This is a genomic window from Bacillus sp. 0909A (assembly GCF_036765115.1).
Classification (GTDB): Bacteria; Bacillota; Bacilli; order Bacillales; family Bacillaceae; genus Bacillus; species Bacillus mojavensis.
On sequence record NZ_JBAIZU010000004.1, the window covers coordinates 230,685 to 288,355 of the forward strand.

Annotated in this window: 50 protein-coding genes, 2 pseudogenes and 2 riboswitches (2 of these 54 cut by a window edge); of the genes and pseudogenes, 12 read left to right on the forward strand and 40 right to left on the reverse strand. The window is 43.0% G+C overall.

The features are described from left to right. Together V6D42_RS15985 and V6D42_RS15990 are read right to left on the reverse strand one after the other, a co-directional pair. Positions 1-432, reverse strand: partial view of a DUF3048 domain-containing protein gene (locus tag V6D42_RS15985; protein ID WP_333513889.1) — the 5' portion only. The gene continues 564 nt to the left of window position 1, outside the view; only the first 432 of its 996 coding nucleotides appear in the window; its start codon is at positions 430-432; the stop codon falls past the left edge of the window. A gap of 26 nt (positions 433-458) precedes the next feature. Next, positions 459-2,201: an adenine deaminase gene (locus V6D42_RS15990; RefSeq protein ID WP_333513890.1), complete on the reverse strand. Its 1,743-nt coding sequence runs from the start codon at positions 2,199-2,201 to the stop codon at positions 459-461. A gap of 126 nt (positions 2,202-2,327) precedes the next feature. On the opposite strand from V6D42_RS15990, the gene V6D42_RS15995 reads away from it, so the two are divergent. Continuing rightward, positions 2,328-2,561, forward strand: a complete 234-nt coding sequence (locus V6D42_RS15995) for a YgaP family membrane protein (protein ID WP_333513891.1) — start codon at positions 2,328-2,330, stop codon at positions 2,559-2,561. 14 nt (positions 2,562-2,575) lie between these two features. On the opposite strand, the gene V6D42_RS16000 is transcribed toward V6D42_RS15995, so the two are convergent. Then, complete coding sequence (locus tag V6D42_RS16000) at positions 2,576-3,850, reverse strand: APC family permease (protein ID WP_333513935.1); 1,275 nt, start codon at positions 3,848-3,850, stop codon at positions 2,576-2,578. 143 nt (positions 3,851-3,993) lie between these two features. Here V6D42_RS16000 and V6D42_RS16005 point away from each other — a divergent pair, with 143 nt between their 5' ends. Further along, positions 3,994-4,416, forward strand: coding sequence for an Lrp/AsnC family transcriptional regulator (locus V6D42_RS16005; RefSeq protein ID WP_333513892.1), 423 nt, complete (start codon positions 3,994-3,996; stop codon positions 4,414-4,416). Positions 4,417-4,455: 39 nt separating this feature from the next. Here V6D42_RS16005 and purD read toward each other — a convergent pair whose 3' ends face one another. The 24 genes from purD to mneS form a co-directional block, all read right to left on the reverse strand. Continuing rightward, positions 4,456-5,724 (reverse strand): phosphoribosylamine--glycine ligase, encoded by a 1,269-nt coding sequence (gene purD / locus V6D42_RS16010; protein WP_333513893.1) that lies wholly within the window; start codon positions 5,722-5,724, stop codon positions 4,456-4,458. Positions 5,725-5,738: 14 nt separating this feature from the next. Continuing rightward, the gene (gene purH, locus V6D42_RS16015) at positions 5,739-7,277 is read right to left on the reverse strand and encodes a bifunctional phosphoribosylaminoimidazolecarboxamide formyltransferase/IMP cyclohydrolase (protein WP_333513894.1); all 1,539 of its coding nucleotides are present in this window, start codon (positions 7,275-7,277) and stop codon (positions 5,739-5,741) included. Then, a complete protein-coding gene (gene purN / locus V6D42_RS16020) occupies positions 7,274-7,861 on the reverse strand; it encodes a phosphoribosylglycinamide formyltransferase (RefSeq protein ID WP_010333252.1) in 588 nt (195 codons plus the stop codon). Before purN ends, purH begins: the two co-directional genes overlap by 4 nt. Then, positions 7,858-8,898, reverse strand: a complete 1,041-nt coding sequence (gene purM / locus V6D42_RS16025) for a phosphoribosylformylglycinamidine cyclo-ligase (RefSeq protein ID WP_333513895.1) — start codon at positions 8,896-8,898, stop codon at positions 7,858-7,860. The genes purN and purM overlap by 4 nt, the downstream gene beginning before the upstream one ends. Positions 8,899-8,998: 100 nt before the next feature. Then, a complete protein-coding gene (gene purF / locus V6D42_RS16030) occupies positions 8,999-10,429 on the reverse strand; it encodes an amidophosphoribosyltransferase (protein ID WP_010333249.1) in 1,431 nt (476 codons plus the stop codon). Beyond that, positions 10,405-12,633: a phosphoribosylformylglycinamidine synthase subunit PurL gene (gene purL, locus V6D42_RS16035; RefSeq protein WP_333513896.1), complete on the reverse strand. Its 2,229-nt coding sequence runs from the start codon at positions 12,631-12,633 to the stop codon at positions 10,405-10,407. Before purL ends, purF begins: the two co-directional genes overlap by 25 nt. After that, entirely contained in the window at positions 12,617-13,300 is a 684-nt protein-coding gene (purQ, locus tag V6D42_RS16040) for a phosphoribosylformylglycinamidine synthase subunit PurQ (protein ID WP_333513897.1), read from the reverse strand. Before purQ ends, purL begins: the two co-directional genes overlap by 17 nt. After that, positions 13,297-13,551: a phosphoribosylformylglycinamidine synthase subunit PurS gene (purS, locus tag V6D42_RS16045; RefSeq protein WP_010333246.1), complete on the reverse strand. Its 255-nt coding sequence runs from the start codon at positions 13,549-13,551 to the stop codon at positions 13,297-13,299. Before purS ends, purQ begins: the two co-directional genes overlap by 4 nt. After that, positions 13,544-14,269 carry a phosphoribosylaminoimidazolesuccinocarboxamide synthase gene (gene purC, locus V6D42_RS16050; RefSeq protein WP_333513898.1) on the reverse strand — a complete coding sequence of 242 codons (726 nt, stop codon included), beginning with the start codon at positions 14,267-14,269 and terminating at the stop codon, positions 13,544-13,546. The genes purS and purC overlap by 8 nt, the downstream gene beginning before the upstream one ends. A 73-nt stretch (positions 14,270-14,342) precedes the next feature. Then, positions 14,343-15,638: an adenylosuccinate lyase gene (gene purB / locus V6D42_RS16055; RefSeq protein ID WP_010333244.1), complete on the reverse strand. Its 1,296-nt coding sequence runs from the start codon at positions 15,636-15,638 to the stop codon at positions 14,343-14,345. After that, the gene (purK, locus tag V6D42_RS16060; RefSeq protein WP_333513899.1) at positions 15,635-16,777 is read right to left on the reverse strand and encodes a 5-(carboxyamino)imidazole ribonucleotide synthase; all 1,143 of its coding nucleotides are present in this window, start codon (positions 16,775-16,777) and stop codon (positions 15,635-15,637) included. The genes purB and purK overlap by 4 nt, the downstream gene beginning before the upstream one ends. Next, positions 16,770-17,258: a 5-(carboxyamino)imidazole ribonucleotide mutase gene (gene purE / locus V6D42_RS16065; protein WP_333513900.1), complete on the reverse strand. Its 489-nt coding sequence runs from the start codon at positions 17,256-17,258 to the stop codon at positions 16,770-16,772. The genes purK and purE overlap by 8 nt, the downstream gene beginning before the upstream one ends. Before the next feature lie 140 nt (positions 17,259-17,398). Beyond that, positions 17,399-17,500: riboswitch (purine riboswitch) on the reverse strand. 79 nt (positions 17,501-17,579) lie between these two features. Beyond that, positions 17,580-17,777, reverse strand: a complete 198-nt coding sequence (locus V6D42_RS16070) for an NETI motif-containing protein (RefSeq protein WP_010333241.1) — start codon at positions 17,775-17,777, stop codon at positions 17,580-17,582. After that, positions 17,777-18,331 carry a DUF2179 domain-containing protein gene (locus V6D42_RS16075; RefSeq protein ID WP_333513901.1) on the reverse strand — a complete coding sequence of 185 codons (555 nt, stop codon included), beginning with the start codon at positions 18,329-18,331 and terminating at the stop codon, positions 17,777-17,779. The genes V6D42_RS16070 and V6D42_RS16075 overlap by 1 nt, the downstream gene beginning before the upstream one ends. A gap of 214 nt (positions 18,332-18,545) precedes the next feature. Then, a complete protein-coding gene (locus V6D42_RS16080; RefSeq protein ID WP_229148725.1) occupies positions 18,546-18,713 on the reverse strand; it encodes a Fur-regulated basic protein FbpA in 168 nt (55 codons plus the stop codon). 128 nt (positions 18,714-18,841) lie between these two features. Beyond that, positions 18,842-19,639 carry a hypothetical protein gene (locus V6D42_RS16085; RefSeq protein WP_333513902.1) on the reverse strand — a complete coding sequence of 266 codons (798 nt, stop codon included), beginning with the start codon at positions 19,637-19,639 and terminating at the stop codon, positions 18,842-18,844. A 215-nt stretch (positions 19,640-19,854) separates the two neighbouring features. Then, positions 19,855-21,177 (reverse strand): hypoxanthine/guanine permease PbuG, encoded by a 1,323-nt coding sequence (gene pbuG / locus V6D42_RS16090; RefSeq protein WP_333513903.1) that lies wholly within the window; start codon positions 21,175-21,177, stop codon positions 19,855-19,857. A 135-nt stretch (positions 21,178-21,312) separates the two neighbouring features. Continuing rightward, positions 21,313-21,414: riboswitch (purine riboswitch) on the reverse strand. 152 nt (positions 21,415-21,566) lie between these two features. Continuing rightward, entirely contained in the window at positions 21,567-23,027 is a 1,461-nt protein-coding gene (locus tag V6D42_RS16095; RefSeq protein ID WP_333513904.1) for a DUF4179 domain-containing protein, read from the reverse strand. Further along, positions 23,009-23,542: a sigma-70 family RNA polymerase sigma factor gene (locus V6D42_RS16100; protein ID WP_333513905.1), complete on the reverse strand. Its 534-nt coding sequence runs from the start codon at positions 23,540-23,542 to the stop codon at positions 23,009-23,011. The genes V6D42_RS16095 and V6D42_RS16100 overlap by 19 nt, the downstream gene beginning before the upstream one ends. A 107-nt stretch (positions 23,543-23,649) precedes the next feature. Continuing rightward, the gene (guaA, locus tag V6D42_RS16105) at positions 23,650-25,191 is read right to left on the reverse strand and encodes a glutamine-hydrolyzing GMP synthase (RefSeq protein WP_010333236.1); all 1,542 of its coding nucleotides are present in this window, start codon (positions 25,189-25,191) and stop codon (positions 23,650-23,652) included. Between the two features lie 162 nt (positions 25,192-25,353). Continuing rightward, positions 25,354-27,558, reverse strand: coding sequence for a transglutaminaseTgpA domain-containing protein (locus V6D42_RS16110; protein WP_333513906.1), 2,205 nt, complete (start codon positions 27,556-27,558; stop codon positions 25,354-25,356). Positions 27,559-27,578: 20 nt separating this feature from the next. Continuing rightward, a complete protein-coding gene (locus V6D42_RS16115; RefSeq protein WP_333513907.1) occupies positions 27,579-28,775 on the reverse strand; it encodes a DUF58 domain-containing protein in 1,197 nt (398 codons plus the stop codon). Next, positions 28,772-29,737 carry an AAA family ATPase gene (locus tag V6D42_RS16120; protein WP_333513908.1) on the reverse strand — a complete coding sequence of 322 codons (966 nt, stop codon included), beginning with the start codon at positions 29,735-29,737 and terminating at the stop codon, positions 28,772-28,774. Before V6D42_RS16120 ends, V6D42_RS16115 begins: the two co-directional genes overlap by 4 nt. A 157-nt stretch (positions 29,738-29,894) precedes the next feature. Further along, positions 29,895-30,767, reverse strand: coding sequence for a manganese transporter MneS (mneS, locus tag V6D42_RS16125; protein ID WP_010333232.1), 873 nt, complete (start codon positions 30,765-30,767; stop codon positions 29,895-29,897). A gap of 413 nt (positions 30,768-31,180) precedes the next feature. Here mneS and gabP point away from each other — a divergent pair, with 413 nt between their 5' ends. From gabP to V6D42_RS16155, 6 genes are all read left to right on the forward strand, one after another. Further along, positions 31,181-32,590, forward strand: a complete 1,410-nt coding sequence (gene gabP / locus V6D42_RS16130; RefSeq protein ID WP_333513909.1) for a GABA permease — start codon at positions 31,181-31,183, stop codon at positions 32,588-32,590. A gap of 85 nt (positions 32,591-32,675) precedes the next feature. Further along, positions 32,676-34,217 carry an outer spore coat copper-dependent laccase CotA gene (gene cotA, locus V6D42_RS16135; RefSeq protein WP_333513910.1) on the forward strand — a complete coding sequence of 514 codons (1,542 nt, stop codon included), beginning with the start codon at positions 32,676-32,678 and terminating at the stop codon, positions 34,215-34,217. A 103-nt stretch (positions 34,218-34,320) separates the two neighbouring features. Next, entirely contained in the window at positions 34,321-35,307 is a 987-nt protein-coding gene (locus tag V6D42_RS16140; RefSeq protein ID WP_333513911.1) for a DUF4003 family protein, read from the forward strand. Positions 35,308-35,320: 13 nt separating this feature from the next. Then, the gene (locus V6D42_RS16145) at positions 35,321-36,136 is read left to right on the forward strand and encodes an alpha/beta fold hydrolase (RefSeq protein ID WP_333513912.1); all 816 of its coding nucleotides are present in this window, start codon (positions 35,321-35,323) and stop codon (positions 36,134-36,136) included. A gap of 81 nt (positions 36,137-36,217) precedes the next feature. Continuing rightward, entirely contained in the window at positions 36,218-36,427 is a 210-nt protein-coding gene (locus V6D42_RS16150) for a cold-shock protein (protein WP_010333227.1), read from the forward strand. A gap of 186 nt (positions 36,428-36,613) precedes the next feature. Continuing rightward, the gene (locus V6D42_RS16155) at positions 36,614-36,772 is read left to right on the forward strand and encodes a hypothetical protein (RefSeq protein ID WP_268449313.1); all 159 of its coding nucleotides are present in this window, start codon (positions 36,614-36,616) and stop codon (positions 36,770-36,772) included. Between the two features lie 32 nt (positions 36,773-36,804). Here V6D42_RS16155 and V6D42_RS16160 read toward each other — a convergent pair whose 3' ends face one another. Together V6D42_RS16160 and walM are read right to left on the reverse strand one after the other, a co-directional pair. Continuing rightward, positions 36,805-37,851, reverse strand: a complete 1,047-nt coding sequence (locus V6D42_RS16160; RefSeq protein ID WP_333513913.1) for a hypothetical protein — start codon at positions 37,849-37,851, stop codon at positions 36,805-36,807. A gap of 65 nt (positions 37,852-37,916) precedes the next feature. Then, positions 37,917-38,288 (reverse strand): cell wall metabolism protein WalM, encoded by a 372-nt coding sequence (gene walM, locus V6D42_RS16165; RefSeq protein WP_081720753.1) that lies wholly within the window; start codon positions 38,286-38,288, stop codon positions 37,917-37,919. A gap of 442 nt (positions 38,289-38,730) precedes the next feature. On the opposite strand from walM, the gene bdhA reads away from it, so the two are divergent. Next, positions 38,731-39,771: a (R,R)-butanediol dehydrogenase gene (gene bdhA, locus V6D42_RS16170; protein ID WP_326204352.1), complete on the forward strand. Its 1,041-nt coding sequence runs from the start codon at positions 38,731-38,733 to the stop codon at positions 39,769-39,771. 48 nt (positions 39,772-39,819) lie between these two features. Here bdhA and V6D42_RS16175 read toward each other — a convergent pair whose 3' ends face one another. Beyond that, positions 39,820-41,241, reverse strand: a complete 1,422-nt coding sequence (locus V6D42_RS16175; protein WP_326204353.1) for a sugar porter family MFS transporter — start codon at positions 41,239-41,241, stop codon at positions 39,820-39,822. 612 nt (positions 41,242-41,853) lie between these two features. On the opposite strand from V6D42_RS16175, the gene V6D42_RS16180 reads away from it, so the two are divergent. After that, positions 41,854-42,849, forward strand: coding sequence for a potassium channel family protein (locus V6D42_RS16180; RefSeq protein ID WP_333513914.1), 996 nt, complete (start codon positions 41,854-41,856; stop codon positions 42,847-42,849). Between the two features lie 62 nt (positions 42,850-42,911). Here V6D42_RS16180 and V6D42_RS16185 read toward each other — a convergent pair whose 3' ends face one another. The 3 genes from V6D42_RS16185 to gutB all read right to left on the reverse strand — a co-directional run bounded on the left by V6D42_RS16185 (position 42,912) and on the right by gutB (position 46,519). Next, positions 42,912-43,880 (reverse strand): carbohydrate kinase family protein, encoded by a 969-nt coding sequence (locus V6D42_RS16185; protein ID WP_333513915.1) that lies wholly within the window; start codon positions 43,878-43,880, stop codon positions 42,912-42,914. 102 nt (positions 43,881-43,982) lie between these two features. Continuing rightward, positions 43,983-45,374 (reverse strand): glycoside-pentoside-hexuronide (GPH):cation symporter, encoded by a 1,392-nt coding sequence (locus tag V6D42_RS16190; RefSeq protein ID WP_333513916.1) that lies wholly within the window; start codon positions 45,372-45,374, stop codon positions 43,983-43,985. Positions 45,375-45,457: 83 nt separating this feature from the next. Continuing rightward, complete coding sequence (gene gutB / locus V6D42_RS16195; protein WP_333513917.1) at positions 45,458-46,519, reverse strand: sorbitol dehydrogenase; 1,062 nt, start codon at positions 46,517-46,519, stop codon at positions 45,458-45,460. A gap of 234 nt (positions 46,520-46,753) precedes the next feature. Between gutB and V6D42_RS16200 the strand changes: the two genes are divergently transcribed. After that, on the forward strand, positions 46,754-49,252 hold the full coding sequence (locus V6D42_RS16200; RefSeq protein ID WP_333513918.1) for an NB-ARC domain-containing protein: 2,499 nt from the start codon (positions 46,754-46,756) through the stop codon (positions 49,250-49,252). A 94-nt stretch (positions 49,253-49,346) separates the two neighbouring features. Here V6D42_RS16200 and V6D42_RS16205 read toward each other — a convergent pair whose 3' ends face one another. From V6D42_RS16205 to pdxR, 7 genes and pseudogenes are all read right to left on the reverse strand, one after another. Further along, positions 49,347-50,036 (reverse strand): alpha/beta hydrolase, encoded by a 690-nt coding sequence (locus V6D42_RS16205; protein WP_333513936.1) that lies wholly within the window; start codon positions 50,034-50,036, stop codon positions 49,347-49,349. Between the two features lie 144 nt (positions 50,037-50,180). Continuing rightward, positions 50,181-50,485, reverse strand: a pseudogene (locus V6D42_RS16210) (abhydrolase domain-containing 18); the annotation flags it as partial. Positions 50,486-50,990: 505 nt separating this feature from the next. After that, a pseudogene (locus V6D42_RS16215) lies at positions 50,991-52,069 on the reverse strand (aspartate kinase); the annotation flags it as partial. 98 nt (positions 52,070-52,167) lie between these two features. Next, on the reverse strand, positions 52,168-53,133 hold the full coding sequence (locus V6D42_RS16220) for a fatty acid desaturase family protein (protein ID WP_333513919.1): 966 nt from the start codon (positions 53,131-53,133) through the stop codon (positions 52,168-52,170). A 58-nt stretch (positions 53,134-53,191) separates the two neighbouring features. Then, positions 53,192-54,388 (reverse strand): trans-sulfuration enzyme family protein, encoded by a 1,197-nt coding sequence (locus V6D42_RS16225; RefSeq protein ID WP_042977944.1) that lies wholly within the window; start codon positions 54,386-54,388, stop codon positions 53,192-53,194. A gap of 31 nt (positions 54,389-54,419) precedes the next feature. After that, the gene (locus V6D42_RS16230; protein ID WP_333513920.1) at positions 54,420-55,130 is read right to left on the reverse strand and encodes a B3/B4 domain-containing protein; all 711 of its coding nucleotides are present in this window, start codon (positions 55,128-55,130) and stop codon (positions 54,420-54,422) included. Between the two features lie 535 nt (positions 55,131-55,665). Further along, positions 55,666-57,141 (reverse strand): MocR-like pyridoxine biosynthesis transcription factor PdxR, encoded by a 1,476-nt coding sequence (pdxR, locus tag V6D42_RS16235; RefSeq protein ID WP_333513921.1) that lies wholly within the window; start codon positions 57,139-57,141, stop codon positions 55,666-55,668. 130 nt (positions 57,142-57,271) lie between these two features. Here pdxR and V6D42_RS16240 point away from each other — a divergent pair, with 130 nt between their 5' ends. Continuing rightward, positions 57,272-57,671 carry the 5' portion of an AzlC family ABC transporter permease gene (locus V6D42_RS16240; protein ID WP_333513922.1) on the forward strand. 329 nt of this gene lie beyond the right edge of the window, so the window shows 400 of its 729 coding nt (coding positions 1-400); its start codon is at positions 57,272-57,274; its stop codon lies beyond the right edge, outside the window.

The window sequence follows — 57,671 nt, forward strand, 5'->3', positions numbered from 1 at the left end:
ATCCAATCCGTTAATATAATCGGCAGCTCCGGATTCCAGCTGCTCCTTGGCGCCGGGACTCCAGCCGTGATGGACAAATATGCTGTCAAAACCGTTGCTGAGAGTGACGAAATATTCCCGCGCACTCCGCACAGGTCCGACAGTTTCAGGCATCTGGCTTTGAAAAACGGCCAGAAACCTTGTAATTTGGCCTTCGGCAAGCGCTTCTATGACAATGTCGGCTTTAGACAGTCCTGATTGCGGCCGCGCTTTCGGGTGATTGTTCACCACGACAGCAACAGGCCTGCGTTCAGCTGCCTTCTGCTCAGTCTCCAATCCCGTCAAAGGGGCTTTCAGCTTCTTTGTGTGATCAGGGACAGCGTCCTTCTGCTGGCAAGATACTAGCATGAAAAACGCGAAACACAGCACGCAAACTGTCATCCATTTTTTCATATGTCGGCTCCCCGCTCTTTTATATTTTAACGCATTATCGATGGAAAGAGTACAGTTTTTTTCATCACGTCGAAGATTCCTCTTGGCGTAATGCGTATATACGGGAGGTGCGTGCTTTGCAAAAAGAGCAGCGTATAAACCGGATCACAATACTCATAGCCTCTTTCAGTCAATAGATCTCTCAGCTTCTGTTCCTTTTCCAGCACGATGTCATACGATTCCGAAGAAGCGCATCCGCACAGTGAAAGCGGAATTTCGTGAAGAATTTTTCCGTCTTCCGCAAGCACAATTCCCCCACCGATTTCTTTCATGCGGGAGAAAGCAAGCAGCATATCCGCTTTGTTTTTTCCGATCGCGACAATATCACCCGTCGTCGTAAAGGAACTCACAAATCCCTGCACACTTGAGGCAAATCCTTTTATCATCGTATTCACGCGCCATTTCCCATGTCTGTCAAGCATCGTTAAATAACTTTCATCATGGTCAAATGAAAGCTGTTCGACCGAGTTGTCGATCTCAATCATATACGGCTCCATAATCACCGCATTCCGCATTTTTACGCCCATCGGCATGGAAAACTGCAAATCATCCATCGTCATATCATATGAAAGCTCAAGCGGGACAAGACCGCCTTTGTTCCAGTTCGTATGTGGAAACGCATTCACATCACGGCCGTCTTCACGCAGAATCTTGCCTTTTGACAGAACGGTTACCGGATTCGGCTGCAACGGGTCCTCAAGGATATTCAGTGATGCAAGCCTTCCCGGCCCGACAATGCCTAAATAATCATCCATTTGATAATACTTCGCGATATTAAATGATGCCATATTGTACGCATCGATTGCCGGAACCCCTTCTTCCAGGGCAATCCGGATGAGCTCGTTTGTCATGCCGCCTTTATAAAAATTAGGCGTAGCGCCGTCTGTTGTGTAAAAAAAGTGGTCGTAGTAGCGGAAGCCCTTGTCATGAAGCTCCTGCAATATGTTTCTTAAATCAGGGCGAATGGACGAATTGCGAAGCGATACATAATAGCCCAGCTCCAGCCTTCTCATCACTTCCTCACCTGTCATGGCTTCATGATCACAATCAGCTCCGAATAGCTTCATTTTTGTAAGCGTTTTATCTGAAGCGCCGGGAAAATGCCCTTCTATGCGTTTCCGCTGTTTTTTTGTGGCCTGCATACAATGAAGCATTAAATCATCGCCATCTACAAGACGCGGCCATCCGGTCATTTCTCCGCCTTGTATGACATCCGGATGTTCAATCCACTGCTTTCTGACGTCAAATGGAAGAACGTGATCCTCGTTCAGAACCTCGGTCTGCAGGTCATACCGTGACCACCAAAAATACTGAACCGGAAGCTTTTTGAGTTCATTCAAAATAGTAAGCGCTTTCTTTTTTCCGCTTTGCAAAAGCAAAAATAAGTTATCATTTACGAATGTCGTTGTACCGTACTGAGACACATATTCCGCCAGCGTTTGGGGATTATATATTTGAAAAGGATGTGCGTGCGGTTCGATATAGCCAGGCACAATGTATTTTCCTTCACAATCAATCGTATGAATTTCTTCGGTTCTATCCGGAAGTTCATGACCAACATAAACAATACGGTCCTGATAAATCCAAATGTTTTTTTTCAGCCATTGTTTTACATATGGATTTAAGACGAGAGCATTCCGTAAAAGGAGCGTTGGAAGCAGCTTAGAGTCTACAACATCAACCTGTGCCCTGATGTCTTTATTTTTCCAGTTAAAGGTGCGTTCGGACATTCACATACTCTCCTTTACATGTATTAGACTCATGGTATCACATCCTTCTCCATCACGCACGATAAAAACGTTACAAATTTTTGAAGGTTCGATTAAAAAACTTTTTAAAGTAAAGGAGCGGATTTCATGAAACCAAACATCAGTCTCATCAATGCCGTCTTCCGTATCGCCTGTGGACTGACAATCATGTCAGCTGCCAGTGCCAAGTATATGAAAAAACCTTGGTGCAGAATGCATCTGTTCTGTATCTTTATTGGTGCCATGAAGGCAGGTTCAGGCATACTGCGTTTCTGCCCTGTGACCTATATGTTTCAAAACAGCACTGGTGAGAATCATGGACAGGATCATCAAGAATCGTAAGAAAAAAAGCTTGATCATAAAATGTGATCAAGCTTTTTTTCAGAATATCCCTTTGTCTTCATATAGAGAAAACCAACAGCCACAAACGCAGCAGGATACAAGAGCGCCCATCCGCTAAATAAGTAGATCGCTGTACAAAGAAGAAGCGCCCCCAAAGCCATCCACCAGCCTGAATCCTTCCAGTTCAGCAGTTTCAGCGCTGCCGCCATTGTACATATGTAAGATGCAATAAATGCCGAGCTTGGTCCTTTCAGCAGCGTTGTCAGATCAATTTGAAATATGCCGTTCGCCATAAGAACGAAACCAAACACGATAGCCAGCGCTGTTAATACACGGACAGGTGTATGTTTTGTAGGACTGAGTTTCCCGAAGTACCCGGGAATATGCCCTTCTCTTGCCAACGCATAGACCATCCTTGAAAACCCTGCAATGTTGGCGTGAATGGTGGCGAATGTAATAAAAAGAGCTAAACAAGTCGTTACATATACCCCAATATCCCCTGTACCTTTTGATATGAGCATCGTCAGAGATGCGATTTCTCCCTTTTCTCCATATGCATGGGTGCCCACAGTGACAAACGACAGCATAATATACAGCACCGCCACACAAGCTGCCGCTAAGAATAAACTGATTGGAACATCCTTTTCCGGATGTGTGAACTCTTCAGCTAATGGGGTAATCATTTCCCAGCCTACAAAAGAAAAAAAGATGATGACAGAAACAGAACCTGCGGCAAACCAGCCATGCGGCAGAAAAGGCTTAAATTCAGCTGCTTTTACGAGAGGCAGTGAGACAGCAACAGAAATGACGAGCAGCAACAAAATGACACAGATGACGAGTATGCTGATGTTTGCTGATAATTGAATGCCCCTGATATGAAGCAAAATGGAGAGCGCCAGCATACTTGCTGCAATGAAAGCAATCTGCCAATCCGAAGCCTTTGTGACGTAGCTGACATAATGTGCGCCAGTCAAAGCGATCACTGGCACACCGATCGGAACCGATCCCAGCATAATCCAGCCCAAAATGGCTCCGGCTTTTGGCCGAAAAGCTAGCTGTACATAAGCCGTGATTCCTCCTGCGCTAGGCGCCATTCTGACAAGGCGCGCCAGTGTGCCGACGAGGAGAAAAGATAAGAAAGACATAAATCCCCAAACCAATAAAGAAGCGGGACCAGCGGCGTCAGCCGCGACAGACGGAAGAATTAAGATCCCGCAGCCCAATACGGCCCCGATCGTTAATGCCGCTCCTTGAATCCAAGTAATTGAACGCTGCAATTCCGGCAAAATGATGCCTCCTCTCATGGTGATGGCTTTATTATAGAAAAAAGATGACGACACTTATATGCTACAATTAAGCTAAAACAACAACATCACCTAATCATAAAAGGTATTTTTATCAATTCACCTAAATATGTAAAGGAGCCATACGAATGGATGATACAGACCTTCAAATTCTGTCGCATTTACAGCAAAATGCGAGATTAACGATGGTTGAATTAGGAAAGCTTGTCGGACTCAGCTCTCCCAGTGCGGCGGAACGTGTCAGAAAGCTTGAGGAAAAAGGAGTCATTACCGGGTACAGCGCTGATATCTGTTTTGAAAAGCTAAACAAACATGTTACGGCTTTTATTCTGATGGAGCCGAAAAGCTGCAAGCACTACGCCGCCTTTGCCGCAGCCCACCTCGATGTGGCAGAGAACCACCGGATTACAGGTATGTACAGCTATGTGACAAAAGTGGTGACGGAATCTGTGCATACCCTAGAAGATTTTATAGATGCTTCAATGGCCCATGGAAAACCGACCACGCTTGTTGTGCTTTCTTCTTCCGCTTTCCGGCACGCTTTGGTATAACAGAAAACCCGCAGCACAATCTGCGGGTTTTTCATCTCTTTATTTTTGAGCAGCCTTCAGAGCGCGTGCCCCGATATCTTTTCTGAAAAACAGTCCAGGTTTGATGATCTCATCAACGGCCTTGTACACTCGGTTTCGTGCCGCTTCAAACGTTTCGTCAAAGGCGGTCACATTGGCGACGCGGCCGCCGTTTGTGACGAACTCTTCACCTTCTGCTTTCGTTCCGGCATGGAAGACGACAACTTGATCAGCATGTGCTGTCAGGCTGCCAATCGGCGTGCCTTTTGCATAGCTTTCAGGATAGCCTTCTGAAGCAAGCACGACACTCACTGCCGCCGTATCCTTCCATCTCAAGTCAACGTCCTTATCATCTAAAAGATCAAGAAGCACTTTGACCAGATCAGATTCCATACGCGGAAGCACAACCTGCGTTTCCGGGTCGCCGAAGCGGGCATTAAATTCAATGACCTTAGATCCATTCGCAGTGAGCATCAGTCCCGCGTACAAAACGCCTGTGAAGGAACGCCCTTCTTGAACCATTGCTTTTGCGGCTGGCTTGACGATCGTTTCTACAGCATGACTTACGGTATCTTCCGAAATTTGCGGAACAGGAGAGTAAGCGCCCATACCTCCTGTATTTGGCCCTTTGTCTCCATCAAAAGCACGTTTATGATCCTGGGCAATGACCATCGGATATACCTTTTCTCCTTTGACAAACGCCATGAGGGAAAACTCTTCGCCGGAAAGAAATTCTTCAATCACGACAGATGCGCTCGCATCACCGAATTTTTCATCCTCAAGAAAATCATGCAGACACGCGATGGCTTCTTCTTCCGTCATCGCAACAGTTACGCCTTTTCCAGCCGCAAGTCCGTCCGCTTTAATGACAATCGGAGCGCCTTTTTCCTGCACATAAGCCTTCGCTTCTTCAAAGGATGTAAACGTGTCGTATTCTGCGGTCGGTATGTCGTATTTCTTCATTAAATCCTTTGCAAACTGTTTGCTTCCTTCGATGATCGCAGCGGCTTTTGACGGACCGAACACACGAAGACCGGCTTTTTCGAACTCGTCAACAAGGCCCTCAATTAAAGGAACCTCAGGTCCGACAATGGTCAGTCCGACCTGATGTTCTTTTGCAAATGAGATAAGCCCGGCGTGGTCGCTTTCCTCAATGTTTACAAGCTGTGCAGCAGATGCCATGCCGTCATTTCCCGGAGCGGCAAATACCGTATCAACAAGGCTGCTTTGCGCCACCTTCCATGCCAGCGTATGCTCTCTTCCGCCTTTACCGATAATTAATACATTCACGCGTTTTCATCCCCTTAATGTTTGAAGTGTCTGATGCCGGTGAACACCATGGCAATGCCGTATTCATCCGCTTTTTTGATGGAATCCTCGTCACGCACAGATCCCCCCGGCTGAATGATAGCCGTAACGCCCGCCTTTGCCGCTTCTTCAACCGTATCCGGCATTGGGAAAAATGCATCAGATCCGAGCGCACTGCCTTTCGCTTTTTCTCCTGCTTGCTCGATTGCGATTTTCGCTGATCCGACGCGGTTCATTTGTCCGGCTCCCACGCCGACTGTCATGTTGTCCTTCGCGAGAACGATCGCATTGGATTTCACATGTTTCACGACTTTCCAAGCAAGCTTCAAATCTTCCCACTCTTGCTCGTTCGGCTCTCTTTTTGTTGGAATGCTGATCTCAGCATCATTAAAGCCGTGCATATCTAAATCTTGAATCAGCAATCCGCCTTGTACAGATGTCAGCTGTTTTTCTTTTTGAACGGCAGCTGTTACATCAAGTGTCAACAGACGAAGATTTTTCTTCGCTGTCAGGATATCAAGCGCTTCTTGGCTGAATGAAGGCGCAATGATGATTTCTAAGAAAATGTTATGAAGCGCTTCAGCTGTTGGCTTGTCCACTTCACGGTTCAACGCGATAATGCCGCCGAAAATCGATGTTTTATCTGCTTCGAACGCTCTGTCAAACGCTTCTGCGATCGTTTCGCCAGTTCCCACGCCGCATGGATTCATATGCTTCACAGCAACCGCAGCAGGCTCCGTGAATTCACGAACAATCTGAACAGCAGCGTCCGCATCTTTAATGTTATTGTAAGAAAGCTCTTTGCCGTGCAGCTGTTCTGCTTGTGCAATAGAACCTTTGACAGGAAGCGCGCTTTGATAGAACGTTGCTTCCTGATGCGGGTTTTCCCCGTAGCGAAGCGATTGTTTTTTCTCAAACGTAACGGTGAATTGCTCTGGTTCTTTTTCACCGACAACATGTGTCAGATAGTCAGCGATCAGCGCGTCATATGCTGCAGTGTGACGGAATACTTTTGCCGCCATCTCGCGTTTTTTCTGAAGCGAAACATCGCCTTCTTCTTTGATTTGATTCAGAACAGGGCTGTAATCCGCTGGATCAACGATAACCGTCACATCCTGATGGTTTTTCGATGCCGCACGCAGCATGCCAGGTCCGCCGATATCAATGTTTTCAATAGCCTCTTCGTACGTCACATTCTCTTTAGAAATCGTTTCTTTAAATGGATAGAGGTTGACGACAACCAGGTCAATTGGCGCAATGCCGTGTTCATTGATCTGCGCCATATGCTCTTCATTGCCGCGAACCGCAAGAAGACCGCCGTGAATATTCGGATGAAGCGTTTTTAAGCGCCCGTCCATAATTTCCGGAAAACCTGTCACTTCAGAAATTCCGATGACTTCAACACCGTTTTCTTGAAGAAGCTTTTTTGTGCCGCCGGTTGAAATAACCTCAACGCCAAGCTCTGTCAGTTCTTTTACGAAAGGAACAAGATTTGTTTTATCTGAAACACTGATTAGTGCGCGTTTAATGGTCATGCCTTTTCACCTCTGTTATTTAATCCTAATAGCTGTTTAATCACACTTGGATACCATTTATGCTCAAGCTTGTGAATCCGCTGTTCGATTGTTTCCAATGTATCATGTTGATTAATGTCAATTGCCTTTTGAGCGATGATCGGCCCTGTATCCATTCCTTCATCGACATAATGAACGGTAATCCCGGCCACCTTCACACCCGCCCGGTATGCCTGTCCGACTGCGTCTATTCCAGGAAAAGCGGGAAGAAGGGACGGATGGATGTTGATGATTTTTCCTCCGTATGCCTGGAGCAGCGTATCACCGATCAGTCTCATGTAGCCGGCGAGAACGATCAATTCTACTTCATGAAGATGAAGCTGTTCAATAATGGCCCGTTCAAATGCGGCCTTATTTTCATAAGACTTCGGCTCAAATGCAAAGGATGGAATCTGGAATCTTTCCGCCCGCTCGATGACTTTCGCCTGCGGTTTGTCGCAAACGAGGAGTGATACGGACGCATCCCAGTTCTCCTCTTTCAAGCGCGTGACGATGGCTTCGAAGTTTGAGCCGTTTCCGGATGCAAATACCGCAAACTTTTTCATGAAAGTGCAGCACCGCCGAATGTAACGCCTTCACCTTGTTTCACTCGCCCGATTAAATAGGCTTTTTCGCCATGGCTTTCAAGCGTTCCGATAACTTTTGTGAGATGTTCTTCTTTTACTGCGAGAACAAATCCGATGCCCATATTAAAGACGTTAAACATGTCTTCTTCTTTCAGCTTGCCATGCTCCTGCAAGAAAGAGAAGATTGGCGGGATCGGCCAAGAGCCGTGATCGATTTCCGCACTTAAGCCTTCAGGAAGCATACGCGGAAGATTTTCGATAAATCCGCCGCCTGTTACGTGCGCCATACCATCAATGAGTCCGCTTTTCACAGCCGCAAGCACAGGCTTCACGTAAATTCTTGTCGGCTCAAGCAATTCTTCGCCAAGCGGGCGTTCAAACGGCTCATACGTCTCGTCAAGATCAAGCTCTGCATCGTCCAGAAGCACCTTTCTCACAAGGGAAAATCCGTTGCTGTGAAGACCGCTGGAGCTTAGTCCGATTAAAAGGTGGCCTTCCTTGATGTTTTCGCCGGTCACGATTTCATCCTTTTCCGCCACACCAACTGAGAAACCGGCAATATCGTATTCATCAGCTGTATATAGTCCCGGCATCTCAGCCGTTTCGCCGCCGACTAAGGCTGAACCTGACTGCTCACAGCCGTTCGCTACACCTTGTACGATCTGCTCAATTTTCATAGGATCCGCTTTGCCGACCGCTAAATAATCGAGGAAAAACAACGGCTCTGCGCCTTGCGCCAGCACATCATTGACACACATCGCAACAGCATCAACGCCAATCGTGTCATGTTTATCCATGGAAAAAGCGAGCTTTAATTTTGTGCCGACACCGTCCGTTCCTGAAATTAAAACAGGTTTTTGATAAGAAAGCTCAGACAGGTCAAACATGCCGCCAAAGCCGCCAAGGCTTCCCATAACGCCAAGCCGTTTTGTGCGCTCCACATGTTTTTTCATTCGTTTTACAGCTTCATATCCGGCTTCGATGTCAACTCCTGCGTTTTTATATGCTTCAGACATCCTATTCACTCCTTTAAGGCGCTTTTCAATATATCTCCCCGAACGAGGGCAGAAAGAGAAAGGCAGCCGAACTGCGCTGCCTTTATGTCATTTTCAAGTTTTATTTGGTTAACACCGCTTCTTTTACATGAGGAAGCACAGTGTCCTGATAAATTTCAGTCGGATATTTCCCTGTAAAGCAAGCAAGACATTGCCCGCAATTAGCGTCTTCGTATTTTCTGCCGATTCCTTTCAGCAGCCCTTCGACACTCAAAAATGAGAGAGTGTCGGCTCCGATTTCCTGACGGATTTCTTCAACCGAGTGAGAAGATGCGATCAGTTCTTCATGTGTAGACGTATCAATACCGTAGAAGCACGGATGAGCGATCGGCGGCGAACTGATTTTCACATGCACTTCTGTCGCACCCGCTTCTCTGAGCATCGTTACGATCCGGCGGCTTGTCGTTCCGCGCACGATAGAGTCATCTACCATGACGACGCGTTTTCCTTCTACAACACCGCGCACCGCAGAAAGCTTCATTCTGACGCCCTGCTCACGCAGAGCCTGTGACGGCTGAATAAACGTTCTGCCCACATAACGGTTTTTGATTAACCCAAGCTCGTACGGGATGCCTGTTGCTTCCGCGTAGCCGATAGCCGCTGAAATACTGGAATCCGGAACACCTGTCACGACATCAGCTTCAACCGCTGATTCCTGAGCAAGCATTTTTCCAAGGTTTTTACGCGCGCTGTGCACGTTAATGCCCTCAATATTGCTGTCAGGCCGTGAGAAATAAATGTATTCCATACTGCAGATGGAACGGTTGATATTCATGGAGAAGCGCTCTGATTTCATGCCATCATCATTGATAATCAGCATTTCACCCGGCTCCACCTCGCGAAGATACGTCGCGCCGACGACATCAAATGCACATGTTTCTGAAGCGACAACATAAGCGTCTCCCATCATGCCGATTGACAGCGGTCTAAGTCCGTTCGGGTCAAGCGCGACAATCATTTCTGTTTCAGTCATGATCAGGAACGCGTAGGCGCCTTTCAGCATGGAAAGCGAGTTTTTAATTTGATCCTTCAGCGTGAAGTGGCCGCTTCTTTTGATCAGGTGAGCCAAAACCTCAGTGTCCGAAGACGTCTGGAAGATGCTCCCTTGATTTTCAAGCTGCTGCTTCAGCTGAGTGGCATTCACCAAGTTCCCGTTATGGGCAAGCGCCAGGCTGCCGTTGTTTTGGGAGCGGAAGAGGAGCGGCTGAACATTTTCATATCCGCCGCCGCCGGCTGTTGCATACCGAACGTGCCCAATTGCGCCTTTCCCTTTCACTTTGCTGAGCTCACCATTTTGAAATACCTCAGTGATCAGCCCTTGGCCTTTATGCGCCGTCAGCTGTTCACCGTCAGTCGCCACAATGCCCGCGCCCTCCTGTCCTCTGTGCTGGAGGCTGTGGAGGCCGTAATACGTAATTTGCGGGGCTTCTTCATGTCCCCAAATCCCAAAAACGCCGCATTCTTCATTTAAGCCTTTGATTTCAGCAAGCATGGGATAGCTCCTTTCCACGCGCGTTCAAGCTCTTTCGTCTGCGCGTGAATCAATTGTTTTCCGTCTTGATTTTGAATGCTCAGAAGTCCGTCAGCTGTTACCTCACCAATATGAACCGCATCTTGTACAGCTGCTTCAAACGCTGCTTGATGTTCTTTTTTCACAGAAACAACGAAGCGGGATTGAGATTCCGAGAATAATAATGCTGCTTCCCCTTCAACAGTCACGTTAGCGCCAAGGTTTTCTGTCGTCATGACACCTTCCGCAATTGCTACGCCTAAGCCGCCTTCAGATACATCGTGCGCTGATTGAACAAAGCCTTGTTTAATCGCATCAAGCAGTGCCTTTTGGCGTGCCTGCTCTACATCAAGATCAATTTGCGGCGCTTTGCCGTAAATGCGGCCTTCTGTCATTTTTTGCAGCTCGCTTCCGGCAAACTCAGGTTTTGTTTCGCCGATGACGTACACAAGGTCGCCCGCTTGTTTGAAATGCTGCGTTGTAATGTGATCTGTATCTTCAATTAAACCGACCATGCCGATTACAGGTGTCGGGTAGATCGCCGTGCCGTTTGATTCGTTATAAAGCGATACGTTTCCGCCGATTACAGGTGTGCTGAGAACGTTGCACGCCTCACTGATGCCGTCAGCCGCTTTTTCAATCTGCCAGAAAATTTCCGGTTTTTCCGGGTTTCCGAAGTTCAGGTTATCTGTAACCGCAAGCGGTTCTGCACCGGAGCAAACGATGTTGCGTGCCGCTTCAGCGACAGCAATTTTTCCGCCGACCTCTGGATCAAGGTAGAGATAACGGGCGTTACAGTCAGTTGTCATCGCCAGCGCCTTTTTCGTTCCGCGGATTCTGAGAACACCCGCGTCAGATCCAGGAGCCACAACTGTATTCGTCCGCACCATGTAGTCATATTGATCGTAAACCCACTCTTTGCTTGCGATCGTCGGCTGCTGCAGGAGCGCCTTCAGTGTTTCATTCGCATCGTCAATTTGAGGAGCCGGGATATCCGTCTCTAAAAATTCACGGTAGTAAGCAGGCTCTTGAGAAGGCTTGTGGTAAACCGGCGCTTCTTCTGCCAAGGCATCAACAGGGAGCTCGCATACAACCTCACCTTTATGTGTCAGGCGCAGCATTTTATCATCTGTTACACGTCCGACAGAAACTGCTTCAAGATCATACTTGTCAAAAATATCGATGATTTCCTGTTCACGTCCACGCTCAATAACAAGCAGCATTCGTTCCTGTGATTCAGAAAGCATCATTTCATAAGCGGTCATGCCTGTTTCACGCTGAGGGATCAAGTCAAGGTTCATTTCAATGCCAGAACCCGCTTTACTTGCCATTTCCGCGCTTGAGCTGGTCAGGCCGGCAGCTCCCATATCCTGAATGCCGACTAAGGCGTCACATTGAATAACTTCCAGACACGCTTCAAGCAAAAGCTTCTCCATAAATGGATCGCCGACTTGAACCGCGGAGCGCTTTTCTTCAGAAGCATCAGACATTTCTTCAGACGCAAACGTTGCGCCGTGAATTCCGTCTCGCCCTGTTTTTGCGCCGACATACATGACCGTGTTGCCGACACCCTTTGCCTGGCCTTTTTTGATGTCTTCATGATTGATTAATCCGACGCACATTGCGTTGACAAGCGGATTTCCTTCATAGCTGCTGTCAAATTGCACTTCGCCGCCGACTGTCGGGATTCCGATGCAGTTCCCATATCCGGCGATACCTGCTACTACTTCTTCAAACAAGTACTTCACGCGCGGTGAAGTCAGTTCACCAAATCGAAGAGAGTTTAATACAGCGATAGGACGCGCACCCATTGAAAAGACATCACGGATTATGCCGCCTACGCCAGTCGCAGCGCCTTGGTACGGTTCGATGGCTGATGGATGGTTATGCGATTCAATTTTGAATACAACCGCTTGGTTATCACCGATATCAACGATTCCGGCGCCTTCCCCCGGACCTTGCAGCACGCGTTCGCCGCTCGTCGGGAATTTACGCAAAATCGGCTTTGAGTTCTTGTAGCTGCAATGCTCTGACCACATGACAGAAAAAATTCCGATTTCTGTGTAGTTCGGCAATCTGCCAAGAATGGATTCAATCAATGCAAACTCATCATCACTGACACCCATTTGCTGATATATTTTCTCTTCTTTAATTTGTTCTTTACTTGGTTCAAGCAGTAGTGACATGAGTTTCCCTCCAATTTTTCACGATAGACTGAAACAATGTAAGACCGTCGGCGCTTCCAAGCAGATCATCGACCGCGCGCTCTGGATGAGGCATCATGCCTAACACATTTCCTTTTTCATTTACAACACCGGCAATATCGCTGACACTTCCGTTAATATCGGAACCGTATGTGAAAGCAATTTGATTGTTTTCTTTTAATGAAGCAAGCGTTTCGTCATCGCAGTAGAAATTCCCTTCACCGTGGGCAACAGGAATTGTAATCGATTGGCCTTTTTCATAGGAAGAGGTGAATAAAGTTTCGTCGTTCTGCACGATTAATTCAACCGGACGGCAAATGAACTTCAAATCTTTGTTGCGTCTCATTGCACCTGGCAAAAGGCCAAGCTCCTGTAAAATCTGAAATCCGTTGCAGACGCCGAGGACAGGTTTTCCTTCAGCCGCTGCCTGTTTTACAGCAGGCATAATATTCGCAAATCGGGCGATGGCGCCGCATCTCAAGTAATCTCCGTAAGAAAAACCTCCCGGAATTAATACGCCGTCGAAGCCGTCAAGGCTTGTTTCCTCGTGCCAGACGTATTCCACATCATGACCGAGTTCATCCTTTACAGCGTGATACATATCGATATCACAGTTAGAGCCGGGTAACACAATCACCGCAAATTTCACTGTGCGACTACCTCCTCAACCTCATATCTGTAATCTTCAATCACTGTATTCGCAAGAAGTTTTTCGCACATTTCTTTCACTAGCACGTCAAGATCACGGTCCGACTTTTCAATTGTTAGCTCCATGTATTTCCCGATGCGCACGTCGGCGACTTCCTTGTAAGACATACTGTGCAAGGCATGCTGGACAGCGCTCCCTTGTGGATCCAGTACACTTTCTTTTAAGCTGACATAAACTTTTACTTTATACATGATGAATGCCTCCCAGTCTTTTGAAAATCTCTTCGTATGCGTCGGTTAAGCTTCCCAGATTGCGTCTGAATAAATCTTTGTCCAGCTTTTCGTTCGTGGCTTTATCCCACAGACGGCATGTATCAGGTGAAATTTCATCCGCCAAAAGCACTTGCCCGTCTGCATCTAAACCGAATTCAAGCTTGAAATCTATTAATCTGACATGACAATCGTCAAAAATGTTTTGAAGCTCTTCATTTACTGTTTTTGTGATGGACTTAATGGATTCTACCTGTTCAGGAGTTGCCGCTTTCAAGAGCCAAATATGATCTTCTGTGATGAGCGGATCACCCAGCGCGTCATCCTTGTAGTAAAACTCGATAATCGGCTGTTCAAGCTCCGTTCCTTCTGGAATGCCGAGACGTTTGGACATGCTCCCTGCCACAACATTTCTGACGACGACTTCAAGCGGCACAATCGTTACCTTTTTAATGATCTGCTCTGTTTCCGACATGCGCTCGATAAAGTGGTTATTAACTCCTTTTTTATGGAGGTGTTTGAAAATCAGGCTAGAAATCTCATTGTTTAAGCGCCCTTTGCCGCTGATTTCCGCCTTTTTTTCTCCGTTAAAGGCAGTGGCAGAATCTTTATACACCACATACAGCATGTTTTCGTCATCGGTTTTGTAGATCTTTTTTGCTTTTCCTTCATATAAAAGTTCATTCTTCACAATATTCACGGAAGGCCTCCTAACCCGAATGTTGGGAATTTTCAAACTGCAGCGGCTTAGAAGAAGCCGCTAAAAGCTTCTTCTAAGCTAAACCTAAGCGTTCAAAGATCAGATCCACATTTTTCAGATGGTAATGATAATCAAAGCAGTCAGCAATTTTTTCCGGAGATAGACGGGACGTGATTTTCTCTTCCGCTTCCACAAGCTCACGGAACGGTACTTGCTTCTCCCATGCCTCCATTGCTTTCGGCTGCACTGTGTCATAAGCTTCTTCACGAGTCAGGCCTGTGTCAATCAATGCCAGCAGCACGCGCTGAGAGTAGATCAGCCCCAATGTGCGGTCCATGTTGCGCTTCATGTTTTCCGGGAAGACCGTTAAGTTCTTCACGATATTGGAGAAACGGTTCAGCATGTAATTCAGCGCGGTTGTCGCATCCGGAAGAATAATCCGTTCCGCTGAAGAATGAGAAATATCGCGCTCATGCCATAACGGAACATTTTCGTAAGCTGTCATCATGTAGCCGCGAATGACACGCGCTATACCTGTCATGTTTTCAGAACCGATCGGATTCCGTTTATGCGGCATTGCGGATGACCCTTTTTGCCCTTTCGCAAAAAATTCCTCGACCTCACGTGTTTCACTCTTTTGCAGTCCGCGAATTTCAACTGCGAATTTCTCAATACTTGTCGCGATCAAAGCAAGTGTCGCCATATAATCAGCATGGCGGTCACGCTGAAGCGTTTGTGTTGAAATTGGTGCGGCTTTCAGGCCGAGTTTCTCACAAACATATTGCTCAACAAACGGATCAATGTTCGCATATGTGCCGACAGCACCGGAAATCTTCCCAACCTCGATGCCTTCCTTCGCTTGTTTAAAGCGTTCAAGGTTGCGTTTCATTTCTTCGTGCCAAAGCGCAAGCTTTAAACCAAATGTTGTAGGCTCTGCGTGTACGCCGTGTGTACGGCCCATCATGACTGTGTATTTATGTTCTTTCGCTTTTTCTTTTATGATGTCAACAAATCTCTCAAGGTCCTTGAGCAGAATGTCATTTGCCTGTTTTAATAAGTAAGAAAGAGCGGTATCTACGACGTCAGTTGACGTTAAGCCGTAATGCACCCATTTTCTTTCTTCGCCCAGTGATTCGGATACAGCGCGTGTAAAAGCAACTACGTCATGACGCGTGTCCTGTTCGATTTCTAAAATGCGGTTGATGTCAAATGACGCGTTTTCGCGCATCAGCTTTACGTCTTCTTTTGGAATAACGCCGAGCTCCGCCCACGCTTCACAGGCAAGAATTTCAACCTCTAACCATGCTTGAAATCTGTTTTCATCCGTCCAAATCGCGGACATTTCAGGTCTTGAATAACGTTCGATCATTCTGCTTGTCCTCCGTCTCTATTTCTCCATTTATTTGTGATCTCCTGAATCCATTCGTCTTCAGGCTGCTTCATAAAAGTAATATGCCCCATTTTGCGGCCTTTTTTGATTTCATGTTTTCCGTATACATAAAGCTTTGCTTCTTTTAAAAGCTCCGGCTCTTCCTCTGGGATCTTTACTTCATCGCCGAGAAGATTCACCATCATGCCAGGCTTCAGCAGCTCCGTTTTTCCAAGCGGAAGGCCGCAAACCGCTCTGATATGCTGTTCAAACTGGCTCGTCTCGCAAAGGTCCAGCGTATAATGTCCTGAATTGTGCGGTCTAGGCGCCAGTTCATTAACCAAAAGCTCATCGCCCTCTGTCAGGAACATTTCAACAGCAAGCGGTCCGACAAGATTCAGCTCACCTGCGAGCTTAACGGCCAGCTCAGCAGCCTTTTCCTGAATCCCTTCTTCAACCCGTGCAGGCACGATGCTTTGGAACAGAATATTATTGTGGTGAATGTTTTCCGCTGCCGGGAACGTCGAAATTTCTCCGTTTACCGATCTGACAACGATGACCGACAGTTCCATTTTAAAAGAAACCCAGCTTTCGAGAATGCAAGTTCCGTGCTCTAAAAGAGCTGAAGCCTCTTCTATTTGTGACGCTTCCTTGATGACAAATTGGCCTTTGCCGTCATATCCGCCGCGGCATGTTTTCAGCACTGCGGGAAGCCCCAGCGACTGAACCGCCTCTTTCAGCTCATCCATTGTTTTAACGATGCTGTAAGGGGCAACTTCACAGCCCGCGGATTGAATCGCTTTTTTCTCTGTTTCACGGTTTTGGGTAATGAGCAGCAGCTCACTTCCTTGCGGGAGATACGCATGACCTTTCAGCCAATGCAGCGCATCATAATCGATGTTTTCAAACTCATACGTGATAATATCGCTGATCTCAGCCAATTTCCGAATCGCTTCGAGGTCATTGTAAGAAGCGGTGATTTCGATATCCGCGACCTGCCCGCACGGCGAGTCTTTCACCGGATCAACGACCGCAACTTTATACCCCATTTGCTTTGCGGAGACAGCCATCATTTTCCCAAGCTGTCCGCCGCCGATCATGCCAATGACGGCTCCTGGATAGATGATTTGATTAGACAAGCTGATCACTGCTTTCTAACACTGTTTGTTTTGTATTTTCTCTTCTTTCATCTAACGTTCTGGCTAGATCCTCGTCAAAAGCTGACAAAATTTGCGCCGCTAACAGACCTGCGTTCACAGCGCCTGCTTTTCCGATGGCTGTTGTAGCAACCGGAACGCCTCCAGGCATTTGCACGATGGAAAGAAGTGAATCGAGTCCGTTCAGCGCCTTAGACTGAACCGGAACGCCGATAACCGGCAGCGTCGTTTTAGCAGCTGTCATCCCCGGCAAGTGCGCGGCTCCACCGGCACCGGCGATAATGACCTTAATGCCTCTATCTCTGGCTGTTTCAGCGTACTCAAACATGAAATCAGGCGTACGGTGAGCGGAAACCACCTTCTTTTCGTACGGCACTTCAAGTTCTTCAAGTATGTCGCATGCGTTTTTCATTGTCTCCCAATCGGAAGTGCTTCCCATGATGATTCCTACTAGCGGCTGCATTCTGTTCCCACCTTCTAATGCTTTAGTTTTCAGAAAATAAAAAATACCCGGCTTTGTATTGCATTATGAGGAAGCAATACAAACCGGGCATGGTGCATGTATCGGCAGTCGTTCGCTTCTGCGATATATCCATGTCAGTTTTATCGATCACTTTCCTGCATAGTCCGGCAATTTACGGTTGCCGGGTAGAAACTTATGGGCCATATTCCCAAGATTATATGAGGTCGTGTTTTGATTTCATGTTTATCTTAACAACGGACATGAATAATGTCAACGACATTATCGAACGATATAAAAATTCATTCTGCTAATGTTCGTGTTTTAGATCAATTTCCCTTCAAATACGATTTTTTTTCCGCACGGAACGATCTGAATTGACCCATCTTCCATCTTTTCCTTAAAGATCGGCTCTTCCATTCGACGTACAGGCATATATCCTTCTTCTTTCATTTGCTGAAGCACTGCTTCGATCGTTTGCTGTTCTGTCACTTCAAACTTTTTCTTCTTCGGTTTTGCCATTATTCTTTAATTCTCCTCTTCTTCACCGCTTTGACCCAGAAGCCGCCGTGGATCGTTTTTGGTTCATACGCAATAATAAAAGCTTTTGAATCAAGTGTTTTAATCGTCTCGTACAGCTGCAGCTCATATCTTCTCGGCGTCAAAATCTGCAGAGCTGTGCGGTCGCCTTCAAGTCCGCCGGCCACCCAGTTCGTCACGCCATAGCCTTTTTCACGAAGCTGCTTCGGAAGATCGACGTCAAGCTCTTTTGTAATCACATTGACCATAATATAGCCAAGCGCCAATTTTTCTTCGATTTTCATGCCGACAATCACGCCCAGACCATAGCCGAGGGCGTACGCAATCACGTTTTGAATCTGGTCTAAGTTATCGAGCACGAGGCTCAGCCCAGTCACATAAACCAAAATTTCAATCGTGCTGATTCCGGCCGCTAAATACCGCTGGCCTTTCAGTGTTAAAATCATTCTTATCGTAAAAAATGATACATAAACAACATTGATAATCAGAATAATGAGAACCATTGCTAATCCGTTTGATAATAAGGTTTGCATCATTTTATAAAACCCCCTTACTCATTCAACTTACGTAAAGCATTCATATTCTACTAGAGAAATGAACCCTTTACAATCAGCTATGGCCGTTATCGCAGACAAAATTTTTCGACACACTCTCTTCATCACTCAGCAATAGTTTACCCTCTTTCTATCCTTTTCAAAATCCAAACAAAAAAGCCTGCTTTTCAGCAGACTCACATTTCTTTATTTATTGTCATATCTCTTTTTTCATTTTCCGAAGGGACTCATATTCTTTCTCAAGTTCACTCAGCGTATAATCAGCGAGCTGTTCCCCTCTTCCGCGATAAAATTCTGAGAGCATTAATTTGGTTTTTAAAAATTCCTTCTTTTGATAAATCGCCTGACGAAGTAAATGGGCCATGTCCATCATCCTCCACAGCATTTTCCTCATCATACACGGATTAATCCTACAATTCAACTGTGTTTTTTAGATATATTTGTAAAAACTGTGACATCAAAAAACCGGCCTTTTCAGCCGGTTTTTTTACATTAAAGCGGGATAAGCGATGCCGTAAAATATTCAGAAATAAACGGCCATGTCACTGCCGCAAACAGCAGCGCAACGGCTAAAACAGCAAACACACAATAGATGTAGTCAATCGGTGCCTCACTTGCCGTCTGATACAGACGCTGTATATACAGCGCCATCATAAAGAAAAGCGAAAACAGGATGAACACTGTGAAAAGGACAGTCAGCATCGGTACATTCACGATCGCAAATATCATCCAAATGATTGAAACGGCGATCACCGGTACAAGCAATGAGCCAAAACCAGCTGCAGCTTCCTTGAATGATACCTTTTGCTTCATCATATACCGAGACACGGCCCATATCGAGAAGACCATAACAGCAAAAAAGACGAGCATATACACAAGAACGACAAAAAATCCGTCATAAAACGCGTGATGGCGTTCTCCAAAACCGAGCGGCCTGTTCCAGCTCGCCTTTAACTGAAACCAGTTCCCGATTGAAAAAACGATACTGAATATGAGCATTGAAATAAGACCATATTTATAATGAGAGAAACCATCTGCCACAACCGTTTTCGCCGGAGATTTCAATATTGCAAAAGCAAAGCCGCAATATCTGTTAATGGCAGCCCAAACAGAGGCTAGCTTTTCTTTCGCAGACGATTCTACGCGTCCCTTATGTTGTTTCTGCTTTTGTTTCTGCTTCTGCTTGCTTTGGCGGCTGGCCTTTCTCGACATCCGCGAAAGCGGCTCTTCATCTATTCCTTCATTCTGGTTAACTTCTTCTTCCAACGTTTCTTTTCTTTCTTCCGTCATGTTAGCAACTCCTATCAAAAATATACGGCGGAATACCATTCAGCAAGAAAATAAAACACTTATATAAGGTACCGAAGCCTTCCTGAACAGTCAAGTCATTTCCATTTCAGTAAACAATGGCGGCACATCTACATGACGGTATATGATATGAAATGGTTTTGCCTTTCGCAACAAAATAAAAAACCAGCCGCAAAAACTGCAGCTGGTTTTCAATATTATTTCAGGAAAATAAAGTAAAGAATAAATACAACAAACAGTCCGTACATGATCGGATGAACCTCTTTGGCTTTCCCTTTGCACACCATTGTAATCGGGTAGAAAATAAATCCGATCGCAATTCCAGTCGCAATGCTGTACGTTAGCGGCATCATGATCATTGTAAGGAATGCGGGAACCGCCACTTCAAACTTGTCCCAAGCGATTTTGCCAAGCGGTGCTACCATTAATGCACCGACTATGATCAGTGCCGGAGCTGTTACATTTGACGTAACGACTGATAGAAGCGGTGAGAAAAACATAGCGAGTAAAAAGAGAATTCCAGTTACAATTGCCGCAAAACCGGAACGGGCCCCCGCAGCAACACCCGAGCTTGATTCCACATAAGACGTTGTTGTAGACGTCCCAAGCACGGAACCGATAACGATTGAAGTTGAGTCAGCTAAAAGTGCACGGCCTGCACGCGGCAATTTGTTTTCCTTCATTAAACCAGCCTGTGTTGCCACAGCAACCAGTGTACCAGCCGTATCAAAAAATCCGACAAACAAGAATGTTAAAATGACGATCAGCATTTGCACAGAGAAAATATCCGGCAAGTGAATCCAAGCCTGTCCAAATGTCGATTCAAGGCTTGGCACACTTCCGACGATTTGAGACGGAACCGGAACCAAACCGAAAATCATACCGGCAATCGCCGTTAACAGCATCCCGATAAACACGCCAGCGTTGACGCGAAGCACCATCAAAATAACCGTTACGATGACACCGAAAATCGTTAACAGCACAGGACCGCTGTGAATGTTTCCGATTGTGACAAGGGTTGAAGGATTCGCTGCAATGATCCCTGAGCCCTGTAAGCCGACAAATGTAATAAATAGGCCAATCCCAGCTCCAACTGCCAATTTCAGCTCAGGCGGAATAGCGTTAATGATTTTTTCACGAAAACCTGTTAAAGAAAGAGCAACAAAGATCAGTCCTGAAATGAAAACACCAGACAAAGCGGCCTGCCAGGAGATCCCCATACCCAGAACAACAGAAAACGCAAAAAACGCGTTGAGCCCCATACCGGGCGCAATGGCAATCGGATATCTCGCAATTAAGCCCATTAAAATACAGCCTGCTGCTGACGCCAAAGCTGTCGCCGTAAAGACCGCGCCTTGATCTATTCTCAATGCTTCCGGAAAATCTTTTACACTTTCCAAAGCTAGCGTAATCGGATTGACGAACAGGATATACGCCATGGATAAAAAGGTCGTTAATCCGCCGATGATTTCGTTGCGATAGCTGGTGCCCAGCTCATCAAACTGAAAAAACTTTTTCAAGCTATTTGACTCCCTTCACTCTTTGCTATTTATCCTGCCCTGAAATCGCCAAATAAAAAACGCCCCAATATATTTTGGGACGCTTGACTACAGACGGATTCCAGTTTGAATAAATAAACGTGTTTTATTTATATCAAACGAAAGAAATGTTTACGTAGTCAAGCCATTTACGGTAGCTTGGTAGAGACTTGCGAGCCATATCCCCGCGATTATACGAATTCATCTTATTTGATTTCTGTGTCTATTGTACCAAGTTCGATTTGAAATGACAATATAAATAACGAACATTACTTATTAAAAAAATTGGTTTATTCGTCTATTGACCAAATGGGCAACAATGATAAAAACCGTATGTATGGCAACATACGGCTTTTCAACTTATGATTATTTTATCTTGGAGGCTGACTCACTTGATGCACTGGTACAGTAAACGAGAATGGCTCTAGTTGAATCAAGTCATTTAAAACGCCTTTATCAATATACAGACCGTATTCATTAAACACAAAATGCTTTAAAGACAGTTTATCAAGATAAGCATCATCCAGTTCAAAAGTAGATACCATTTCTGCTGTGTCCATATTTTCCACTTCAGCTTTATTCCATTTCAAATAATAACCTTCTTCATAATAAGCCATCGGATCAGACCATGATTGCATTCTTTTTATATCACCAAGGCCAATCATTTCACCTATATCCACTAAGTCATTTTTTGACATACTTGAAGTATCAACTCCAGTGAAGCGGTAATGAACCAATACTTTCCTCCCTTCCTGTTTAATGTTATTGATTTCAATCCCTATGTTTTGATGTTTTGTTTCTGAAAGACGAAGCGGCATCCCTGCATTTAGCGGAACGATTTCACTGCCCTCTGCCTCAGATCTGATATCTGCTATTAAAGTTAGCTTTTTCGCTTTTGGATTAATTGGTGATTTTAACTGTGTTTGCCCTTTTGCTCTTAGCGTTCTCTCGTTCATTTTTTTGCGGTCTCCAAGTTCGATATTTGACGCTGTCATCTCATATGTGTTTCCTAAATCATCTTTGACTTCGTTAATTTCAACCGTATCATGCTTTGCTATGCCTTGATAATCTATTGTAAATTGAAGGACAGATCCAAGTTTCCCGTTTTCCACTTGAATATTGGAAAATTGATAACGATTATGATAAGCCGATACCACTTTTGAGCTTTCTAAATAATTCGCATTCTTTTTGGTAATAGGTAGTTTAAATCTCCAATTTCCCTGTATTTCATTGATATGAGTAACAACAAAAGGTACGGTATCCCCATTTTTTATTTCAGTACCATTTGTATAAATCCTTAATTGTCCTGCGTATTGCTTGTTATTTAATTTTTTAAGCATTAAGGAATCGTAGTTGATTGAAAAATTGTCGTTATAACTCGCTTCATCCACATCATACATGATCTCTTTTTCATCAGACTGGAAGTTATCAACAGTAAAGTTATAGACAAGCTGTCCGGCATCGTAATAGGAGCTGTTTACAGAAACAGTGATTCCCCTAGACTCTGCTTTTTCATTCAAAGCTGTGACCAAATTGCTTTTAAACAATGATAGGCCAACTTTATCTTGAAAATCCTTATAAATTTGGCCGACAATGGGTATGCTTCCCATCGCTTTGTTTACAGATGGCAGAAAAAGACCGGACGTTAAATACAGTATACATACCATAGCAGCAACAGCGATTCCGTTTGTAATGGTTCGTGCCCATTTAAAACGGCGCCTTGTGTTAGTTTCATTTTCAGCACGAACGACAGCTTGATGTATTGCTTTTTTGAGTACTTTCTTTGGCACTTCTATGTCATCATACAACTGCTTTACTTGATGTTTTTCCATATTTTTTTATCCTCCTTTTCCAGCTCCTGTTTTAGTGATTTTCTTGCTCTATGTAAATGTGTTTTAATTGTGCCTTCTGCCATTCCTGTTTGTTCAGCTATCATTGAAATCGAATAATCTTGAAAATAATAGAGCTGAATTGTTAACTGAACATGTTCATCAAGTGTATCAAGCGCATTGCGCAAATCTATATATTCTTCAATATTCCTTTGATCCGTGCCAGTGTCATGATGGCTTTCAAACGGAACCAATTCTCCCTTCTTTTTCTTCATTGCAAAAATTGAATTAATGAGTATTCGGGTGAGCCACGTTAAAAAGTACTTTGGCTCTTTTAGTTTTTCTATACCTATAAAAGCTTTATAAGCCGTTTCCTGTACAGCATCAAGTGCATCTTCTTTATTTCTCAAATAGAGATAGGCTGTTTTATATAGAGTCTCCTGATGTGCCAGCATAAGCTTTTCAAAGGCTCGAGAATTTCCTTTTCTCGCCTTTGTAATCAATCTTTCTTCCTTCACCTTATCCACCTCCTATGTTGTTAGATATAAGAATTGCCAAAACGGTTTCAAAAAGTTAACAAAAAAAACGCCCCTTTTATAAAGGGACGTTTTTCTTAGGTATTTACTTATTCCCACTCAATCGTCGCAGGCGGCTTACTTGTAATGTCGTACACGACGCGGTTGATATGCTTTACCTCATTCACGATACGTGTAGAAATCACTTCAAGCACATCCCACGGGATACGCGCCCAGTCAGAAGTCATGCCGTCAATTGAAGTAACGGCGCGAATTCCGATTGTGTAATCATATGTTCTCGCGTCACCCATAACACCAACGCTGCGGATGTCAGGAAGAACAGTGAAGTATTGCCAGATATCACGCTCTAACCCGTGATTTGCTACTTCTTCACGCAGTATCGCATCTGATTCACGAACGATTTCCAGTTTTTCTTCTGTTACTTCGCCAAGAACGCGGATGCCGAGGCCCGGTCCTGGGAAAGGCTGGCGCCATACGATTTCATCCGGAATGCCGAGCTCTGTGCCAAGCGCGCGCACTTCGTCTTTGAAGAGCGTGTTTAACGGCTCGATCAGTTCAAACTGCATGTCTTCAGGAAGCCCGCCGACATTATGGTGAGATTTGATCGTTTGCGCCGTTGCAGTACCGCTCTCGATGATATCAGTATAAAGCGTTCCTTGTGCAAGGTAGTCGATGCCTTTGAGCTTGTCCGCTTCATCGTCGAACACATAAATAAATTCATTACCGATGATTTTGCGTTTTTGCTCAGGATCAGAAACGCCTTTCAGTTTATTTAAGAATCTGTCTTTTGCGTCTACTTTAATCACGTTCATGTTAAAGCCTTCGCTGAATGTTTTCATAACACCTTCAGCCTCGCCTTTACGGAGCAAGCCATGGTCTACAAAGATACAAGTCAGCTGGTCGCCGATCGCTTTATGAATCAAAACAGCAACAACAGAAGAATCAACGCCGCCGCTAAGCGCACAAAGAACCTGTTTGTCTCCGACCGTTTCACGGATTTTTTGCATTTCGATCTCGATAAAGTTCTCCATTGACCATTTGCCTTCGCATTCGCAAACGCCGAATACAAAGTTTTTCAGAAGGTCATTGCCGTATTCAGAATGGCGCACTTCCGGATGGAACTGAACACCGTACCATTTTTTATCCGCTTTGCTCATCGCTGAGTTCGGGCAGTGATGGCTTGTCGCATCAACAGTGAAACCTTCAGGCACTTCTACAACCAAGTCACCGTGGCTCATCCAAACCACTTGTTCATTCGGAAGATCTTTGAACAAATCAGGTGTTCCTTCGATGTGGATGTTCGCTTTACCGTATTCACGCTGGCTGGCAGCTTCTACTTTACCACCAAGGTAATGAGTCATCAGCTGCATGCCGTAGCAAATTCCCAATACAGGAACATCTAATTCGAAGATTTTCTCGTCACAGCGGAAAGAGCCTTCATCATATACACTGTTCGGACCGCCGGATAAAATAATTCCTTTTGGATTCATTTCTTTAATTTCTTCAGCCGTCAATGTATGGGGATGCAGCTCACTGTATACACCAAATTCACGGATGCGGCGTGTAATCAGCTGATTGTACTGACTGCCGAAATCAAGGACAAGAATCATTTCATTCACTAACTTTGTCATGGTTGTCACCTAATCTCCTCTAAGTTTTTTGACACAGAAAAAAACGAGGACAGATATGAAACACGCTCCGCCCTCTTTTGGCAAGGCCGTTTGCCGGAGTCAGGCAACTCGCTCCCAGACTCCGATAATATTCACTAATTCTAACAACACGTCGATAAGCGGTCAAGACCATCTTCTTTTAATTAAATTTTCCCATAACTCTCTGGAATCATTCCAAAGCTTTGCCGCATCATCATTTCTGTACAGCGCCCGCTCATAGTTTGCTGTCAGCTTTAACATGTCTTCAGAATGATATGTTTCGTCAATTCGTTTTGCATACTCCCGCAGCGTTTCGCTGTCACGTTTGGGCAGGCCTCTTCTTTTCATCTGTTTCAGAAGCGCGCCGTATGCCTCAAAAAACACATGCTGATCACTGCGGCGCTTCAATTTTCTCACTGTGAAAACAGGCAGCCATAACGAACGGAATACATACAGCAACACCGCTGCCAAAAGTACCGCAGCAATGGCGACATACCAGCCTGTACTAACACTTGCATGCGCAGACGGCGTTTTTTTAGAAACGGCAGGTTCACGTTTTTCCTTTTGTTTTTCCTCTTTCTCCGGCTGTTTTCTCTCTTCTTTCTGGTCCTCTTTTGCTTTCTCAGGCGAATTGCTGCTCTCGCTGCCTGAATCCTTTTTATCAGAGGAAGCAAACTCAGCCGGATTTGTGAATCCTTTTGTCGGCTCAAAAGTGACCCAGCCCTGCTCTGGAAAATACACTTCTACCCAAGAATGGGCATTGTTATTTGTCACTTCATAGATGCTGCCGTTTTTGTTCCCCGCTTTTTTATATTCACCTGACGTATATCCCTTTACCCAGCGTGCCGGAATGCCAGCCGAACGCAGGAGCACCACCATCGAGGACGAAAAGTTATCACAATAGCCTATCTTTGTTTCAAACAGAAATTGATCCACATAATCTTCGTCATCTTTAGGGACAGTCACGTTTTCTGTTTCATAGGTGAACTCATTTGATCCTAAATAGTCCTCAATAGCTTTCACCTTATCAAACATATTATCCTGGCCCTCAGTCAGCTTTAACGCAAGGTTTTTCACCCGATCAGGAAGTGTATCAGGCAGTTGCATATAGCGATCGCTGAATGTGTACTCTTCACTGTTTTGTCTTACTTTCACCTTTTTCAGATCATCCTGTTTATAGACCGGGGAATTGTACGTCACTGTATAACTGCCCATGTTCCGAATATCACCGCTCTGCTCACTAATCGGAGTTATTTGTTCAGTGTTCCCGTTCATTTCAAGTGAGACGGCCTGCTTAGGCTTAATATTTTGCGCACCAATCGGATACATTACATGGTTATATCCATAATGCTCATCGACCTTCACGCGTACAGTGTTTCGCTCTGTGGAAACCTTATGATCAAACCACAGATTTTCAACGTTGCCACCGCTAAGCTGATACGACATGCCTGTATCTGTTTCAATCCAGCCTTTTCCCGTATACGTATCCTTCGTTTCTACACGGAAATATGTGCGCTCTTTTCCCTGCCACGTAAAAACAGGGGTATCGTCCTGCTGAAACGGACCGCCAAGCGATTCATCGTGATTCCCGTATCCGATTTTACTTTCTCCTGCCGGCACCCGATCTTGATTGGTGACTTTTTTGAGAAAAGGAACGGGATCCGGCCACTTCGGATCTGATTTCGGCGCGGCAAGCCCAAATCCCACCGCAGCCAAAATCAGCACAGACAGGGGGAGAAACCATTTCAGAACAGCCGCTTTCGGTAGTGTTATTCGTTCCATCAGCTTAATGCGTTCCAAATACAGAAGGCCCAACATAAAGAAACCAATCAGCACGATACGGATAACGGCGTAGGAAGCGTCATAAGGCGTAAATGTATCAAGAATCGTAATATATGCCACTGTCATCATAAAGAAAAATAAGATTCTCCTCTGGTAAATCACCCAGTAATGGAGGAGGTAGACCAGCAGCCATAGCAGCACAAAAAACAGCAGGGTCCGAAAAGAAGGAATCATATCATTCCATTGTCCTGTCTGAATAAATGTGATATTCAAATAGACATCCTGTAAAAAAGAGCTGATCCAGCTCAAGTCAAAAATAGACCCTTCGTAAAACAATATGTGTATCGAAATGAACGTAAATAAGACACAAAAAGGAACGGTGACAAACCACCTCATCCTGAAAAAAGTCAGCAGAAATGTCAAGCCGATAAAGACAGCAAAAAAGCCTGTATGCTTTGTGTCTGTAAAATGATCCAGCGGCCTGAGCCACTCCCACAGCAATAAAAAAGCCAGAAAATAAAATAACAGCAAGCTCAAACGGCTTCCCTTCTGATCATCAAGCGGCATGTACACCGTCACCTCTCTTTCTAAACAACACGCGAAGCTCGGCCGCCTCTCATGATTTGAACTCTGATTTGGTGTTTCAGCATGCGTTCGATTATCATATGCTCACCTTGGGAAAGATCGGTGTCTTTCTCTTTTGCGAGTATAATGGTAACCGGGCCGATCCCTGCTTCTGGCATTCTCATCAAATCCTCAGTGATCTGTCCCGTGACAATCACTTTATCAGCCTGGCGAACAGACGGCTTCCCAAGCTCCTCACATGCATAACGGCTTACGGGGTCAGCAGCATTACAATCGCAAACGGCTAAATGATGCAGCATGTGTTTAAAATGCTGCTCTCCCTCTTGTATCGGAAAAATGGACCTTTCCTTACCGATTGAAGCCAGACCTGCTCCTGCGCTATTTTTCAAAACAGAATGAAGAATTGAAGCTGTCACGGAAACAACCTCTTCGAATCCGTCAGAGCTAAAACGGTCCATCAGAAGAAACAGGTTTTTGCTTTTCGACGGTTCAAATTCCTTCGTCATCAGCTGGCTCCTTCTCGCTGAAGTCTTCCAGTCTAACGCCGCAAAACGGTCTCCCGGCTGATAGTTCCTTACACTCGCCGCGACTGAAGACTGGTGCTGATGAACAGGCGATGCCCCGCTTACGCCATCTTCCTGATAACGCTCATTCAGCTGATACTGAAGAGACTGAAAGGACGGATAAACAAACACTGCATCATCAGCTCCATAAAACGCCGTTTTTTCAATCAGGCCGAGAACATCCCCGGCCCGCACCCTGACGGCATGAAAATGATGTTCTCCACGCGGTACTGGCGCTATTTGATATGACATCGTGATGCTCCGTTTGAACCACGGAAACACCAGCTGTTTGGCCAAAGCTTCATCTCCGTTTAATGGCTCTAACCCTGACGGCAGACAATCTTCAATCACCATATACATCAGGGGAAACGGCAGTTTTCTTTTAAGCGTAATCGAAGCTTCCAGCCTGTCTCCCGCATGCAATTGCGTTTTGACGATATGCCGCGACACCTGAAAAGAGCGGAGAGGATACATCGCCAGCAGCCCGGCGTATACAACAAAAGGGAGAAATGCATAAAACAAAAACCAGCTGACAAAGCCGCCCTGAAACATTGCATAAGAGAAAACAGCACCCGTCAATAACGTTAATGCGAGCAGTTTCCACCCGTACATCAACCATTGAAATGTCTTTTTCATCGGCGGACCGACGACCTTTGAACCGGAACTTTCACGTTTGACATGATCTCCCGTACGATTGTTTCTGCCTGAACCCCTTCGAATTTTGCTTCCGGCTGCAAAAGCATCCGGTGCGGCAGCGTATAAGGAGCTAGATATTGAATATCATCCGGAATGACATAATCGCGGCCATGAAGCAGCGCAAAGGCCTGGGCCGCTTTCATAAGTCCGATGGATCCGCGCGGACTGACGCCTAAGTGAACGGAAGCATGCTGTCTTGTCTTCTGCACGATTTCAACAATATATTCCTTCATGCTGTCATCAGCACGGACATCCTGCACTTCTCTTTGCAGGCGAATGAATTCTTCTTTTGAAATCACAGGCTCAAGTGTCTCAATCGGATGGCTTTTTTCCTGAAGAGATAAGACATCGAATTCCTCTTCAAAGGACGGATAGCCCATGCGAAGTTTAAATAAAAAACGGTCAAGCTGGGCTTCCGGCAAAGGATATGTTCCTTCATATTCCACAGGATTTTGCGTTGCCATGACGAAAAATGGGGCGGCAAGCGGCATTGTATTGCCATCAACCGTGACGCTTCCCTCTTCCATCGCTTCAAGCAAGGCAGACTGTGTCTTAGGAGATGTTCGATTGATTTCGTCAGCCAGCACGATATTCCCCATAATCGGGCCCTGCCGGTATTCAAACTCCATTGATTTCGCATTATAGATAGAAACACCCGTTACATCGGAGGGCAGCAAATCCGGTGTGAATTGAATTCGTTTAAAATCTGCGCCGATTGATTTCGCCAGAGCGCGAACCATCATCGTTTTCCCTACGCCCGGCACATCTTCGAGCAGCACATGTCCTTTGGCAAGAATAGCTGCTAAGCTGAGTTTTGCGATGTCTCGTTTTCCAACCATTACTTTATCGATATGTTCAACTGCTTTCCCCAGCAAAGGATGCAGGTCTTCTTGGTATGACATTCTCTTCCTCCTAGTCATCTACAAAATTCATCATATAGTAACCTAACTTTACCACAAAAAACGACCTGTATAAAAAAACGATTCTAGCAAATTGTTACCAATACATACAGGCCATTCAAACAAAAAAAGCTTCCCATGACAGGAAGCTCCTTACCAGTTATTTGTTTTCCAAAGGCTCCATATGAACATGCGAATAATCAATCGCATGCTCCTCCTTCATTCTCCGCTCAATTTCATTCGCGATATCATGGCTCTCTGTAATATTTAACTCTGAGGACACTTCAACCACCACATCTACATGAACAGAGCTGCCTAAATATCTCGCCTTGATGTCTTTTAAACGGCTGACACCGGAGATTTTTTCAATCGTCTGTTTATAATCGGACATGTCCTTTACGTCAAAGCCATCCGTCAATGAATGCGATGATTCTTTGAAAATATCCCATGCCGTTTTGCAAATGAGAAGGCCAATGACAAACGCTGTCACTGTATCAATCCATGCCAGATGGAATTGCGCGGCCAAAATACCGATAAACGTGCCGACACTGACGAACGCGTCCGATTTATTATCAGCAGCTGCCGCAAGCAGCGCTTGGCTGTTCACCTTTTTAGCAAGCCTTTTGTTGTACTGATAGACAATCAGCATCATGACTGCCCCGCCTGCAGCCGTCCAAGCCGCAATGATGTCAGGTGTCTCTTCTTTCACAGAAAAAATAGATTCACCGGCGCTGAAAAGCACTTGCAGGCCGACAACCATCATAATAAACGATGCGATAAGGGATGCAATTGTTTCCGCCCGAAAGTGGCCGTAAGGATGATCTTCATCAGGAGGCTTTTGAGAGATGCGGAGACCGATCAGCACAGCAACAGAAGCAATAATGTCGGTTGTATTATTTAAACCGTCTGCCGTAAGAGCTTCCGAGTGGAATACATAACCGATGATCAGCTTAATCGCGGACAGCACAAGATACGCGGCAATACTGACCAGCGCCCCGGATTCTCCCTTTTTCAGTTCATCATATCTCTCCATAAAAAAACCTCCTTTCCGCTCACGTTTTCCTATCATTATGATACAAAGCTGAACCGCAGTGGGTCTATAGAAACATGATTCACTCACCACAGAAAAATAGTGACGGTAGAACTCTTTTTACTTAATGCAACAAATTTTCATTTATAAAAAGTGTTTCAAACCCAATCATGCCAATACTTCTAGCCACTCAACACTTTTTCAAAAATATAACAAATCGAAAAAACGAATAATTGACGGAAAATTTTTTCTTTTATTTCGAACGTACGTACTCCAAAAACAGCCAACAAAACCCGACAAATTTGAAATAAACTGTTATATTTTCTGACATAAATTTTCGACAAAATGTATATTTATGTTACAGTTTCAATTATCATAATATTCAGTAACAACTCTATTCTTCAAGGAGGTAACATATGAACCAGTCTCAATCAGGATTAAAAAAAGAATTAAAGACCCGACATATGACGATGATTTCTATCGCCGGCGTCATCGGAGCCGGACTATTTGTTGGCAGCGGTTCAGTGATTCACTCGACCGGGCCCGGTGCCATTGTCTCCTATGCATTAGCCGGATTACTGGTCATCTTTATCATGCGAATGCTTGGTGAAATGTCGGCCGTAAACCCGACAAGCGGATCATTTTCCCAATACGCTCATGACGCTATCGGACCGTGGGCCGGATTTACAATCGGCTGGCTCTATTGGTTTTTCTGGGTTATTGTCATCGCTATTGAAGCAATCGCGGGAGCCGGCATTATCCAATACTGGTTCCACGATATTCCGCTGTGGATGACGAGCTTAATTTTGACGATTTTACTCACTCTGACAAACATCTACTCTGTTAAATCGTTTGGTGAGTTTGAATATTGGTTCTCCCTCATTAAAGTTGTTACAATCATCGCATTCTTAATCGTTGGTTTTGCATTTATTTTCGGCTTCGCCCCAGGCAGTGATCCAATCGGTTTCGCAAATATTACGGGCCAAGGCGGATTTTTCCCGGAAGGCATAGGCTCTGTATTGCTCGGAATTGTTGTCGTGATCTTCTCCTTTATGGGAACGGAGATTGTTGCGATTGCTGCAGGTGAAACATCAAACCCGGTTCAATCCGTAACAAAAGCGACCCGATCCGTTGTGTGGCGCATCATTGTCTTTTACGTTGGTTCAATCGCCGTTGTCGTTGCGCTTCTGCCTTGGAACTCAGCTAATATTTTAGAAAGCCCTTTCGTCGCTGTTCTTGAGCATATTGGAGTGCCGGCAGCCGCGCAGATTATGAACTTTATCGTCCTCACAGCTGTACTTTCTTGCCTGAATTCAGGTTTGTACACCACATCCAGAATGCTGTATTCACTTGCAGAAAGAAACGAAGCGCCGCGCCGCTTTATGAAACTGAGCAAAAAAGGAGTTCCCGTACAAGCAATTGTCGCCGGAACATTTTTCTCTTATATTGCGGTCGTAATGAATTACTTCTCACCTGACACCGTCTTTTTATTCTTAGTTAACTCATCAGGCGCAATCGCCCTGCTCGTCTATCTTGTCATCGCTGTTTCCCAGCTGAGAATGCGAAAAAGTCTCGAAAAAACAAACCCGGAAGCATTGAAGATCAAGATGTGGTTCTTCCCGTTCTTAACCTACGTGACCATTATTGCCATCTGCGGTATTTTAGTATCCATGGCATTTATTGAATCGATGAGAGATGAACTGCTGCTGACAGGCTTTATCACAGGCATCGTGTTGCTTTCTTATCTTGTGTTCAGAAAACGCAAGGTGTCTGAAAAAGCATCAGCCAAACAGGTTACTCAGCAACAGCCCGATATCCTGCCTTAACGGCAGGATTTTTTTGTCACCTTCACGTCCATAATGTCATTAACTATAGTACCAATTAGGAAAATTTAAATAAGGACAGATGAAAATGACACTTGAAAAATTTGCGGATGCTCTCCCAATCCCAGATACACTAAAGCCGGTACAGCAGTCAAAAGATAGCACATACTACGAAGTAACCATGGAGGAATGCTATCATCAGCTTCACCGCGATCTCCCTCCAACCCGCCTGTGGGGCTATAATGGTTTATTTCCCGGCCCTACCATTGAAGCCAACAGAAATGAGAACGTTTATGTGAAATGGATGAATAACCTTCCTTCAGAGCATTTCCTACCGATTGATCACACCATTCATCACAGTGACAGCCAGCATGCCGAACCCGAGGTAAAAACCGTCGTTCATTTACACGGTGGCGTCACTCCTGATGATAGTGACGGTTATCCGGAGGCATGGTTTTCTAAAGATTTTGAACAAACAGGACCTTATTTTAAACGTGAGGTTTACCATTATCCAAATCAGCAGCGCGGAGCTATTTTGTGGTATCACGATCATGCCATGGCACTGACGAGGCTGAATGTGTATGCCGGGCTCATCGGCGCTTATATCATTCATGATCCAAAGGAAAAACGCCTAAAGCTTCCATCAGGTGAATACGATGTGCCGCTTTTAATCACGGACCGTACGATTAATGAAGATGGCTCTTTATTTTATCCGAGCGGACCGGAAAACCCTTCACCGTCACTGCCTAATCCGTCAATCGTTCCAGCCTTTTGCGGAGATACAATTCTCGTCAACGGGAAGGCATGGCCATACATGGAGGTCGAACCGAGAAAATACCGCTTCCGCGTCATCAATGCCTCTAATACGAGAACATATAACCTGTCACTTGATAATGGCGGAGAATTTATCCAGATCGGTTCTGACGGCGGACTTTTGCCGCGCTCCGTCAAACTAAACTCTTTCAGTATCGCGCCGGCTGAGCGCTTTGATATTCTCATTGACTTCGCCGCGTTTGAAGGACAATCGATCATTTTAGCAAACAGCGAGGGCTGCGGCGGTGACGTTAATCCGGAAACAGACGCAAACATCATGCAATTCAGGGTCACAAAACCGTTAGCCCAAAAAGACGAAAGCAGAAAGCCAAAATACCTGGCATCTTACCCTTCAGTACAGCACGAAAGAATACAAAACCTCCGAACATTGAAGCTGGCAGGCACTCAAGATCAATACGGCAGACCCGTCCTTCTTCTTAACAACAAACGCTGGCACGATCCTGTCACAGAAGCACCGAAAGCCGGTTCTACCGAAATATGGTCAATCATCAATCCGACACGCGGAACACATCCCATCCATCTTCATTTGGTCTCCTTCCGTGTATTAGACCGGCGCCCGTTTGATACAGCACGTTTTGAAGAGCGCGGAGAACTGTTCTACACCGGACCCGCCGTACCGCCGCCACCAAGTGAAAAGGGCTGGAAAGACACGGTTCAGTCCCACGCCGGTGAAGTCCTGAGAATTGCGGCAACATTCGGGCCATACACTGGGCGGTATGTATGGCATTGCCACATTCTTGAGCATGAAGATTATGACATGATGAGACCGATGGATGTGATAGACCCCCATAAATAAGTCCAAAAAAACTTGCCTGCTGCAGGCAGGTTTTTTTATCTATGAAACTTTTTCTTCCATAAATCGTATAACTTAGAAACAGCGAAGAAAGGAGCTGCTTTTTATGCTGACAAACGATCTCAAAGATAAAACAAATCAATACATTTCAATTTATGACGAATTAAAATCAAAATTAAGATGGAAAGTTGCTCATAATCAGATATTAATGCTCATCTCCTCTGCATATATTGTGAATAAAAGAGATTTTGATTTTCAGCGCTTTTATGATTTGAGCAGCTATATAAAATCAAACATCGGCAGCTTTTCAACACTCAATACTCACCACCGATTTACTGTCGCATCAATTCTGGATATTCATTTTCAGCATGAGGCGAAACAAGCGTTTCTTACGTTTATCGATGTATACAACCAAATGGTGAGGCTTGGATATAAACGGGATATTTTCACGTACATTTCCGCTCTGATCTTGCTCACCGGCAAGACCGAAACGATAAACCAAAGAGAACAGATGAACATGGGGCTCTCTGTTTACCAGCAGATGAAGAAAAATCACTATTTCCTCACTTCAACTCAAAATGTTCCGCTTGCCGTATTGCTTGCCCAAAACGGAAAAGGGTTGCAGGCGCTGAACAAGGCAGAATCATGTTACCAGCTGCTGTCCGCTAACGGCTTTAAAAAAGGCCAATACTTACAACACGTCAGCCATATTCTTGCTCTGCAAAGTGAAAAAGAACCTGAAATCCTTGTATCCCAATGCAAACATATCTTTCAATCCATTACTGAATCTCATAAAAAGCCAAAAGATTTTCATTATCCCGAACTCGCCCTTCTCACATTCTTGGAAGAGCCGGACATCAAAACCGTTTTGAGCATTACGCATGAGCTGAACCAAGAAAAAGCATTTAAATGGGAAAAGGATATGAACTTCAAAATTGCTGTCAGCTTATATCTCAGCGAGTATATGGAGAAAAATCTGCTGATGGAATCAGGGCTTTATACAGCCATTGAAACGGCCATCCAAGCACAGCAAGCAGCTGCGACAGCTGTGATCATCAGCTCATCAGCCATTCATTCGCATGACGGAAACTAGAGGAGGAGATAACATGCCATATATCACATTAGAAGATCAGACCCGCCTATACTACGAAACTCACGGCAGCGGGACACCGATCCTATTTATACACGGCGTGCTTATGAGCGGACAATTTTTCCACAAACAACTTTCAGCGCTATCTGCCAATTATCAATGTATTCGTCTCGATCTTAGAGGGCACGGTGAATCCGACAAAGTTCTTCATGGACACACCATTTCCCAATACGCCCGTGATATCAAAGAATTTATGTGTGCGATGGAGCTTGATCCTGCCGTCCTTGTCGGCTGGTCAATGGGCGCTTTCGTGGTATGGGATTATATCAATCAATTTGGGAATGATAACATTCGAGCCGCTGTTATCGTCGATCAATCGGCTTCCGACTACCAATGGGACGGCTGGGGACACGGTCCGTTTGACTTTGACGGCTTGAAAACAGCGATGCACGCTATTCAAACTGACCCGCTGCCATTCTACAAAAGCTTCATCAATAATATGTTCGCAGAGCCGCCAGCATCAACAGAAACAGAATGGATGCTTGCCGAAATGTTGAAACAGCCGGCAGCCATTTCAAGCACGATTTTATTTAATCAAACGGCAGCTGATTATCGCGAAACCATTCAAAACGTTCATGTGCCGACATTGTTATGCTTCGGAGAAGACCGCAAATTTTTCTCAATAGAAGCCGGAGAACACCTGCGTGAACATATTCCAAACGCAAAGCTCGTTACATTTTCTAAGAGCAGCCATTGTCCGTTTTTAGAAGAACCGGATGCTTTCAACAGCACGCTCCTGTCCTTTTTAGATGAGCGGATTGGAAAGTCATAAAGAAAAAGGAATTAGGAGATTAGGGCAAAGTATGAGACAATAAGAGTGTGCAGTAAAATACATGAGGGAAGAAGTGACTTTATGTCTTACTATAATAAACGAAATCAAGAACCGCTGCCAAAGGAAGATGTGAGTACTTGGGAATGCACAAAAGAAGACTGCAACGGCTGGACCAGAAAAAACTTCGCCAGCAGTGACACGCCATTGTGCCCTTTGTGCGGAAGTAAAATGGTCGAAGGCATTCGTTCATTAGTGAATCTCCAAAACAACAGCCAAACGAAAACAAGTTAGCTCTTCCCTTTTTTTAAAAAGCAGTCTCTATCAGCGAACAATCCTCGATCAGAGAAGCAAATCTTATATCCAATAGCAAGGCCTCCCGGTTTGACGAGAGGCCGAGATAATGAAGCCCAAAACTGTAAACGTTTCGGGCTTTTTCACTTTCGATTATGGTATAATATGGATATGAGGGGTGATGATGTGATCAAAAACCAACAGCAGGCTGACCTGGAGAAACGAGCTTCAGACAAAAAGTTGAACTTAGCTATAAACTTATGTGCGGAACTTATGAATTGGTCAATACCAATTATTCGTTTCTTTAAATGGCTCGGATCATTTGCCCTGCACCTCGTCCATTAAAAAAATCACTCAGCATTTGCTGAGTGATTTTTTCAGTTGACGACATAAAAACTATTGATGATGCCATTCGGATTTTCCCATACTTTTTTGAACGTCTTCGTGTCAAGGTCATAAGAATAAATTGTCCGAACCTTGGCTTCACGCCCTGTTTCGTCCTTCAGCTTTTTAGCCCCTTTGGCTTCGGCAAGGAAATAAATTTTCTTTCCGTCCTTGGAGAACTGCGGCTGCGCGTCCATTAACAGCTTATATGTTTTCTGATTTGAAATGATTTTTTCATAGGTTTTCGTGTCTGCATTCAGCATTTGAATAGAAGCCGTTTGCTCCGTGCCTTTTTGTGTATATGACGTAAACAAAATCCGTTTATCGTCATCAGAAACAGCAATATCACTGATAAACTGCTCCAGGCTCTTAAGCTCATGAAGGCCGCTTTCATGACCGGCAGAAAAATGAATCTTAGTCGGCTCTGGATCGATTCCCTTCTCATTGGCTTCATCGGTTTTTTTGTAGTCTTCTTCTACAGAATAATGAAGCAATGCAAATGAATCTGTTTTTTGGTTATAAAAGAAGCTGCTGACGCTATCATCCTGGTCATTAGCGGCAGGATACAGATTTTTGTACTTCTTCGTTTTCAAATCAAAGGATACGATACGGAAATTGCTTTCGTCCGCTTTTCCTAAACGGAAATAAATTTTTGAGCGATCCTTTGATAAAAACAAGCTGTCCGCGCTTTCCGGGCCTTTATAAAGCATAGTTTTCTTATCAGACTTAAGATCAAGCTTAAAAAGCCTCATCTCATTTTGATCGGTATTGCTTGTATAATAGAGCGCCTGCTGCTCTTGATCCAAGGCAAACGCCGGGTAGCTGGTCAGCTTCTCCTCATGGATCACCTTATCATTTTCATAATACTTCGTCAGAAGATCGGTATCGGTAATCGAAACCAGAAGCTTCTCATTGTTCTCCGTGCTCACGGAAACATCGGCCGCACTCTCACTGCCTTTACCTTTAAAAGAATAAAACATAAAACCCGCAGCTGCCGCCAAAACAACGACGATTGCCAATAAAACGATTCCTTTTTTCATCTCTTATCTCCACCAATAGAAAAAGCAAGAATGCGACTTCTTGCTTTACAGATTTAAACTATGTATTAATAGCTGTAATGCCCCGATACTTTTCCTTTGCTCAATGGGTATCCCAGCGCTTTAAACGCTTTAGGGCTTACATCCAGCACTGCATTAGGCATTCTGCCAACATCATTTTTATAAACCGTAATGACCTTTTTAGGTTTCGCTTTTGCATAAGCTCTGATTTTTGTCCCATTTCTAGGTACGTCAAATCCGATCTTTGTCGCACAGTCCCAATGTCCAAGTTTTTTACCTGAAGAGCCTTTTTTCCCAACTCCGTTATACCAAGTAATATTTCCGTTCACATGTTTCGCACTGGCATCTGCCGAAAAACTGAAAGCTCCCAAAGTACTTCCTACTAAGATAAAAGCGGCTAAAATGACTTTCTTCAACATTTCGTCCCCCTGTTTGTTAACATCTAGGAAAAATTATACACGATCAACCGGGGATTTTTTATTTCAATATCCTTACAGTAATGTTACAAAGTCGAAAAAAATGACCTCTGCTAAAATAACCCATGGAAGATTATCCTATTATAATTGCAGTGTTAGCGTTATAATTGTTGATAGAGTAGTTGACGCATTCAATATGAACGAACCATTACCGTATTGTTCAAGCCAAATTCATAGTTATGTAAACGATTCTTACTCTCTCATCATAAAGAAAAAAGAGTGTGCGAGACTCTTTTTTCTTCAAAGTTTCTTTTTTCAAAAAAACGTAGTCTACATTATATATAAGTTTTATCTTTTTTTGGTTTTTAAAAATGGCGATTTTGTGAACAGTTCATATTGATCGATGCGGAATTACTCATATCAAAAGATATAGGAGTGGTAATCCATGAAGGCAGCTAGATGGCATAACCAAAAGGATATCCGTATTGAAAATATTGAAGAGCCAAAAGTGGAACCGGGAAAAGTCAAGATCAAAGTCAAATGGTGCGGCATCTGCGGCAGTGATTTACACGAGTATTTAGGAGGCCCGATTTTTATCCCGGTGGACAAACCCCATCCTTTAACAAAAGAAACAGCACCTGTCACAATGGGGCATGAATTCTCCGGTGAAGTTGTTGAAGTCGGGGAAGGCGTTGAAAACTATAAAGTCGGAGACCGAGTCGTTGTGGAACCGATTTTTGCAACACACGGACATCAGGGCGCGTACAACCTTGATGAACAAATGGGATTCCTCGGCTTAGCCGGAGGCGGCGGCGGATTCTCAGAATACGTCTCTGTAGATGAAGAGCTGTTATTCAAACTCCCTGAGGAATTATCATATGAACAAGGCGCACTCGTTGAACCTTCTGCGGTCGCTTTATACGCTGTCCGCTCAAGCAAAATCAAAGCTGGTGACAAAGCGGCTGTATTCGGCTGCGGCCCGATCGGACTACTTGTCATTGAAGCGCTGAAAGCTGCCGGTGCTACTGAAATTTACGCTGTTGAGCTCTCACCTGAGCGCCAGCAAAAAGCTGAGGAGCTCGGCGCCATTATCGTGGATCCGTCCAAAACAGACGATGTAGTGGCCCATATCACAGACCTTACAGAAGGCGGCGTTGACGTAGCCTTTGAAGTAACCGGGGTTCCAGTCGTTTTACGCCAAGCTATCCAATCTACAACAATTGCCGGTGAGACAGTGATCGTCAGCATCTGGGAAAAAGGCGCTGAAATTCATCCGAATGATATCGTAATCAAAGAACGCACAGTGAAAGGAATCATCGGGTACCGTGACGTATTCCCAGCTGTATTGTCATTAATGAAAGAAGGCTATTTCTCAGCCGATAAACTCGTTACGAAAAAAATCGTGTTAGACGATCTAATCGAAGAAGGCTTCGGATCTCTGATCAAAGAGAAAAACCAAGTGAAAATCCTTGTCAGACCAAACTAAACATACTAAAAAAGAATCCGCATTCAAGTGCGGATTCTTTTATTCCTCTTAGCCAATCACTTCAGCGCCGGCCTCTTCTTTAACCTCACTGCGATCGTGAGCACGGAAGCTTTCCTCAAGCTGCTCAAGCGAAAGACCTTTTGTTTCCGGTAAAAACTTGTTTACAAACAGAATCGAGCAAATTCCCAGCGCAACGAAGATGAAAAACGTTGTTGATAACCCAATGCCTGCCATCAAAATAGGGAATGTCAGACTGACTGCGAAATTGACCATCCACAAGCAGAATACCGTAACACCCATTCCTAGGCCGCGAAGGCGCAGCGGGAAAATTTCTGAAAGCATCAGCCATGTCACTGGTGAAATCGCACCCTGCTGAAATGCCAGGAACGAAACCGTTAACGACAGAACCACATATGGAAGTGCAGGCGATCCTTCCAGCACAAGTGAAAATATTCCGATCAGCAGCAATGCCGATGTCGTTCCGATCAGCCCTGTAATCAGCATCGGCCGGCGACCGACTTTTCCGAGCAGCCAAATTCCGACGAACGTAGCCAGAACGGAGATCACACCATTGGCAATATTTCCGATCAGCGCTGCTTCCGTTTGGAACCCGGAATCTCTTAAAATTTCAGTGCCGTAATACATGATGGAGTTTACACCCGTAATTTGCTGTACAATCGCAATTCCGATTCCTATGAAGACAATCCGGCGCACCCACGGCACTGCGAGATCTTTAAACGTAGCTTTCTCAAGCTTATCCTCTTTTTTGAAAGCGGATTCAATTTCAGCCAGCTCAGATGCAGCGCGTTTTTCGTCTCTGATTTTCTTCAAAACCCCTAAAGCATCTTCATTCCTTCCTTTTGAAACAAGCCAGCGAGGACTCTCAGGCATTCTGATCATTCCAAAGAACAGGAATATGGCCGGAAGAGACGCGATCACGAGCATAAATCTCCATACATTGGAGCTGTCCCCCATTGTCGTCCCGAGGATGGCATTAAAAACAAAGGCCAACAGCTGCCCGGATACAATCATTAATTCATTCTGGGTCACCATCCGTCCCCTGCTTTCCACAGGTGACATTTCCGCTAAATAAGCAGGCACCGTCACTGATGCGCCCCCGACGGCAATCCCTAGCACAAAACGGGAAATGATCATGATTGTTACGTTTGGAGCCAGTGTACATCCAATCGTTGAGATAAAAAATATAATGGCAAGGAAAAGAATATTTTTGCGGCGTCCGTTAAAATCAGACATCCTTCCGCCAAGCACAGCTCCAAGTGCAGCTCCAAAAAGAAGAGAACTGGTGACGAGCCCCTCTGTGATAGCATTGAGATTAAGCTGATCAGGCTCACCCATATATGGTAAAGCCCCATTTAATACTCCGGTATCATAACCGAAGAGAAGCCCGCCGAAAGTCGAAACTAAAATTATTGTGCGTAAAAATGACATTTGACTGCCTTTTGTATTCATACCGTTTCCCCCAGTCTTTTTCAAAATCGATCACTGCGTATTTTAAAAACGTATTCTAGGGCTGCAACCTTTCTCAAATGCCGAGAAAAAAGTTCAAAATGTCTTTTATCACTGGCTATATAACCTTCCCTTCTTTTCAGCATGCGTTGAAGTCAATTGTTTTGGAAGCGATTTCATTATTACTAAACAACAGTGGATATATTTTGGTGTCCGGCTTAATGATTTGTCATCTTATAGTCACTTTGTAGTGTTGTTATAGTAATATCGTAGTCATATATTTGTTACTTCTGCTATTATCATAATTATAAAAACGCTTTCAGTCAATATAAACTTCTGAATTTTTTTTCACTTCAAGTCAGTAAAATGACCACTCCAAGGGGAAATTGAACTTTTTTCTTGCCGGAAATGTGGTATTATTTTGTATGTTATGCGACATTTCTGTCATCCTCAAAATGAGTAAGTGTTGGTTAACTTCTCCTATATAAATCTTCTCTGCATGATTCACTGCTCACACATTCAAATAATTGTTTCATATTCAAGACAAAAGGAAATAGAAAAGAAACATAAAGATCTAAATGGCTGGCTCTAATTGAATAGGAGGAGGCAATAAAATTGAATGAGATGTATATCATTGCAGGAATTTTATTGTTGGCAGCGGGGATGATTGATTTTATATGGACAACATTATGGCTTGAGAGCGGAGCCGGTCCGATCACAAGATGTTTGTCTGCATGGCTGTGGAAAGGTTTCCGTAAGATCAGCGGAGATCACGCAAAGGTCCTCAGTACGGCAGGGCCGCTGCTGTTATGCATGACATTATTGGTGTGGATCGGTTTATTTTGGAGCGGCTGGATGTTTATCTTCTCAAGTGATCCTCATTCTCTTGTTGTTACTCAAAGTAAAGAACCAGCCTCCTGGTCAGATCGAGCTTATTTTTCTGGATATGTGATGTTTACATTAGGAAATGGCGACCTTACACCGAACGGAGCCCTTTGGAAGCTTGTGACAGTGGGTGCTACAGCTGAAGGTCTGCTTACGATTACTTTTTCTGTCACGTATTTAATTTCTGTCTTGAGCGCAGTTAATCAAAAGCGCTCATTCGCCCAGAGTGTACTGAGTCTTGGGCATAACGGAACAGAGATTGTCCAAACTGCGTGGAACGGGAGACATTTTCACGACATGGATCTGCTTCTCGCTACATTTTCTTCAGAGCTGGGAAAGCTGACCGCTCAGCACAACGCCTTCCCCATTCTTCATTTTTACCATAGCACACAGCGTGAGGAATCTTCCGTGATTGCAGTCACTGTACTGGATGAAGCGTTAACCATTTTGACATATGGCATTCCAAAGCAGTATCTTCCGAATCAGCTGCACATAAAAGAAGCTCGCTCAAGTGTCAAAAACTACTTAGACACCGTTCATACAGCATATATCCATCCGGCTGAACAAGAACCGCCGGAGCCCAACCTTATGAAGCTAAGGGATTGCGGCATACCAACCCTATCAGAACAAACCTTTCGAACAGCAATCAAATCTTTAAAAGAACGGCGGCTATTGCTTTTGGGCATTGTTCAAGCGGGTGCGCGTAAGTGGCCTGTCCAAGAGTAAAGTAAAAAAGAGGATGCCTCCCAAAAGTCCAAAAGACTCTTAAGAAACATCCTCGATTTTTATCACAAAGATATAGAAGCTTCAATCTCTTCCATACGCGGCAGCGCATCTATCGCTCCAATTTTGGTGCAGACAAGCGCTCCCACCTTATTGGCAAAAGATACGATATCACGCAGCTTCTTAAAATCAGTTTCTACCGATTGAATCTTATCTGTACCAGCTAATTTGAATAAGGCTGCCCCGACAAAAGCGTCTCCCGCTCCTGTAGAATCAATCGAAGTGACAGGAATACTCGGAATGATTTCATGTTTCTTGCCATTAGACAGCAGTGTTCCGTTTTTCCCAAGAGTCACAGCAACCGTCTTGGCTCCGATGCCATGGAGGATATTGACGCCCTCTTCATGATTCTTCGCACCGGTGATGATCTCCAGCTCCTCGTCACTCACCTTAACAAAATCACTTAAAGCAATGGCTCTTTTTGCAGCACTAACAAACTCAGAGACTCTTCCCTTCCATAAATCCCCTCGATAATTAGGATCAAATGAAAGAAATTGCCCGTTATCCTTCGCAATGGACATAAGCCGTAAATAGGCTGTACAAAACGGATCAGATAATAATGCCGTCGCTGAGCCAAAATGAAGGATTTTTGCTTGATTCATTTTATCCTGATCGACATCTTCGATCGTAAACAGAGCATCCGCGCCTCTATTGAATACAAAATCGCGCTCTCCGTTATTCTTTAATGAAACAAAAGCAAGCGTTGTAGGTGCTTGCTCATCCATCACCAGCATAGAGGTATCAACATGAACAGCCTCTAACGTTTGCTTCAGAAAATACCCAAAGGGATCCTTCCCTACTTTTCCTGCGAACGCAGCGTTCCCTCCCAGCTTGGCAATAGCGGCTGACACATTTGCCGGGGCGCCCCCGGCACTTTTTAAGAAATGGCGCCCTTCCATTAAATCAACATCAACATCGGTACAAAAGAAATCGATCAATAACTCCCCAATACAAACAACAGACTGACTTCGCATGTTATCACACTCTTTTTACATATTCTAGATTACAGTCTCAGTATATTACTTTCAGTTATAAATACAACCTTTTACATCGAATATTAGAAATATTAAATATATTCACTCACCTGGGGTTCTTCTCAGCTCGGTGATGATCTGTTTATATCTTTTTTCAGTTAAAGGATAAAAGGCTATGATGATGATAGAGAGTAAAATAAATAGTCCCGGAATTAAAGCATTCATATGTTTAATCGCATTCAGTGACGTTACGGTTTGATCAGTATTCGCCACATATCCTGCGATTCCTAAATAGATCGCAGAAAACGAACCGGCCAGTGCAACACCTAACTTATTGATAAAACTCATGCTGGAAATCACCACTCCGTCCGCACGAACGCCTGTCTTCCATTCCGCATAATCAACACAATCGGCAACCATTCCCCAAGCAAGCGTATTTAAAGGGGTTGTAAAGAACCCTGAAGCAAATAGCCAGATGAAAATGAGCGTCACCGAAGAGTACGCCGTGAAATGCAGACCTGCATACGAAATCAGTGACAAAGCGGCCGATATGATCATCACATTTTTCCTGCCCCACTTCTCAGAAAAGTATGGAATAAACAGGTTACTGATGAGGGCTGCGCCAAAAAATAAAACAGTACCAAAGAACACCAATTCCTTTTGATTCACGTTATACGTAAAGTAGTACACCATTGTACTGATTTTAATATTAAACCCGATTGCAAATGCTAAAAATGATGACGTTAGAATCAGCAAAGGTTTGTTTTGAAACAAAACAGATAACGTCTTTTTCATTCCCTGTTTCTTTGTTTTCTTAGGCGCAATCCGCTCACGCACAGTAAAGAAACTAAAGAGGTTCAAAGCGATGCTAACAATGGCATAGACGAGAGCTGTCATTTGAAACCCAAATGCCTGGTTCTCTCCTCCCAAAGCTGCTGCAAGCGGTGTTGCGCAGGAGATGGATAGAAGGATTCCGACATAGACCAAGATCATACGAGTCGTTGTTAATACCGTTCTTTCTTTTACAGAATTCGTCATCCGGCCCGTTAAGCTGTTCACCGGAATCGTTTGCATACTAAAGGACATGCCGAGCAGAATATAGGTAATATACGCATATACAATGTTTCCCGTTGCTCCAAAGTGAGGCGTGGTGAAACACAGGACAGTAAATAATGCGAAAGGAAATGCAACCCACAGCAGATAAGGCCTTGCCTTTCCCCACCTTGTGTTCGTTTTATCTAAGATAACCCCCATAATCGGGTCAAAAATAGCATCCAGCACCCGCACAACAAGAAATAATGTGGCGATGACCGCCGGCTGTATGCCGCCGATGTCCGTATAATAAAACAGCAGGTATGCGTTTACAAATTGAAACACAATATTATACGACATATCACCGAAGCCGTATCCAATTCGTTCAAGCCAGGACAGACCGGCACTGGATTTTGTTTGATGTTTCGCCTTCATTACCGTTGCTTTTTCTGTTTCGATCATCTTTCCCACCCCAAGAATCCGTTTTCATTATTGAGTACAAATCCAGTAAACAAGAGGGAGAATACGAGATTCTCCCTGTTCACTCAGCTATTCGGATAAACCATCACTTTTAAACATTCATTCTTAAATTGCAGTGCCCGCTCCATCGCCTCTTGCGTCTGTTCGAGCGAATATTGGTCCGTTACAAGATGCTTCGTGTCGACAATGCCTGAAGCGAGAAATTCGATTCCCTTCGGATACGTATTGGCATAACGGAAGATCCCGTAAATATCAATCTCATTATCCGCAATAAATGGCACATTGAGCGGAATCTCGTTCTGAGAAGGCAAACCAACAATCGCCAGTTTCCCGCCCCGGCGCACAGAAGCCAGTGCGGATTGCAATGCTGCTGGATTCCCCGCTGTTTCCCAAGCAACATCAACGCCTCTATCATTCGTGATCGTTTTAATCTCTTCAAGCGCGTCCTGTTCACGGATATTAATAATATGAGTCGCTCCCATTTTTTTCGCAGCTTCTAACCGCAGCGGCTCTAAGTCGGTCACGATAATTGTGCTTGCCCCAAACGCTTTAGCTGCCGCAACAGCCATTAATCCAACAGGGCCCATCCCCATAATCGCAATCGTTGATCCGGGCTGAAGCTTCGTTCTCGCCGCTGCATGGATACCGACAGAAAACGGTTCAATCAAGGCAGCATCCTCATAAGAAAGTGAATCTGGAATAGAGAAAACAAAGTCCTGTCTGATTTTGATATATTGTACAAACGCGCCGTCTACCGGTGGTGTGGCCAAAAACTGTACATCCGGACAAAGGTTATAACGCCCTTCCTTGCACGCTTCACAGCGTCCGCACGTAACACCCGGCTCAACAGCGACGCGGTCACCTACTTTAAATTGATCAACAGACGAGCCGACAGCCGCGATTTCTCCCGCGCACTCATGTCCGAGGATAAATGGCTTCTCCACTACATAATTGCCTATTCTGCCGTTTGTATAGTAATGCAAATCAGATCCGCAAATTCCGACAGCCATCACTTTAATCAACACTTCATCCTGGCTGATGTCAGGTACAGGCAATGTTTCAATTTTGATCTCTCTTGTGTTGTGCATAATAGCTGCTTTCATGGTTTTAGGTACTGTGTGAGTCATTACGGCAAATTCCTTTCTTTATGAACACTATTAACGGCATTTAAGCCGCTTCATCAAGAAATGTAAGTGCATACATTTTTGCATTTTCTGTTACTGCCCTCATTTTATCTGCTTTTCAACATGTTCAACAGCTTTTCATGCTGTATAAAAGGACAGCCGCACTGTACTTTTTGATTTTTCATATACAAAACAAGCAGGATTGATAAAATAGTACTAATAGGAGGTGCAGGTTTTATGGCTGAACTGGAAGATCGAAAACAATTTGCAGAATTGCTGGCACCTGGCGTAAAGTCATTAAAACTTCATCCAGATTATAAAGTCAGAAGAAATAAGAACGAAAAAACAGGACAGTCTTATTTAGACAACATTTCACACCAGCTGGGAGTTTCCCCAAACACGATTAAAAGCTGGATCGGACAGATGGGTGTGAACTATGTTCCCGGAAGAATTGAAGACGGAAAACTGTTCGGAATGATCTGGATCATTCTTGAAAAAACCGATATGAATATACAGTGGTTTTCCGACCTGCTTGAGACCACCACTATACCGGTAATCAAACCTGCACTGCCTGTATGGGCGGCCTCATGTCTTAAAAAAGCGAAAATAGTACGGCAGGACAATTCATTCGGAGCACCGCTTGATCAAGATATTGAAAAAATAGTAAAGCGTTTATTTCCTGATGTTCTCGACCATAAAAAGAATGCGCTTACAGAACAGATGCCTTTGACACACAACTTACCGTCACGCTGGTCGGGTCACTTTATAGGACGGAGATTCGACATCGAGGCGATACGGCAATGGATGCTTTCCCCATCACCCGTCTGTTTAATTACCGGATGGGCAGGCATGGGAAAAACAACAACTGCTCTAGAAGCAGCCTATTCCTGTATCGGCGATTCCTCAGATTGGCCGGCATTCAACAGCATCATCTGGCTCAGCGCTGATTGGAAGGGATTAAGCTTTAGTGATTTTTTAAATACGATTGCCTATCAGCTCGGTCGAACGGAACAAATCGATAAATCCATAAATGAAAAACGATTTGTCGTCCGCAATGCGTTAGCCAATTATACAAGAGAAAAACCGGTACTGCTGATCGTTGACAGCATTGATACGGCAGACCGTGACATTCACGAATTTATCACCAGCCTGCCCCAAGGCGTGAAAGTTCTCCTCACAGCACGTGAAAATTTGAAGCAAGCCTATCGGGAAGGCTTCGGTGAAATGGTAACCATCCAGCTGAGCGGCCTTGAACAAACAGATGCCCTGGAATATTTTCATCAAGAAGTGAATCGCTGCCTGCAAATGTGTAACGATCCAACTAAACGAGAAAAGCTAGCGCAGCTGCTGGAACTATCTCCAGAACTGAAGAGCGAGTTCATTTCAGCGACAGCCGGAAACCCGAAAGCCATGGCACTCAGCATCGCCTATATGTCAGACGATGACATTCCCGCTCGGCAGCTGATTCATGAGCTCGGAAAAGCAGGCTACTCACTGCTGGAATTGTTTGAGTTCCTCTTTGGCCGCACATGGGATAGATGCAACGAAGATACGCGAAAGCTATGGCAGGCACTTTGCTTTTTCAGCAAGCCGCCAGATGAAAAAAGCCTGGCGGCAGCGGCCGGATTAGACGCTCGCTGTTTTCATTACGCAGTTGAACAAATGCGATCTTTTGCTCTGATTCAGCCCGAACGAAGCAAAGGAAGTACACAGTACTTAGCCCATCAAACCGTGGTCGCTTACGGAGAACAGCACTTGTCCGAAAATCAGAATTATGAACCAGAAGCCCGCAGCCGCTGGGCGCTCTATTATATTCATTATGCAGAAACCCACTTAAAGCGGGAACAGCCAAACTCTTTCTATTGGAGCTATCTCTTGGGACGTGATTTGGACAAAATCAAAAAAGAATGGCCAAACATCCTAAAGGTGATCAAATGGTCAAGCGAAACCGATCAAAAAGAAATTCTAATCGAACTCATCACCCGCATCAGCCATTTTCTAAGCAGAATCAACCTGCCCTTACGAATCGAATACGGCCGTAAAGCCGCCGATGCCGCCCATCAATTAGGCCAACACACACGAGAAGCCTTCTTCAGAATTGACACAGCGGGCTGGGCACTGATGGAAGTCAACGATTTAGACGAGGCACTTCAGCAAATTGAAGCCGGCCTGAAAACGCTGGAACAATCAGACACTGAAGAGCAAGACGTTCATGATCTAAAGGTATGGGGACTCGCACTGCAAGCAAGGCTGTTTTTAAAAGCCGGGCAACAGAAAAAAGCAGAAGCGATTTTAACCGAAATCAAAGATAAACCGATTTCCCCTGCGATTCAGCACAGAATTCTATTGGTTCGCGGAGATCTGAGCTTTGTGAAAGGTCATAATGAAGAAGCCATTCAATTATACGAAGCTGCAAATCAAATCAGCTCCATGTATGGGGGCGAAAAAACGATAGAAGCCTATTTCAATTTGGGTGTCGCTTACGTGAAATGTGATCAGTTTGAGAAAGCGGAAGAAGCTTTTGAGCAAATGCTTTATGACAAACATAACGCGAATCAGGTTGAGTTGATCTATTATTATTATGGAATGGCTCAGCTGTTGTACCGTAAAGGAGAGAAAACGAAAGCGATGGATTCTAATCAGAAGGCGATTCGTCTGATTGATTCGTGGGAGCCTGCGATTGGGATTCGGGGAGAGGTAGAACAATTGGCAATGGTGATCAAAGAAAACGACTAGTACGTAGTTCTGTCAGGAATCTCACTCAGTTTCTTTATTATAAATAGAAAAGGCCAACTGAAGTCGCAGTTGGCCTTTCGTTTCTTATTAATGTCTACAAATGTACTGAACCAGATTTTCCCGTATGTATTCTTTCTCGTATAAAGGAAAGCGTATCATTTGCCAGCTTTTTGCGGCAAAGAACAATGCCGGAATGACCACAATTATAGACATATCTTTTCGGTTTCCCCCAACTTCCCCATAAAGAATCTGCATCTTTTAAGTCAATATACTGATCATGTTTAGCAGAAATCAGCAGAATGTTATCTTTATTAACTTTCGGTAAGGCTTGACTAGGAACTGTGATATTCCAATATTTCACTAAATCTTCATAGGTCACACCATTTTGTTCTAATTCTTCTCTTATGAATTTACCTGGGATCGTGTTCCATATTGAATAAGAAAGGCGATTGGCATAAAAGATTGATACCACTACATCAATTTGGGATTCTAGGGTTGCAATTAGATTAGTAACCCATCCCCCTAAGCTTACCCCCACTATGATAACAGGGCCTTTTTTATTTGCTTTTATCCAGTGAATTAATGCCCGTAAATCTACAATGGCCTGTCTTGTCGACTCAATTGTACGATCAATATTTGCACTAATCATCAACTCGCCACTATACAGTGAATTTTCCGGTTCTCTTTCAAAATGGTATGGAAGAGAATAATAATACATATTCCAGCCTAAATCGTTCATTATACGTTTATGAAATATTTTTTTGATTCTATCGAACGAATCCATGCGCCAGCCGTGTACAAAGATGACATTGGGCGGATCTATGTCATTTTTATTTAAAAAAGTCTCCCCTTTTAAAGTATCATTAACAGGATTCCCAGTTTGAATTAAGGATTCATAACGAAATGTTCCAACCCTATAATTTTTTTTAGATTCATTCAAGTCAATTGAAACATCGGCTATATTTGCACTGTAAAATTCCTCTCTATCATCTGCATCGGCTGTAAAAGCAACAGAAAATTGTTTATCTTTGCTTCTTTTTCTATGTAAATCATATAAAGCCAAGCGATCTATCATTTTTGAGAAATGCACGATTAAGTCCTCCTTGGTAATCATAAAAAACTAATATTAGATTTAATAATTGGAATGTCGGTCTCCATAGAGTAGGGATGAATATTATCAAGATGTTGGTGGAAGAACCTAACTACATCGCCAGTGAATTTTTGAGAATCAGATTATTCTGCCGTTCTATATTTAACATACATCGTCTTAGTAGCTAAAAAGCAGCACAAATAGACATCATTTTAATAGGTTTTCTCTTTGACAGTGTTTTCCTTGGGGAAACGTCTAAGAGTGTTGGTGACACTATTTATTTAGGTAACTGGGGCTTTTTTGTCTTATGAGAGGATACCATCTCCTGCCTGCAATAGGGAGAGAAGTAACAGAGGTCTGGACGAATAATTTTTAAACCCATTTTATAATCATAACAGAAGTGCAGTTTACTGAAGTTACAGTAAGCCGTTTGTCAAAGAAGACGTAAACAGGAATCTGAGCCGGTGGAATTTTGTATTTTGGTCAATTGAATAATTCATATCGGGATTACCTACCATTTATCAAAACTATTAAAAATCGATATAGAACAGTGCTGAAAAAATCAAACTACAAAAGACAGAAAAAAAGAATCTTCTCACAATTCGGCTGAACTTATGAGAAGCCTCGAGAATTTATAAATGGCATCAAATCTTGTCTGAGGATTACATTCATATCATTTATTCCTAAAGGAATGTGTTCATATGCTAATCCAAAGTCATCTAAAATTTGAAGGATTCTTCTACCGAACCCATTCTCTCTATTCATTAGCATTTTTCGAATATAAATGCTACAAAATCCTCTTCACTAGCAATACCTACAACAGGTTGGTTTTCATTATAACGTTTTTCTACAACCATTGTTCCAATTTCTTTAGGATTGTTTGTATTTTTTATATTAACAGGAATGTTTGCGCGAAAAGCTGGGACTAAAGCTTCGTCATGAAATACAGTAAAACCTGCATAAGATAATTCACATTTCTCTATAAGTTAGTTCATTAATTTTTTGAGGATTTTCTTCTATGTTTGGATTTACAGTGAATACAGAGTCGACATCTGTGAAATTCTCATATATATCTGCTTTTATAGAATTCGCGAGAATAGCACCAGTAATATCAGAACCTCCACGCGAAAACGTTATTACCTCTCCTCTTTTATTATAACCAAAGGAACCGGGAAAGACTAAAATGCCTATACGATTTCTTAATGAGTAAAGTCGCTGATATGACTCTGATAGGACTTGTGCATTTCCAGGTTCATCTGTAACAATTAGTCCTGCATCCTGGGGATTTACATAGTATGCTTCATATCCTTTCTTTGGAAGTAAGCTGCAATAAGTTTTGCATTATGATCTTCACCACTTGCATTAAGTGCGTCCAGAAACCGTATGGGATTACTATTATCGCTATGTAAGAGATTGATAAGTTCTAACTTAATTCTATCAATAATATTTTGGGGTATATCTAATTCATCTGCAATGGACTTATATCGATTGATAATTATATCCACTATTTCTGTTACTTTTCTGTTTTTTAGTATGTTCTTTGCGCATTCTATTAATAAATCCGTTACCTTTATATCGTGAACTCCCCTTTTTCCAGGCGCTGATACTACTACTATTTTTCGGTTTGGATCTGACACAACTATATTAAACACTTTTTTGATTTGATTACCTGTTGCTAACGAGGAACCACCAAATTTAACTACCTTCGTATCTACATCTCCTAATATTTTATTATAGCTCTTTTGCTAATAACAATTTACATAAAATGAATGCCACAAGTATTCTGTAATTAACTTGTGGCATTCATTATTTCAATAAAGTAGTATTATTTATCTCGCAAAAATATAAATTTACCGCATATGTCCTCTATAACCGATGAAAATCCAGGTAAGAAGGACTTAAAGAAGCCCGTACAATGATGCGCCTCTCTATATTCTTGATTTTCCATTAATATAATATGTGCCTTTTTTAAATTGTAGTGCGGTATACCAGGAAATAAATGATGAACAAGATGGTAATTATCATGATGTGGATGCAAGATAAATCTTTCGATAGAATTACCAAGTGTGTTTCTACTTGAATAGAGGGGATGGTCAGTTTTTAAACCTGAGTGCTCTGCCATTTCTGCCCAATATCTAATAATTTGAAATGTTGTTAATAATGGTACAAACCAAAATAACAATAACTCTAACCATAGATTAAATACAGCAATAACTACTAAAATAGTTGCCCAAAAACCGAGGCGTGCGATACGTTCGCTCAACGGTTCTTCTTTTGAGAAAAGATTAACTTTTAATGTTCCAAATATATACTTAGGTACATGTAATAATGTTAATGGTTTAATAATATGATTAATTAAGAATGTGCTCATTTTTTTCTGTGGTTTATCTAACCCCATTAACTTATATCGTTTGGTATCTGGGTCTTTCTGAGGATCCCATAAGAAACGGTGATGTAGTACATGTGACTTACAGTACGTTGTAAAAGAAGTGAATATAGGAAAGGCTATAAAAAAGCAAGTAATCCATTTATTTAAGTGCTTATTCTTAAATAACATTTTATGACTTGCTTCATGCATGAGATTGTCAAAACCTCTCATTCTACTTCCAATCAAGGTAATACTTAATAGGTATATCCAAATATTATGGGTTTTCATAGATAAATAAATCGAACTACTTATCACCCCCCAATTAAAGAAGATACATAAGAAGTTATACCAGTTATTTTTCTTGTAAAGTTTGGTTAATTTTTTTCTAGTTTCTTGTGAAAAGATAGAGTTCACTGAAGACATGACATTTCCTCCGTTATTAATTAGGAATAGGGAGCCGAATGGCACCCTATTATTTATATTAATTTGTTACTAAATTTGCTTGATTTAATGCATTTTCTAAATCAGCTTGGATATCTTCAACTTCCTCAATTCCAACTGAAAGTCTAAGCATTCCATCTGTAATTCCACCTTTTTCTCTTTCCTCACGAGGTAATAAATTGTGAGTCATAGAAGCAGGGTGTGTAATGGTGCTTGAATAACCACCAAGACTAACAGCCATCTTATTAAGTTTCACGTTAGATATAAGTGAAAGACCCGCGTTCATTCCACCTTTTACTTCGAAGCAAACCATTCCCCCCCCACCAGTCATTTGACGAGCGGCTATATCATGTTGTTTGTGACTTTTAAGGAATGGATAATATACCTTATTTACCATAGGGTGATTTTCGAGGAATGTAGCTATTTTCAAAGCATTTTCGTTATGTTTTTGAACTCGCAATCCTAAAGTTCTCACACCGCGGCATAAAAGCCATGCTGCAAAAGGATCTAATTTCGGACCATGGAACGAAAATACTTTTCTAACTTTGCTCATTAAGTCTTTGTTTCCTGCACAAACTCCAGCTACAACATCAGAGTGACCACCAATATACTTCGTTGCCGAGTGTAGTACAATATCAGCTCCGAGCTTTAAAGGTTGTTGATTGTATGGTGTTGCAAAAGTGGAATCCACTACAAAGATTGCGTCACTCTGTTCTTTTGTAATCCTAGACACTTCTTGAATGTCTACAAGAGTGATAGTTGGATTTGCTGGTGTTTCTGCATATACAAGTTTTGTATTTGGGTTAATGGCATTCCTATAGTTTTCAATATCCTCTGAACTAATCATTGTAAGTTCAACAGAATGTTGTTTGCATAATTCCTCGATTAATATTTTCGACTCGGAATAACAATTATGTACAGCAACACAATGGTCTCCTGGTTGCAGTAAAGCATGGAATACCATCGATATTGCTGCTAATCCTGAAGAAGTAGATACGGCATCTTCTGCTCCTTCTAATGCAGCTATAATCGCTTCAAACTCCCTTTCATTTCTACTACCCCATCTTCCGTAAAACTCATCCGCATGTATATCTGCTGCTCTACGTGCACCTTCCTCAGTGTTTGGAAATTCAAATGCTGTAGATTGACATATTGGGGGACTCAAATGACCACTCTTATTCCATTCTTCTCCAGAGTGAATACAACTAGTTTGAAAACCTCTATTTTTATTTTCCATTAATAACTCTCCCTTACGAATAATAATTTATTTAAACTTCGAAATAATTAGTGGGATACTCGTTACTTAGTTCAAATTGATATATAATTTGAGCATCACATGTATCTTTTAGTAGATTTGCTAAGTCCTTGATCGCATTTTTCCCTTTTGTAGGTGTTGCGTCAATTTCATCTATAAAGAATATAGCGTTTTTTGTATTTTCAGTAATTTTTGTATACTCAGAATCTCTATAGTTCCAATAGGAACACAACACTTTTTCTTCATCCGCATATACAACAGAGTTCTTAGAAAGAGAAATTGGTTCGCTTGCTCCAATTGGTAAGCAAGTTTCACCTTCCTTCGCAAAACGGAGAGTAATTTTATTTTGAATCTTGTCTAGATCATAACCACCAATACTTTTTTGATGTAATAGACTCACAGAGTTATAGGAATCTACAACATTATTAATGCCCAGAAAATTAAAGCCTTTTAAATATCTTCGAAGAATACTTTCAAAAGAACAATGGTATTTACTTGGCTTTAATCCCATTTCTTTGTATATATTTCTCCATTTTTTCACCTCTTCATTTTCAGTTACATCCTGTTGTTTATAGAGTTCATTTAAATCGGAAATATAAGGTTCAAAAAAATTAGGATTTATACTTTTCACCTTCAAGTTTTTAACGATAATTCCTGTTAAATGAATGTCATTGAATTTTTCTAACATTTCTTTCTCAATAGATAATGTGTAAAGTTTACCCATATGAAAATTAGTTCTCCTTCTTGATTTTGTTTGTAAATGCTCCATGGAACATATGCAATAAAACTTCAATCCTCCCATTCTGATATTTTTTTCGTTATTGCCTGTTTTTCTGTGGTGTTTCATGTGTCAGTTTATCGAGATATTCCTAAATTTGTAAATAACAATCGAATACAAGTGTTATTCTAAATTCCCTAGTGTTATAAGTAGTGTTATTGCTCTTCCTTGACTGTTTTTAAATCTTTTTATACGATTGAAGTTTTTAGTAGAGTTATGCTCTTTAACCCTAGTTTCGCTAATTAGCGAAACACAAAGTAAGAATTGGACACCAGTATCCTTTATGATAATTTCCCATTTATAGGATTTTGCTTCTCCCCCTAACTTATCTTGAATTGCAGACTCAGCAAATGTCACCTAACCTTTTATAAACTTGTGTTCTTCAGGGTAGAAGTTTGCCGCCGCCATACAAAAAGAGTGAACATTTTTAATGTTCACTCTTTTTTTGATAATAGGTTACTAAAATATCTATTTTATAATATTAGTCGACTATTCTCTGGGGAGGAGTAACTGATAAAAATTCTTTTAAGATTCTACATAATTCTATAATTCCTGTCTCTAAAACATTATCGTTTAGATATGAAAAGCTTAATCTTAAATGATTTGTTTCTGGTTCACCAGAAAAACATACAAAACCTGGTAGGAAAGATAAGTTTTTCTTTTGACATTCTAATAATAACTGTTTAGTATCCCACTTTTCAGGAATAGATATCCAAATATTTAATCCTCCTTCTGGTTCTATCCACTCAACACCTTCAGGCATATGTTTCTTTAACAACTTAATTACTAAATCTCTTCTTATTTTTAATGCAGTTCTTAATTTTTTCATATGATCTTCCATTCTTTTAGATTGAAAGAGTGGATATAAAGCTTTTTGTGTTAATAAAGGACTTCCAAGGTCAGCATTCATTTTTGATGATACCAAACGATTAAAAATAGTCCCATCTGCAGTTAGTAATCCTATTCTACAACCAGGAATTAGTGTTTTACTTAATCCTTTTAAATATATAACATTCCCCTTAGTATCCAAACTTTTAATTGGATTTGGTGGTTTTTCATTGTAATAAATTTCACTCCAAGGATCATCTTCAATAATTATTATTTGAAATTCTTGAGCAATTGTTAACAGTTGTTCTCTTCTATCGTCACTAAGAACTATTCCTGTGGGATTTTGGAAATTAGGGATTGTATATATTAATTTAGGATTTTTTGTTTCACATAGTTTAATTAATATGTCTGTTCTTATTCCATTTTTATCTATTGGAACGGGTAAAATTGAGGCTCCTCGCGAACGGAATATGTCTAATGCTGCTGGATAAGTAGGCGCTTCTGCTATAACTACATCTCCTGGACCAATAAATGTCCTTGCTACTAAGTCTATTCCCTGTTGTGTACCGTTTGTAACTAAAATATCCTTTTCGCTAACATTAATTTTTTGTTTCTTTAAAGTTCGTTTCATAGCTATTCTTAAATCTAAGTCTCCCTGAATCGGTCCATATTCTGATAAGATAAGAGGATTTTTTTCTAACATTGTATGAATCTCGTTTTCTAGATATCTATTTGGCAAGAGGGAGGGAGCAATAGCTGCTAATGAAAATTGTAAACTATGATCTGACGAATTGTAATGTGTATCAAAATGTGTTCTTGGAAGATAATCTTGTATTGAAAGTTGCCACTTGTATGGACTCCCCATGTTTTTTAATTTTTCACACTTCATGGAATTCCATTTAACAAAAGTTCCTTTTCCTTGTACTCTTTTGACAAGGTTATTTTGTTCAAGTAAATCATAAGCTTTCACAACTGTAAGAAAACTCACCTCTAAATTTTTGGACATTTCCCTAATTGAAGGTAGACACTTCTCCTCATTTAATATCCCTGACCGTATTCTGTCGGACAGATTTTCGTATATTTGTTGGACAAGGGATATTCTACTATTTCTGTTCAATTCAATTTTCAAATTTAATTCCTCCATAAAACCATCAAGGTGTTATAGTGTTATGTTGACTGTTATTCTAATTATTGGTTTATATTAGGGTCATACCATACAATATAACTTATTTTGAAAATTATAAAAAGGAGGAATTCGTATGTCAGACAGTGCTCTTCAACTTAAACGTTCAGCACAAAGCCAAGATACTTTTATGGATGGTGTGAAAGCTTGCTTGCCGACTGTGTTTGGTTATCTCAGTATTGGTTTTGCAGCAGGGGTAGTTGCAAAGACAGCTGGTCTAAGTGTTCTAGAAATTGCATTGTTATCCCTATTCCTTTATGCAGGTTCAGGACAATTTGTAGCAGCTGGAATGATTTTGGCTGGAAGTGCAATTACTTCCATTATCTTTTCAATCTTTTTAGTAAATCTACGACATTTGCTATTTAGTGCTTCTTTAGCTCCTTATTGTCGTAAATTTTCCGCTTGGAAAAACTTTGTTATTGGTTCGCAAATTACGGACGAAACATTTGGTGTTGCATCCAATCATCTAGAAAATA

What these genes read in the sequence shown, in the direction of transcription:
- V6D42_RS15990 (WP_333513890.1), bottom strand. Translation starts at nt 2,201, where the DNA reads ATGTCCGAACGCACCTTTAACTGGAAAAATAAAGACATCAGGGCACAG.
- V6D42_RS15995 (WP_333513891.1), top strand. Translation starts at nt 2,328, where the DNA reads ATGAAACCAAACATCAGTCTCATCAATGCCGTCTTCCGTATCGCCTGT.
- V6D42_RS16005 (WP_333513892.1), top strand. Translation starts at nt 3,994, where the DNA reads ATGGATGATACAGACCTTCAAATTCTGTCGCATTTACAGCAAAATGCG.
- purH (WP_333513894.1), bottom strand. Translation starts at nt 7,277, where the DNA reads ATGACCATTAAACGCGCACTAATCAGTGTTTCAGATAAAACAAATCTT.
- purN (WP_010333252.1), bottom strand. Translation starts at nt 7,861, where the DNA reads ATGAAAAAGTTTGCGGTATTTGCATCCGGAAACGGCTCAAACTTCGAA.
- purM (WP_333513895.1), bottom strand. Translation starts at nt 8,898, where the DNA reads ATGTCTGAAGCATATAAAAACGCAGGAGTTGACATCGAAGCCGGATAT.
- purF (WP_010333249.1), bottom strand. Translation starts at nt 10,429, where the DNA reads ATGCTTGCTGAAATCAAAGGCTTAAATGAAGAATGCGGCGTTTTTGGG.
- purL (WP_333513896.1), bottom strand. Translation starts at nt 12,633, where the DNA reads ATGTCACTACTGCTTGAACCAAGTAAAGAACAAATTAAAGAAGAGAAA.
- purS (WP_010333246.1), bottom strand. Translation starts at nt 13,551, where the DNA reads ATGTATAAAGTAAAAGTTTATGTCAGCTTAAAAGAAAGTGTACTGGAT.
- purB (WP_010333244.1), bottom strand. Translation starts at nt 15,638, where the DNA reads ATGATCGAACGTTATTCAAGACCTGAAATGTCCGCGATTTGGACGGAT.
- purE (WP_333513900.1), bottom strand. Translation starts at nt 17,258, where the DNA reads ATGCAGCCGCTAGTAGGAATCATCATGGGAAGCACTTCCGATTGGGAG.
- V6D42_RS16070 (WP_010333241.1), bottom strand. Translation starts at nt 17,777, where the DNA reads ATGGCAAAACCGAAGAAGAAAAAGTTTGAAGTGACAGAACAGCAAACG.
- V6D42_RS16075 (WP_333513901.1), bottom strand. Translation starts at nt 18,331, where the DNA reads ATGATGCAAACCTTATTATCAAACGGATTAGCAATGGTTCTCATTATT.
- V6D42_RS16080 (WP_229148725.1), bottom strand. Translation starts at nt 18,713, where the DNA reads ATGGCCCATTTACTTCGTCAGGCGATTTATCAAAAGAAGGAATTTTTA.
- V6D42_RS16085 (WP_333513902.1), bottom strand. Translation starts at nt 19,639, where the DNA reads ATGACGGAAGAAAGAAAAGAAACGTTGGAAGAAGAAGTTAACCAGAAT.
- V6D42_RS16095 (WP_333513904.1), bottom strand. Translation starts at nt 23,027, where the DNA reads ATGGAAAAACATCAAGTAAAGCAGTTGTATGATGACATAGAAGTGCCA.
- guaA (WP_010333236.1), bottom strand. Translation starts at nt 25,191, where the DNA reads ATGACAAAGTTAGTGAATGAAATGATTCTTGTCCTTGATTTCGGCAGT.
- V6D42_RS16110 (WP_333513906.1), bottom strand. Translation starts at nt 27,558, where the DNA reads ATGCCGCTTGATGATCAGAAGGGAAGCCGTTTGAGCTTGCTGTTATTT.
- V6D42_RS16115 (WP_333513907.1), bottom strand. Translation starts at nt 28,775, where the DNA reads ATGAAAAAGACATTTCAATGGTTGATGTACGGGTGGAAACTGCTCGCA.
- V6D42_RS16120 (WP_333513908.1), bottom strand. Translation starts at nt 29,737, where the DNA reads ATGTCATACCAAGAAGACCTGCATCCTTTGCTGGGGAAAGCAGTTGAA.
- mneS (WP_010333232.1), bottom strand. Translation starts at nt 30,767, where the DNA reads ATGGAGAGATATGATGAACTGAAAAAGGGAGAATCCGGGGCGCTGGTC.
- gabP (WP_333513909.1), top strand. Translation starts at nt 31,181, where the DNA reads ATGAACCAGTCTCAATCAGGATTAAAAAAAGAATTAAAGACCCGACAT.
- cotA (WP_333513910.1), top strand. Translation starts at nt 32,676, where the DNA reads ATGACACTTGAAAAATTTGCGGATGCTCTCCCAATCCCAGATACACTA.
- V6D42_RS16140 (WP_333513911.1), top strand. Translation starts at nt 34,321, where the DNA reads ATGCTGACAAACGATCTCAAAGATAAAACAAATCAATACATTTCAATT.
- V6D42_RS16145 (WP_333513912.1), top strand. Translation starts at nt 35,321, where the DNA reads ATGCCATATATCACATTAGAAGATCAGACCCGCCTATACTACGAAACT.
- V6D42_RS16150 (WP_010333227.1), top strand. Translation starts at nt 36,218, where the DNA reads ATGTCTTACTATAATAAACGAAATCAAGAACCGCTGCCAAAGGAAGAT.
- V6D42_RS16160 (WP_333513913.1), bottom strand. Translation starts at nt 37,851, where the DNA reads ATGAAAAAAGGAATCGTTTTATTGGCAATCGTCGTTGTTTTGGCGGCA.
- walM (WP_081720753.1), bottom strand. Translation starts at nt 38,288, where the DNA reads ATGTTGAAGAAAGTCATTTTAGCCGCTTTTATCTTAGTAGGAAGTACT.
- bdhA (WP_326204352.1), top strand. Translation starts at nt 38,731, where the DNA reads ATGAAGGCAGCTAGATGGCATAACCAAAAGGATATCCGTATTGAAAAT.
- V6D42_RS16175 (WP_326204353.1), bottom strand. Translation starts at nt 41,241, where the DNA reads ATGAATACAAAAGGCAGTCAAATGTCATTTTTACGCACAATAATTTTA.
- V6D42_RS16185 (WP_333513915.1), bottom strand. Translation starts at nt 43,880, where the DNA reads ATGCGAAGTCAGTCTGTTGTTTGTATTGGGGAGTTATTGATCGATTTC.
- V6D42_RS16190 (WP_333513916.1), bottom strand. Translation starts at nt 45,374, where the DNA reads ATGATCGAAACAGAAAAAGCAACGGTAATGAAGGCGAAACATCAAACA.
- gutB (WP_333513917.1), bottom strand. Translation starts at nt 46,519, where the DNA reads ATGACTCACACAGTACCTAAAACCATGAAAGCAGCTATTATGCACAAC.
- V6D42_RS16200 (WP_333513918.1), top strand. Translation starts at nt 46,754, where the DNA reads ATGGCTGAACTGGAAGATCGAAAACAATTTGCAGAATTGCTGGCACCT.
- V6D42_RS16205 (WP_333513936.1), bottom strand. Translation starts at nt 50,036, where the DNA reads ATGGATTCGTTCGATAGAATCAAAAAAATATTTCATAAACGTATAATG.
- V6D42_RS16220 (WP_333513919.1), bottom strand. Translation starts at nt 53,133, where the DNA reads ATGTCTTCAGTGAACTCTATCTTTTCACAAGAAACTAGAAAAAAATTA.
- V6D42_RS16225 (WP_042977944.1), bottom strand. Translation starts at nt 54,388, where the DNA reads ATGGAAAATAAAAATAGAGGTTTTCAAACTAGTTGTATTCACTCTGGA.
- V6D42_RS16230 (WP_333513920.1), bottom strand. Translation starts at nt 55,130, where the DNA reads ATGGGTAAACTTTACACATTATCTATTGAGAAAGAAATGTTAGAAAAA.